Source organism: Homoserinimonas sp. A520 (assembly GCF_054489245.1).
Map to the genome: position 1 here is coordinate 224,068 of NZ_JBTMWX010000003.1, position 56,322 is coordinate 280,389.

Below are 56,322 nucleotides of genomic sequence, written 5' to 3' on the forward strand. Positions count from 1 at the left end.
ACCCCAGGTTCCGATCATCCGTGATGTGCTGGGCGCGCTCGGGATGCCGGTGGTCGGTGCACCGAATCATGAGGCGGACGACGTGATCGGCACGCTGGCATCGCACTCGCCGATGCCCATAGACGTGGTGACCGGCGATCGTGACCTGTTTCAGCTGGTCGACGATTCCCGCGAGGTGCGGGTGATCTATACCGGTCGCGGCATGTCGAAGCTGGAGATTCTGACGGATGCCACGCTGCAGGCCAAATACGGAGTCGCACCATCGCAGTATGCAGACTTCGCGGCCATGCGTGGGGACGCTTCTGACGGGCTGCCGGGTGTCGCCGGCGTGGGAGAGAAGACGGCGGTCACGCTGCTGTCGGCCTACGGTGACCTCGACGGAATCATCGCGGCTGCCGCGGACCCCGCATCTGCAATGGCGGCGCCCATGCGCGCGAAAATCGGTGCCGCCGCCGACTACCTGGTGGTAGCCCCGACGGTCGTGAGGGTTGTGCGTGACCTCGAGTTGCCCGAGTTTGACGCTCGCATTCGCCCGAGCACGTCCGAGCAGACGGTCGAGCTGGAGCGGCTATCCGACGAGTGGGGTCTCGGCTCGTCCCTGAAGAGGGCGCGGGCGGCTCTCGGCTCGCTGGCCTAGTTTTGCGCTTGCGGCTTGACGCGCATACCCCCTAGGGGTAATACTTATACCCCTACAGGGTATGTAAGCGCATCGAGGAGAACCCATGGACCACACAGCACACGGTTACGTGAACGACAAAGAGGAGCTACTCAAGCGGCTCCGCCGTGCCGAGGGCCAGGTGCGCGGCATCGCGCGGATGGTCGACGAGGACGTCTACTGCATCGACATCCTCACCCAGGTTTCCGCCGCGACTAAGGCCCTCGAAACCGTAGCCCTGCAATTGCTGGACGACCACCTCAGCCACTGCGTCGCCGAGGCTGCCCAGCAGGGCGGTGAGGTTGCCGACGAGAAGATTCGCGAAGCATCCGCCGCCATCGCGCGCCTCGTCCGTTCCTGACTCTCATTTCCTGACCACGCACAACAAGAGGAGACACCCATGTCCAACGCAATCAACACACTCGGCGTGACCGGGATGACCTGCGGCCACTGCGTGTCCAGCGTCACCGAAGAGCTCAGCGCCCTCGACGGCGTGGAGTCGGTCGACGTGCAACTCAATGTTGGCGGCGTGTCCACGGTCACGATCGCCAGCACATCCGCCCTCGACCCGGCAGCCATTCGTGCCGCCGTCGACGAGGCAGGCTACGCGCTCACGGAGGTCTGAGTTGTCGGTGACGGATGTCGAACTCGACATTGGCGGGATGACCTGCGCTTCCTGCGCCAACCGTGTCGAGCGGAAGCTGAATAAGCTGCCCGGGGTCGAAGCCTCGGTGAACTATGCCACCGAGAAGGCGCGGGTGAGCGCTCCGGAGGGCATGACCGCCGAGCAACTGATCGCCGCAGTGGAGTCGGCTGGTTACACCGCCGAGCTGCCGGCGCCGCCGGTCGAGGAGTCGTCCGGCGTCAGCGTGCCGGCATCCGATGGGCTTTCCGAACTGCGGCAGCGGCTGATCATCTCAGCCGTGCTGACCGTGCCGGTGTTGTTGTTGTCGATGATTCCGGCGCTGCAGTTCACCAACTGGCAATGGCTCGCCCTGACCCTCGCGGCCCCGGTCGCGGTGTGGGGCGCGATGCCGTTCCACCGGGCGGCGTTCGTGAACGCGCGCCACGGGGCGGCCACCATGGACACTCTGGTCAGCGTTGGCGTGCTGGCTGCGCTGGCCTGGTCGCTGTACGCGCTGTTCTTCGGCACCGCCGGCATGCCCGGCATGCAGATGAGTTTCACCTGGTTCGCCGAACCGGGTTCCGGCGCGAGCGAGATCTACCTCGAGGTCGCGGCGGCGGTGACAGTCTTCATCCTCGGCGGACGGTACATCGAAGCTCGCACCAAACGGCAATCTGGAGCCGCGATGCGCGCGTTGCTGGAGCTCGGCGCGAAGGACGCCAACGTGCTGCACGACGGTGCCGAGGTTTCTGTCCCCGTCAGCGCACTGAAACCGGGCGACCTGTTCGTCGTGCGACCGGGGGAGAAGATCGCCACCGACGGGTTGGTGACGGATGGCGCATCCGCCGTGGACCTCAGCATGCTGACCGGCGAGTCGGTTCCGGTCGAGGTCGCACCGGGCGACCGTGTTGTCGGCTCGACCGTCAACGTGGGCGGGCGGTTGATCGTCGAGGTCACGCGCGTCGGGGCCGACACCGAGCTGGCTCGGTTGGGTCGCCTGGTCGAGGATGCACAGACCGGTAAGGCCGAGGTGCAGCGCCTGGCCGACCGGGTCTCCGCAATCTTCGTCCCGGTTGTCATCGTGCTGTCGATCCTGACCCTGGTCGCCTGGCTGCTGCTGGGCGGGTCGGTGGAGGCGGCGTTCACGGCCGCGGTTGCGACGCTCATTATCGCCTGCCCCTGTGCGCTGGGGCTGGCCACGCCGACCGCGCTGCTGGTCGGCACCGGCCGCGGCTCACAGCTGGGCATCCTGATTCGCGGACCGCAGACCCTCGAGTCAACTCGCCGCGTCGACACGATCGTGCTCGACAAGACCGGCACGGTCACCACCGGCGAGATGCGCCTGCACGAGGTGGTCGTCGCGGATGGCGAGACTGTGGCTGAGCTGCTGCAAGTGGCTGCCGCGGTCGAGAACGGCTCCGAGCATCCGATCGGTCGCGCGATCGTTGCTGGCGCCGAGGCTAAGGGGATCGAGCTGGCGGATGCCGCGTCGTTCACGTCGCACCAGGGTCAGGGTGTGGCGGCGACGGTCGGCGACCGTGCCGTGGCGGTGGGCAAGGCGGACTGGATCGAACGTGACTGGGCGCTGCCGTTGCCCGCGGCGCTGCGTGCTTCTTTCGATGCCGCCGAGGCCTCCGGTAATACGGCCGTGGTGGTCGGCTGGGATGGTGCCGTGCGCGGCCTGCTGATCGTGGGCGACTCGATCAAGCCGACCAGTGCAGAGGCGATTGCCCGGTTCCGCAAGCTTGGACTGACGCCGGTGTTGCTGACCGGCGACAATGCCGGTGCTGCGGCCAATGTGGCAGCGAGCGTGGGCATTGAGGACGTTCGTGCCGGTGTGACCCCGGCCGGCAAGCTGGAGGCCATCCGCTCGTTGCAGGCATCCGGTCGGGTGGTGGCGATGGTCGGCGATGGCGTCAATGACGCGGCAGCGCTGGCGGCGGCCGACCTCGGCATCGCGATGGGCGCCGGAACGGACGCGGCAATCGCGGCGAGTGACCTCACGGTCATGAGTGGGGACCTGCTGGTGGTGGCGGATGCCATCCGGCTGGCCCGGCGCACGCTCGGCACCATCAAGGGCAACCTGTTCTGGGCGTTCGCCTACAACACGGCTGCCATTCCGGTGGCGATGCTCGGCCTGCTGAACCCGTTGCTGGCGGGGGCGGCAATGGCGTTCTCGTCGGTGTTCGTGGTGACGAACAGCCTGCGGCTGCGAGGGTTCAAGCGGGAGCAGACCCAGGTTTCGACTGGCTGAGTTCAACAACACTTCCTAATAGCCCGGTGGACGGCGCAGCGAGTTATGCCGGAACGAAATGCTCAGGCTGGGACACCAGTACTCCCATTCGTGTGGCGACCTTTCGCCCAGCCGCCTCGATGTCTCGAATGACCTGACGGTGGTCGGACACCCGAGAAACCAGCGCGCTCTGGATCGGGGGCAGGTCGATCTCGACGAAGGTGACACCCGGATGCCGAAAGTAGTCCTGGGCGCGGGCCGTGATCGTCATGACAGCCTGGCCGGCGGCGACCACAGCAAGTCCCTCGCGCACCGTGTGGATGGTCGGACCCTCGGCGATCGGGGCCCCAGCCGGTGTTGCCGGTGGGAAGTGGTACGCGAGCCATGCGGGTGGCGCCACACCAGGTGGCAGCCGCACCATGCGTTCCTCTCGCAGCTCTTCCGGGTCGACCAGGGCGCTCTGACTGAGCCGATGACCGTCTGGTAGTGCGAGCATCCGCTGGTCCTGAAAGAGGATCGCCCCGCGCCGCAACTCGGGCAGCCCCACCGGCAACCTCACTAAGGCGATGTCGACGGAGCCGTTGCGCACGGCTTCGATCTGGTCGATGTAGGTGAGCTCGACCAGGGTCATGTTCACGTCGGGGCGGAGTCGCTCGAACTCTGCCCGCAGTGGCGCGGTGAACTCGTAGAAGCCGCCGCCCAGGTATCCGATGAGGAGCTCACTGCGCTCGCCACGCGCCTGCTTGCGCGCGGCATCAAGGGTTGCATTCAGTGCGATGAGGGTGGGTTCGACCTCCCTGACCAGGGTCTCTCCGAGCGGAGTGAGCGTCACCCTCCTACTGGTGCGTTCAAACAGGGCGTTACCGAGTTCCTTTTCAAGCGAACGGACAGCTTCCGAGACGGTCGACTGGTTCATGTACAGGCGTTCGGCAGCACGCCCGAAATGCAATTCACGAGCCACCTCGACGAAGATCTCAAGCTTTCGCGTTTCCATCCCACTCCCATCAATCGGATAAGCCGAATGATAGCCGACCGAATGCTCGTTGATCGCCGGAGATCATCTGGGTGAGGCTATCGGTACGCGCAAGGGATTATGCGCCAGAACGGCAACCTCAAAGGAGAGCACAGTGTCAGCGCACCAACCGTCCCCGGCACCATTCACCAGCGAAGCTGTGGAGTTCGGTGCCCCGGGAGAGCGGCTCCGCGGCACGCTTTACCTGCCGGCGGATGCCGATGGCGAAATTCCCGGCGTGGTGCTCGGCCACGGCTGGGGTATGTGTGCAGGTGGTGACCTCGAGGATTATGCGCGGGCCATTGTTGAGCGGGGCATCGCTGCGCTCACCTTCGACTTTCGTCGACTCGGCAAGAGCGACGGCCTGCCCCGACAAGACATCGACCCGTACTGGCAGGTCGAGGACTACCGCACGGCGATCACCTGGCTCAGCGCACGGCCCGAGGTCGCTTCACGGAACATCGGCATCTGGGGCAGCAGCTATAGCGGCGGGCACGTCCTGATCGTCGCCGCGACTGACAGCCGGGTGAAAGCTGTGGTTTCACAGGTTCCCACCATCAGCGGCTACGAGGCGGGACTTCGAAAGACCCACCCTGAAAAGCTCGATGCTTTGCGCGAAGTGTTCCATGCCGACCGGCTTGCTCGCCTGAACGGCGAGGCACCAGGAATGATCCAGACCGTCGGCACACCGGATGAGACCAACGTCGCCTATCCGGGAGCCGACTCCTACGACTACATGTCGGGCCAAGGCAAGATCGTGCCGGAGTGGCGCAACGAGGTCACGCTTCGGTCCCTTGACGCTGCCCGCGCCTACGAGCCGGGCACCTGGATAGACAGGATCGCACCCAAGCCCCTTCTCATGATTGTCGCCACCGGCGATTTGACCACCCCGTCAGACATGCAACTTGAGGCTTACGCGAAGGCTCGTCACCCCAAGGAACTCATGTTGCTTCCTGGTGGCCATTACTCGGCTTACCAAGAGCACTTCGACACAACGAGCGTGGCCGCGGCCGACTGGTTCAGCACACACCTCGAATCCACCAACTCATAGACCGCAAGACCCTCGAAACCCCACCACAAAGGAGTGACAACACATTGAGTACCATTGCCCCCGAATTGACTACTGACCAGAAACTCACCAGACCCCAGCTGAAATCCAGACTGCGGTCCCTTCGCGCCGCCGTCATGGGCAACGTGCTGGAGTGGTTCGACTGGACCCTCTACGCGACCTTCGCCGTCTACCTGGCCGCGAACTTCTTCGAGGCCGGTGACCCGACATCCGCGCTCCTCGCAACACTCGCAGTGTTCGCCGTCGGGTTCGTCGCCCGCCCCATCGGCGGCATCATCTTCGGCAAGTTGGGCGACCGGATCGGCCGCAAGACCACGCTCGTGGCGACCATGATCACGATGGCCACAGCAAGCCTCATCATCGCGATCATCCCGAGCTACGAGACGATCGGGGTCTGGGCTTCTGTGCTGCTGCTTACGGCGCGACTGCTGCAGGGACTGGCACACGGCGGTGAATCGGGTGTCTCCTACACTTACGTCGCCGAACTGGCACCGCCGAAGCACCGCGGCCTCTGGTCGAGCTCGGTGTTCATCAGCGTGACGATCGGCGTGATGGGTGCCACCTTCGTCGGCATCCTGCTCACCGCCCTGTTCACCGAAACCGACATGATGGCTTTCGGATGGCGTATCGGCTTCGTCTTCGGTGCCCTGCTCGGCATCTATGCGCTGTACCTGCGCCGTGCCGCCGACGAGTCCCCGGTCTTCGAGGAGGCCGGTGAGAAGTCTGAAGCCGCCGCCCCCAGCAAGCTCTCCGCACGCCAGGTGTGGACGATCGTCGCCAAGGTTGTTCTCCTGTCCGCAGCATCCAACGCCGCGTACTACACCTGGGTCACCTTCGCGCCCAGCTTCGCGATCTCCGGTCACGGAATGGACCCGAATGGAGCATTCACGGCGAGCATCCTCGCCCAGGTGGTCGTACTGTTCCTGCTTCCGTTCTTCGGGCACCTCGCCGACCGCTTCGGACGCAAACCCATGGTTCTGATCTACGGCGTCCTGGTGATGGTTGTCGTGTTCCCCATCAACATGATCCTGTCCGACCAGCCCTGGACGCTGTTCCTCTCCCAGGGCCTCGGCCTGGCGGTGTGGGCGATCATCGCATCGATCTACCCGGCGATCGTCGCTGAGCAGGTCCCGACCAAGCAGCGCGCGTTCGGTGTCGGTTTCCTCAGCTCGCTCTCTGTTGCGATCTTCGGCGGAACCGCCCCGTATCTGAACACCTGGCTGACCTCCATCGGAGCTTCATGGGTGTTCTCGGTGTGGGTCGGATTACTGGGACTCCTCGCCGTGATCGCCTCGTTCATCATCAAGGAGACGAAGGGTGTTCCGCTCAACGACATCCACACGGCGGCGGAGACGCGTTGATCGTGGCCGGCACTTCGAAAGTTTCCGCAAACCTTGTGGTCGTCGTGACCGGTGCCGCTGGCGGTATCGGCTCGGCAACGTGCGAAGAGTTTCTACTGCGGGGGGCGACGGTCATCGGGCTGGACCGCGCCTTCCCAGAAGGCTCCACCGCTGAGGGGGTCGACCGCCGCCCTGTCGATGTCACCGACATTGCCGGGGTGCGTGCCATCGCAGACGAAATCGTCGAACGGTACGGGCACATCGACGTGTGGGTGAACAACGCGGGCATGCTCGGTCGAAGTCCATCATTGGACCTCGAAGAGGATGCCTGGAATCAGACACTGAACGTCAACCTCACCGCGACATTCTTCGGCGCACAGGCCGCTGCACGCCACATGGCGAAGCGGGGCAAGGGGACGATCATCAACCTGTCGAGCTACGCCGGGCTTAAAGCCCGCCCGAACTGCGCCGACTACGCCTCGGCCAAGGCCGGTGTCGCTCATCTCACCGAGTGCCTCGCACTCGAATGGGGTCCCCTGGGCATCCGCGTGAATGGCGTCGCCCCCGGCTATATCGACACCCCGATGAGCGCCTGGATGCACGCCGACAAAGAGCAGATGGCATGGTTCAAGGGTCGTTCTCCGCTCGGACGACTCGGTGAGACGAGCGAAGTGGCGAAAACCATCGCCTACCTTGCGTCGGACGACTCCTCGTATGTGACCGGCCAGGTCATGCTCGTCGACGGAGGGTTCGCCAAGTCATGAGCGACCGCGAGAGAGATTATTGGAGCACGCGCACCTGCGTCGTTACGGGCGGCGCAGGCGGACAGGGTGCTGCAGAAGTGCGGAGCCTGATCGCGCTCGGTGCCTCCGTGGTGGCGATCGACAGGCTCCCGAACGACGCTCCAGAGTGGGCGGCGCTCCGCGAGTCGGTCGACGCCAACCTGCGCCTGGTGACAGTCTCCGGCGACATCGTCGAGGACGCGACCTGGGATCGCGTTCTCGAGGCGGTTGCCGGGCTCGGTCGCCCCCTTGCCGGGCTGGTCAACAACGCCGGGATCACCCTGCGCAAGACGGTGACCCAGACCTCACTTGCGGAGTGGGAGAATCTCATCCGGGTCAACCTCACCGGCAGCTTCATGGGCATCCGTCGGCTGGCGGATGCCATGGCGGAGGGCGGTGCAATTGTGAACGTCTCGTCCACCGCCGGCCTCACCGGCTACTTCTCGGCCGCGTACACGGCAAGCAAGTGGGCCGTGCGGGGGCTCGCGAAGGCGGCGGCGATCGAGCTCGCACCCCGCGGCATCCGGGTGAATACGATCTGCCCTGGGCTGGTCGACACCCCTATGGCGCTGACCGTCAAGCCGGGCCACGACGCCGACCAGATCAAGGGCTGGTATGAGGGCAATCGGGAGATGACGCCGCTGGGGCGGGGTGCATCACCCGACGAACTTGCGGACGCCGCCCTGTTCTTGCTGGGGCCGCATTCGTCGTTCATTACCGGCACCGATCTCGCCGTCGATGGCGGCATGATCGGGGCCGGCATTTACACCTATGTGGGACAGCGGGCAGGAACCATCCCTGAGCAGGCAGCCAGGGGCTGAGGGCCATGTCTGCTGTGAGCAGAATCGGGCCCCCAGCCCTGGGTCACGCTTTACGATCAAGCATGGCCGATATCGTCGTATCCCTGAACTCTCAGAGCGCTGGCGAGCAGCCCGCGGAGGCTACCCCTCAGACTCAGAGGCCCCGCGAGCCCTTGTGGCGACACCTGGTCGGTGATCAACTGCGCAGGCTCCGGCACGAGCGCGGCGAGACCCTGGGTAAGACCGCGACCCGTGCCGGCGTCTCTCCCCAATACCTGTCCGAAATCGAGCGAGGGCGCAAGGAGCCGTCGAGCGAGATGATCGCGGCCGTGACCAGAGCTCTGGACACCACCCTGGTCGACCTGACGCTCGACATCGCCGAGCGCCTGATCGCCGCGCGGGAGCATCCCACCACGCAACTCTCGGCCAACCGGTCCAACGTCGCGTTGGCCGCGTAGCTGCGGCATCGTTGTCATCTCTCCTCGATGACGTGATCGAGCAGGCCATAGTCCCGTGCGGTGGCCGCGGTGAAGATCCGGTCGTGGTTGGTATCGGCGCGCAGCGTCGCGACGCTCTGCCCGGTGTGCCGGGATAGGACCGACTCGATGTCCGAGCGGATCCGCACCACCTCGTCAGCCTGCAGGATGAGGTCAGGGATGGCTCCCCGACCCTGAGCGGCAGGCTGGTGAAGCACGATCCGGGCGTGGGGGAGCGCAGCCCGCTTTCCCTCGGCACCGGCGGCGAGGAGGACGGCGCCGACCGCAACCGCCTCGCCAACGACAGTGGTGGCGACCTGCGGGCGGATGTATCGCATGGTGTCGTAGATGGCCAGCATCGCCCCGGGGTCGCCACCCTCGCAATTGATGTACAGCTGGATGTCGCCCTCCGCGTTGTCCGACTCCAGGTACAGCAATTGGGCGATCAGGGCGTTAGCGACGCCGGCGTCGATGGCTGTTCCCAGGTAGACGATCCGCTGAGTCAACAGGTGCGAGTAGACATCCGTCACCCTGTCGCCGCGAGGATGCTGTGAGAAGACGTTCGGGATGGTGTAACTGCTCATCGGACGCCCCCATCAATCGCAACGCTGAATCCAGTGCTGACGCGGTCTCGCGGCCTGAAGTCGTCAAAGGAGTCGACGACAGCGTCGACGAAGCCGTACTCGAGGGCCTCCTCGGCGGTGTACCAGTGGTCGTGCAGGGAGTCTTCGAAGATCCGCTCGATCGGCTGTCCGGTGTCCTCCGCGATCAATCGCAGCACCGTGTCTCGGGTGTGGCGAAGATCATCCGCCTGTAACTCGATGTCGACAGCGCTGCCTCCGATTCCCGCTGACCCCTGGTGCATCAGCACGCGAGCGTTCGGGAGAGCTTTGCGTTTCCCTTTCGTCCCGGCGGAGAGCAGGAATTGCCCGGCGCTGTACGCGATGCCGAACACGAGGGTCGAGACGTCGTTGGGAATCGTCCGCATCACGTCCCGGATCGCGAGCATCGACGGCACTGAGCCGCCAGGGGAGTGGATCCACAAGGAGATGTCGGCGGATGGGTCTTCCGTGGCCAACGCGATGAGCTGAGTGGCCAGCAAGGTTCCGTTGTCGTCGTCGAGAGGTCCATCCAGCACGAGCACGCGCCGCTCATAGAACTCGCGTCGGATCGTTTCGGTGAACAGTGGTTGCTTCGGGGAATCGCTCATGTACCCACCCTGCGCCCGCTCTTCGGGGTGATGCGAGCGAATCTGCCGACAGCAGAGCAGCCCTCAGCAGAGGAGAAAGCAACGGATGCCGTGGGCGCTGACGTTGATGTTTACTTGACGTCGAACGCTCTACGGTTCGCGCTCATTTGATTGTTTGCTCGGGAGGATGGTTCAGATGTCGGGACGGTCAAGAAGCTTTGCCGTGAAGAGTGACCCGCTGATCTCAGTTCATCAACGGGATGTGGATGAGTTGCAGAATCGTATCTTCACAACCAAGTGGCCACAGTCCTGGCCGGTCGAGCCATGGACAGCCGGGAGCGATGTCGAGGAAGTGCGGCGCCTGGCTGACTACTGGGGCGACGGATACGACTGGCGCGTTCACGAGGCGCAGATCAACGCGCTTCCCTCCTACGTTGCGGAGTTCGAGGGGCAGAAAGTTCATTTCCTCCGTTTCGACGCTGAAGACCAGGATGCACCAGCGGTTGTGCTGACCAACGGCTGGCCGAGCACCTTCTTCGAGATGGTGGAGCTTGCGCGACGGCTGTCCTCTCCCTCCACGTACGGGGAGACAGGCCCGTCCTTCACCGCGGTCGTTCCTTCACTGCCCGGTTTCACCTTTTCCGACGCCTCAGCCACCTCGCCGCCGCGGATACCGACTCACGAGCTGTGGCATCGATTGATGCTGGGTCTCGGGTTCAACCAGTACTTTGCGCATGGCGGAGATCTGGGCAACGGGATTACATCGCGGCTTGCGGCCGGGCATCCGGAAGCTCTGATCGGGATCCACGTGATGTCGGTGGGAATGCCACGGGAATGGGATGAGGCCTCGTTGGCCGACGAGGAGCGCGCACACCTGGCGCGCATCGAGGTATGGAACCGTGAGGAAGGCGCCTACATGCACCAACACCGCACCCGTCCCCTCTCCCTGGCATTCGGGCTTTCGGATTCGCCGGTCGGCCTTCTCGCGTGGATCCTCGAGAAGTACCGAACCTGGAGCGACCGCAGCTCAGGCCAGGCGTTCGGGCTGACCGATGATTTCCTGCTCACGCAGGCGAGCCTCTACTGGTTCACCAACACGATCGGAACGTCCTTCCGCCCTTATTACGAGGCACTTTCCCCTCACGAGTACGTCACCGTGCCTACCGCGCTGGCGCTATTCCCCGCCGACTTGCAGCAGCCTCCGAGAGCTTGGGCTGAGCGCAGCCACAACGTCCGGCGCTACACGAAGCTGGCCGCTGGCGGGCACTTCGCACCCATCGAACAGTCTGCGATCCTCAGCGACGACATACGCGCATTCTTCACGGAACTGCTCCACCCATCGCTGTAGCGTCTGTTTCCTGACCGCAACGTGAACTCCAGGACCAGTACCCTCGGTGTTGGCACTGCCGGCGTCGGCTGAGCTTGGTGCGGCGCCGGAGGGTGAGAGAGCAATGAGCATGCGATTTGAAGAGCTGGACTGGCAGCAGACGGCGATGGGGGAACTCACGCTGCGCCGTCGGCTCGAACCCTCAGTCGGGCGTGAGGTGTTCGAGGTGAAGTTGGGGGAGGAGTACCTGATGTCGAGCCTCTTCACGGTAGCCGAAGAGGAACTGGCAACCCTCGGGCTCGCAGCCACCGAGAAACCCGGCCTGGATGTTCTTGTCGGGGGGCTCGGACTCGGGTACACCGCTGCCGCTGCGTTGCGTGATCCCAGGGTTCGCGCTCTCTCCGTGATCGATGCACTACCCGCCGTGATCGACTGGCACAAGCGTGGCCTGTTGCCTGTGTCAGCGGACCTGACCGCTGATCAGCGAACGAACCTCGTGCATGGCGATTTCTTCGCAGTGATGCGACAAGTCCATGTCGCGGGCGCTCAGCGCTACGACGTCATCCTGCTCGATGTCGACCATTCGCCCCGCCATTCTCTCGACCCCAGCCACGCTGATCTCTACACTGTCTCCGGGCTGCAAGCCCTCAAGTCTCACCTGAACAGCGAAGGGGTATTCGCGCTGTGGTCGGATGATCCGCCGGACGACGAGTTCATGTCCGTGCTGTCGGCCGTCTTCTCCGAGGCGGTTGCCCACGTGGTCGAGTTCGCGAACCCGGTGACGGGCGGCACGTCTTCGAACAGCGTGTACGTCGCTCGTGATTGACGAAGATCACACCTGGACAGCGAAGAACTTCACCAGGTGCGCTGCGAGCGGCTCGGCGGAAATATCATGGGTCTGTCCCTCAATGATCTCGAACCGGGCCCCGGGGACGGCCGCCGCGACTTCCTCCGCCCCGTAGCGCAGGAAATCCGGGCTCAACTCGCCCGCCAGCGTAAGCGTGGGTACCGTTAGCTGCGAAGCGAGCGCAACCGGTACTCTACTGTCGCCCATCGCCGCATCATCGTAGGCGAGGGTGGGCGCGAGCGCCTCCGTTGCCGACCAACTAGGTGAGGCCTTCATTCCCTCGATGGCCACCTCGGGAACTCCCACCCGGCGCATGAACAGCTCGACGGCATCCGCTCGCCTGCCGCTGGCCAGCAAGCTGGTCAGTTGGTTCGTGTATTGCTCCGCCGAAGGAAGCGCCGGCTCCGGCATGTAGGGCGGCTCATAGAGGGCGATGCGGGAAAGGCGCTGCGGACCGATGCTCGCGGCCGCCCTGAGAACGAGAGCAGCGCCCGAAGATATGCCGAAAACCGCAGCGCTGCCTCCGGCCTGCGCCACCAGCGCGCCGATGTCCTCGATCTCCCGCTCAACGGCGAACGGCAGGGTGTCGCCGCTCGCCCCTCGTCCGCGGCGATCGTAGAGATACACCGTGAACTCTGCGGCGAGCTCTTCAGCAGTGCTTCGCGTGGGTCCGGCGCCGCGGAAGCACATCGCACCGTCGACGAGAATCACGGCGGGACCGGATCCAACGGTCTCGTACGAGATCGGCGTTCCATCCTGAGAGACGACTTCAGGCATCTGATTTCCCTTCAGAGGTTGCTGGTCAGCGTTGTTTCGAGCTTATCCACGGGTTTAGTGACGGAGCCAACGGGTTCAGCCACTAAAACTGCTGGCACTATCCGGACGAATCGCCTTATCGTGTACCTCATCCAATAGGAGGTCCACCCATGGGCAAGCTGATCTACTCGATGATCACGTCACTCGACGGCTACGTGAGCGGGCCGGACGGCAGCTTCGACTGGGGTGGCGCAGACGAAGAGCTGCACGACTTCGTGACCGAGCGGATGGCATCCGTCGGCACCTATCTGAACGGCCGCCGCCTGTACGAGCTCATGGTCTACTGGGAGACCGCGCACCTGGAGCCGGACCAGCCGCGGTACGTCGTTGACTTCGCCCTGGCGTGGCAGGCGGCGGACAAGGTCGTCTACTCAACGACGTTGAGCGAGGTCTCCAGCAAGCGCACCAGGATCGAGCGCACCTTCGATGCGGATGCCGTGCGCAAGCTCAAGGCGGAATCCGATCTTGACCTGACTATCGACGGGCCGACCCTCGCTGCACAGGCCATCCGCGCCGGACTGGTCGACGAGTACCAGGTGTACGTCAGCCCGGTGATCGCCGGGGGCGGCAAGCGGTTCTTCCCCGACGACGTTTCGGCGAACCTGGAACTGTTGGATGACCACCGACTCGGCAGCGGCCTGGTGTATCTGCGCTACGGCGTCACGAGCGCACCGGCTCCTACGGCGTGACGACCACCTTGCCGAGGGCGCGCCCCGCACCCACGTAGGCGAGCGCCTGCGGTACCTCCTCGAGCGAGAACGTGCGGTCGATGTGGATGCGCAGATCTCCGGCGACGCAACGCTCGGCGACCGGCTCGAAGTATGGTGGCCCCTGTCGTGCCACCAGAATGCCCAGCCGGCGCCCGCTGAGCAGGCCGAGCGCGGCACCGGCAGTCACCACCCGCAGCAGTGTTCGCACGGTTCCGCCGACGCAGAGGTAGCGTCCGCCTGGTGCCAGCGCACGCCGGTAGGCGAATACAGATCGGTGCGCCACGAGATCGAGCACCAGGTCGAACGGTTCTCGCCTGGTGAAGTCCTCGCTGCGGTAGTCGACCACATCATCCGCTCCGAGCTGTCGCAGGTAGTCGAGTTTGCCCGCATTGTCGACTCCGGTCACGTGCGCTCCGGAGAGCTTGGCGAGCTGGATCGCGAACGTACCCGCGCCACCCCCTGCGCCATTGATCAACACGCGCTGCCCGTCTCGCGCATGCGCCATCCCCTGAAAAGCTATTGCGCCCGCCTGGGGCAGCGTCGAGGCCTCGGCGAACGTCAACCCGGACGGTTTGTGCGCGAGCGCTTTCACCGGGGCCACCGCGAACTCGGCGAAGCCGCCCATCAGCTCCAGGTTGTCGCCGTACACCTCATCGCCGACCGTGAACCGAGTGACGCCGGAGCCGACCGCAGCGACGCGTCCGGCAATGTCGGAACCGAGCACCCGGCGCCTGGGGGAGCGCAGCCCGCCCAGGCGCGCGTACCCCGGAGTTCCGGTCAGTCCCTCCCAGTCAGTGAGGTTGACGGATGTCGCGGCGACCTCGACAAGCACCTGGCCGGCGCGCGGCGACGGCACTGGCATCTTTTCCAGCCGCAGCACGTCGGGCTGGCCGTACCGATCATAAGCAACGGCCCTCATTGTGCGTTCGGCTCTTCTTCCAGCCGGTGGCGCTCCAGCCAGCGCTCCAGCCCATCCAGGATGAGGTCGAGGCCGAGCGGAAACTCGTCGCCGTAGTTGTAGCCCGGTTGAAGAACATGGTCCGTGGTCAGTTCAGCGAGGTACGGGTACTCGTTCGCCGGGAGCTGCGCGAGCATCACATGCGCCATCGCGGCGGTCTCCTCCTCGGTCGTGAAGGGCAGGCTCTTCTCCTGCATGGCAAAGCCGTAGATGTAGCTGTCCAGCGCTGAGAACGCGTGGGCAGCCATCGCGATGGAAAAACCGGCATTGCGGAGCGTGCCGATCACCCGGTCGTGATGCCGCAGGGTTCCGGGCCCGGGGTTCGTCCCCGAGTCCTTGAGGGTGGTGGCCCACGGATGCCGCGACAGCACCTCGCGGAACGACACCGACCGCTTGCGCATTGCCGTCATCCAGTCATCGCTGTGCGACGGCAACTCGATCTCACTGAAAACGGCATCGACCATGCCGTTCAGCAGGTCCTCCTTGTTCGCGACGTGGTTGTACAGCGACATCGCTTCCACGCCGAGCTCTTCCCCGAGCCTGCGCATGGTCAGCGATTCGATGCCTGCCGTGTCGGCAAGCGCGATCGCGGTGCTCAGTACTCGGTCGCGATTCAGCCGGCTCCGTGTCGCTGTGCCTGCTTTGCCTGATGGTCTCGCCATATTTTCCCCCGTCTGATCTATTGACAACCTTACCATGTATCTGTAACTTGCTTACATCATAAGTTTACAACGTAAGGAATGGAATCCCCATGAACCCGAACATGCTCGCCTCGACCAGGACCGCTGCCCCGCGGCATCCGCTTCGCTTCACCAACTGGTCGCAACGCACATCGGCGCTCGTCGCCGGAGTCTCCCTCGCCGTCATGGCAGCGTTAGGAGGCTTTGCCAACTTCGGGGCGCTCGTTCCGCTGATTGCCCCGGGCGACGCGACCCACACTGCGGACAACATCACCGGCTCGCCGATCCTGTTCCTGGCGGGCGTCGCCGGCTTCGTCGTCATTGCCATCCTCGACGTCATCGTTGCGGGTGCCCTGTACACATTGTTCAAGCCGGTCAGCCGCCGGCTCTCAGCGGCAGCCGCCTGGATGAGAACCATCTACGCAGTGCTTCTGCTGGGCGCCGTCAGCCAACTCGTGCTCGGGTACACGATGCTCGGCGATCCGGAAGCCGCCCTCCCGGTGCTGGTGTCGTTCAACACCATCTGGGTTATCAGCCTCGGCCTGTTCGGCGTCTCCCTGCTGTTGATCGGCTACCTTGCCTTCCGTTCCGGTTTCATCGCGAAGGTGTTCGGCATCCTGCTCGCCGTCGCGGGTGTCGGATACCTGGCGGATTCTTTCGGCATGGCCTTCATCCCCGGCTTCACGGCCGTCTTCGCCCAGTTCCTGTTCGTGGGTGAGGTGGCCATCATCTTCTGGCTGCTCATTCGCGGCCGCCGCCTTCCCGCCAACTGACACCCGAAGCTGAAGGAGCAGAACTGATGACCATCCCCGCGATCGAATCCTCCAGCATCCGGAACATCGCCACCATGAAAGCCCTGGTCTCCCGGCGCTATGGCGGGCCCGAGGTCCTGGCGATCGAACAGGTGGCCAAGCCTGTTCCGAAGGCGGGGGAGCTGCTGATCCGAAACCACGCCTCCGTCGTCACCGCCGCCCTGTGCCACGCCCGGGCCGGCGCCGACCTGTCGACCCGGCTGTACTTTGGCCTCAGAAAACCGAAGTGGCCCATCCTCGGCACCAACTTCTCCGGGGTGGTCGAGGCCGTAGGGAGTGCCGAAACACGCTTCAAGGTCGGTGACCGTGTCGCCGGAACCAACGCCACGAACTTCGGTGCCCACGCCGAGTACCTGGTGGTAGCGGATGCCGGCGCGATCGTCCCGAAGCCGGCCGGCCTGAGCGACGCGCAGACGGTAGCCGTCTTCGATGGCGCGGTCACGGCCCTGCCGTTCCTGCGGGATACCGCCAGGCTTCAGGCGGGCCAGTCCACCCTGGTCATCGGTGCATCCGGCGCTGTGGGTACGGCGGCGATCCAGCTTGCCAAACACCTCGGCGCCACCGTCACCGCCGTGTGCAGCACCGCGAACCTCGAGCTGGTGCGCACGCTGGGGGCGGATGCCGTGATCGACTACACGACGGACGATTTCACCCGAAATCTCGACTCCTACGACGTTATCTTCGACGCGGTCGCCGCTAACTCGTTCTGGAGGAGCCGGAGGACTCTGAAGCGCGGCGGCATCTACCTGACCACCGAGCCGTCGCCCGCCATCCTGTTTCAGATGCTCTGGACCTCGCGGTTCGGCCGCAAGAAGGCGGCAATCGCGTTCACCGGGTTGGCCAAACCGGCCGAGTTGGCGAAAAACCTCGCCTTCATCGCCGGGCTGGCCGAAACAGGTCAGTACGTCCCGGTGATCGGGGCAACGCATTCGATCGAGCAAGCGGCCGAAGCACACCGCCTGGTCGACACCGGGCACAAGACGGGCAGTGCCGTCATCACGATCTGAGCCAGCTACCCCTGCCGGCGCACGATCTCCGTGATCCAGATCGGCGCAAACGGCGAGGTGCAGTTCGGCGGAGTCGGGTAGTCCTTCAGCACTTCCAGCCGTTCGCCGATGTCGATCGCCCGGGTGCGCAGGTCAGGGTTGTTGATACCGATCATCGCCAGGCAGGTGTTCATCGCCCACTGCAATCGGTCCGGCGCATCCTTCATCTGCGACTCAATGATGTCCAGCAGCCCAGCAAGGTCCAGCCCTTCCGGGCTCTTCGCCACCCGCTCCGAGGTCAGCGCCCAGCCGGCACTCGCCACGATCGGGTCCGGATCGGAGAACCACTTCAGCCGCAACTCCTCGGCATGCGGATTCTTCTTCACGACGTAGTTCACCAGCCAGTCCTGCACCTTCGGTGCCTGGGCGACCCGCAGCATCCCGTCCAGCTCGCCTGTCGAATACAGCTTGGGGCGGCACACGAGAAGCGCGAGCAATCGCGCCGCCGTGTCACCCGTCGCCCAGAGCTCGCCAGCCAGATCGTGCTGCGTCTTCAGTCGCTTCGCTACAAGCCGCAGCTTGCTGAGGTTCACGCCGTGGTCGTCGCCATGCCTCTCGTTGACCTCGCGCATTCTGGGGTCTTCGAGCCCAGCCAATTCCGCCAGAAGCTCGGCCGTACGTGTGTCTGACATGAGCCCTCGCGTCTCAACTCGGTGGATGGGCTATCGCCCCAGCCTACTTCCGGTCGCCGAACTGGGCCTCATATCCGGCGCGGGCGCCGCGGTCGGCCTGGCGAACCTGGTCGGGAACGAGCCGGCGCAGCAGTGGGTCGCGCATCCATCCGGGCAGCACGTTGACCCAGCGCAGCACCGGGCCGATGTAGCCGGGGAGCGTGACCTCGAAGCGCGGGCGGATGATGGTGCGCAGCACGGCGGCAGCAACATCCGCTGGCAGGAGCAACTTGGCGGCGCCCGTGGCCGTTCCCGTTGCGAGGGCTGTGTCCACCACGGCGGGCATGATGACGGAGAAACGGATGGGGGAGCGGTGCAGTTCCGCGCGCACGGCTTTGAGGTAACCGAGAACGCCGTGCTTGCTCGCCGCATAGCTCGCCTCGCCCGGGGTGGTCAGGATCGAGGCGGCGGAAGCGATGGTGATGATGTGCCCCGAACCACGGGCCACCATCGCGGGTGCCGCGAGTTTCACGCCGCGGATCACCCCGAGAAGGTTCACCGCGACCTGCCGCTCCGCCGCGGCATCCGGTTCAGCGTCGAAGGGACCGACCCACATGACGCCCGCGTTGTTGACCAGCACGTCGATCGGGCCCCAGGCTGCTTCGACGGTGGTCAGGAAGTCGGCGAAAGACTCCGTGTCGGTGACGTCCAGCTCGAGGCCGAGCAGGATGCCGTCGAGTTCGTCCGCCGTGCGCCTCACCGCGGTGCCGTCGAGGTCCCCGATCGCGACCCTGGCGCCGGCCGAGGCCAGGAGGCTCGCGATTTCGCGGCCGATTCCGTTCGCGCCCCCGGTTACGGCGACCACTGTGCCGGTGAGGTCCGCCGGGCGGGTCATCCGTTCTCCCTGGCGACTGCACGCTCGGTCGTAGCGGAGTGAGCGACGGATCGCTTTCGGCCTCGACCCCGTTCTCGTGCCAGGTCCCAGAGGTAGCGGTCGAAGTCGACCTCCATGGTGTGCCGCGGCGACGTGTAGAACTGGCGCTTGTTGCGCTCGTGGTCTGTGGCCAGTTGTTCGCGGATCTCGTCGTCGGACGGGGCGACGTACTGCCCGCTCAGCATTTCGGCTACCCACGCTCCCTGCGCCTCGGCCAGGGGCATCACCGCGCCGACCGGCTGCACCAGCCCGATGAAGAACAGGCCGGGAAGGTCCGGGTGCACGGTCCGCTTCCACAGCGGCAGCTCGTTGTCCTCCGCGGCGACCAGGGCCGGATCAAGGAACGGGAACGTCACCTTGTATCCCGTCGCCCACACGATCAGGTCGGCCTTCGCGCGGGTGCCGTCGACGAACACCACACCGTCCCCGTCGAAGCGCTCGATACCAGGTCGTACGGCGACTCGGCCGGCAGCGATCCGTGCGCGGATGTGATCCGATTGAACCGGATGCGACTGCCCGGGTTTGTGCTGCGGCTTCGGCAACTCGTAGTTGCGAAGGCTGCCCGAGGTGAGCGCCCCGATGCGCAGCCGCAACGCCGTCACCCACCACGGCATCCATCCGGGTAGTGCGACCTGGTCGCTGGGGAACCCGAGAAGGAACTTGCGCAGCACCCACTGCCCGCGGCGAATCGACATGGTGACGCTGTTCGCGCGGTGGGAGCCTTCGACCGCGATGTCCATGGCGGAGTTGCCTGCGCCGACCACGACAATGTCCCGGCCCTCCAACTGGTCGCCCGACCGGTAGTCGTGGGCGTGCATCTGCTCCCCGTCGAAGTGGCTGGGATAGGCGGGGTCTGGCCAGCGCGGGTCCCAATGGTGGCCGTTGGCGACCAGCACCGCGTCGTAGTGGCCCACCTGCTCGCCATCCGGGCCGCTGGTGCGCACCAGCCAGCCGCCCTCGGCATCCCGGGTGACCTGCTCAACCTCGGTGTTGAAGGTGAGCGCATGCCGAAAGCCGAAGTGGTCGACGTAGTTCTCGAAGTAGGCGTGCACCTGGTCGTGCCGGGCATACGGCGGATAATTGGCCGGCATCGGGAAGTCGGAGAACGCCATCCGGGGGCCGGAGGTGTTGATCTCCAGGGTTTCGTAGCAGGCCGATGAACCGTTCGGGTTGTCGAAGAGCCAATTGCCGCCGATCGCGCCGCCGCGTTCGAACCAGTCGAATGGCACCCCGGCGAGGTAGAGCGCCTTGGCGGCGGCGATCCCGGAGGAACCGGCGCCGATCACGCAGGCGCGGGGCAAGGACTCGTCCACGGGGATGGGGGCCGTCACCGCGTCAGCGAGGTGTTCGGGCTTCACCAAATAGGGCATGGGGGAAGCATGGCAGTGAAAGTACACGAGCTCCACTCCACCCGTTTCGGACCGACAGACTTATTTGAACCACCCAGCCCGGAACACCGGCACCTCGCCACGGACCGCGTTGCGGCACCGGTCGGCTCCAGCTCCGAGGTGTCGATCACGGTCATCGACCACCTGTCGTCGGCGGGGCGACCCACCCAGCGCTCCCAGACGTTTGGCGAGCAACAACATAAGAACTTCTTCCTCCAGGAATGGCCGAGCCGCCGGACGAGCATCCGGCAGGAACGGAGGCTCAGCTGCGGGCAGACGCCACGCTCGGCTGAACCGGCTCAGGCGAGAGGGAAGAAGAACCGCATCATCACCAGACCGTCTACGGGGTGTCTTCGCGGAGCACGCGTGCTGTGATCGCTTGCACGTCACGGTCGAGGGTCGTGACCTGATCGTGGAGACGATCCATTCGAGTGTCCATAGTCTCGTGCAGGGAACGAATTTGTTTCTCGACCGAGCCCACCTGGATCTCGATCTGCTTCCCGACCGACCCGACCTGCTTCTCAACTGACTTGATCGCGGTCGAAAGCGTGCGGCTGAATGTGGTGTTCTGCCAAGCGATCATGCCGAAAAAGGCGGAAGCGAAGACACCAATAAGCACCCAGACTTGTGGTTCGGTCAACGCGATCATGCTCCCATTGTTCGCCTGCGGATGCGAAAAGGCTACGGATGCGTCGCGGTGGCCGAGGACATCTCCCTGATTCCATGGACTTGCTCGTTCCACGCCACTGTGAAGGACCCGACGGGCGTCACGTCGCGCATCGGTCTAGGGCTACCCCTGCCGGCGAACCATTTCCGTGATCAAGATCGCCCAGCCCCAGGGAGCGATCTCAAGGCTGCGTCCCGACGAAATCGGACCGATGGCCAAGCACGTGGCGGTGTTCGTTGCCCACACCGCGACGAAGCAGCGGCCCGCGGCGACGCGGGTCGGACACAGCCACTGCATTGATCGGAAGTACCACACGAAGATCCCGAGCCCCGCCAAGACGACCGCCGTAATGATCGCCTGCGGTGAGCTTCCGGCGCCAAACCAGGTTAAGGCCGAACGGTGTCGATCAGGACGAGGCGGTGAGCTGGGGAGCCTTCGCCCAGGCCGCTGCGAGTTCACCGCGGGAGAAGATAGTTCCGAAGTCTCGCTGGATACCTTCGACGGCCGCGGCGTGTGCCGCCGGAGAATATGCCGCTGAGCAGTCGTCGACGAGCGACACGTAGTATTCCGCGGAAAGCCCATCACGCAGGCTCGATTCGACGCAGACATTGGTGGCGACGCCGGTAAACAGTAGCGATCGGATGCCAAGAGAGGCCAGCACGAGGTTCAGACTCGTTCCAACGAATGCCGAGAAGCGATGTTTCACGACGATGATGTCGGTGGGCTCCGGGCGCACCCCGTAGAACTCGCTGCCCCACGAGCCGGTGCGGCAGATCATACCGGCGCGCACGGTGCCCGGCTCGCTGCCCACCCGGTCAAGCCACGGCGATGAGTCATTCGTCTCGTCGTGCAGAGTCTGGATGAAGATCACCGGGACGCCCACGGCGCGCGCCGCGGTGATAAGCTCCGCGAGCCGCGGCACCATCTCGGCGGCTGCGCCCACGTCATTGCCAAGATTCGCGAGCGCCCCGGCAGGGTCGCAGAAATCGTTCTGCACGTCGACGACGATCAGCGCAGTGCGCGCGGGATCGCAGCGAAATGGCATGGTCGTCATGAATCCACTCCCTTGTCGCACCGCGGGGTGTTGCGATGGTCACCCTAGCGCACGGTGTGCAGTGCCCGTCGCCCGATTCTCACACACGGAGGACCGATATGATCCACACGTGGAACTGCCTGATGGCCCGAAGTATCGTGTCGAGTCGGTCGACAGCGCCCTGCGCATTCTGCTGCTTCTACACGACATGCCGGAACTTCGGGTCACCGCCGTAGCCGACCGACTCGGCATTGCTCCGTCCACCGCTCATCGCCTGCTAACCACCCTCGCGGCCCGTCGATTTGTGATACAGGACCGCGTGACGAAGGCGTACCGGGCGGGCCCCGCTTTGATCGAACTCGGTGTGGGCAGCACCATGTCATTCGACCTGCGCTCCGCCGCAGTGCCGCACTTGAACGACCTGGTCAGGCGAATCGGCGAGACGGTGAACCTTCACGTCCTGCAGGGAAAGGACATCCGGTTCATCGCCGGGTTCGAGAGCAACCAGCAGGTGCGCACGAAGGTGCTCACCGGGGTGCTCCTCCCGGCATATGCGACTTCGGGAGGGAAAGTGCTGCTCGCTGAGCTGTCGCGCGACAGCCTTCGTGAGATGTATCCCAGGGGACTGCGCAAACTGACTCCAAGGACGCTGACGTTCACGCAGCTCGTCGACGAGTTGGCGCTGGTATTCATGCGCGGCTACGCGGTAAACCAAGAGGAGAGCGAAGCCGGGTTGAGTGCCGTCGCCGTGCCGCTCAAGGATCCTTTCGGACGGGTCATCGCCGCGGTCGCAACCTCGGCCCCGAGCAAGCGCATCCCACGCGGACGCGTCAGGGAGCTGGTCATTGACCTTCGAGACTGTGCAGCGCGCATCCGCGGAGATCTCGTTCACTGATTCGACCGGTCCGGCATTAGTCGGGATTCTGCTGTGCGGAATTTAAACTCGCACTCTCTTGCCTACCGAACGTGCGCAGGATTCGCTTGCGGAGTCGTAGAGGATACCGGCAGCACGGTCCTCGGAAAGGAACTCGACCGATGAAGATCGACGCCTTCTGCCACCTGCTTCCGCAGGCATACGCAGACCGCCTGTTCGCGATCACTGACAGCCCGGTTGCGCGCAACATCCAGAAGCGAGTGGCCGGGGTGCCTGCTCTCGTTGACCTCGACGTGCGTTTCCGTGTCATGGATGAGTTCGGGCCGAACTATCGCCAGATCATCAACACGGCCGCCCCGCCGCTGGAGGACCTCGGCCCCGCCAAGCGCACCACGGAGCTTGCGCGCATAGCGAACGATGGGATGGCGCAGCTTGTCGCCGATCACCCGGACCGTTTTGCGGGATTCTGCGCCGCAGTGTCCCTGGATGACGTCGATGCGGCCATCGAGGAGGCCGAGCGCGCCTTCGATGAACTTGGTGCGGTGGGCGTTCAGATCTACACGCATTTCCAGGGTGGACCGATGGATCAGGAGCGATTTTTTCCGTTCTATGAAGCGGTGGCGCGGCGTGGCAATAAGATGATCCAGGTGCATCCCTGCCGGGACTCCAGCTGGTCGGACTATAAGACGGAAGAACGATCGAAGTTCGAGATTTGGTGGACACTTGGTTGGGAGTATGACCTCTCTGCGTTCATGTCTCGACTCGTATTCGCGGGAATCTTCGAGCGGCTGCCCGACATCAAGATCCTCATGCACCACGGTGGCGCCATGATTCCACACTTCGCCGGACGCGTCGGTCCGGGTTGGGACCAACTCGGTGCCCGCACCCCCTCCGACCAACTCGAGGACATCACGGGCTACCCGCTGACGCAGCGTCCGATCGAGTACTTCAAGAAGTTCTACGTCGACACCGCGTACTTCGGGGCGGGCGATTCGATGCGCACAGCCATCAAGTTCTTCGGTGTTGACCGCACTCTCTTCGGGTCGGACACCCCGTTTGATCCTGAGAAGGGGCCGGGCTACATCCGCTCGACGATCGCGAACCTCGAAGAGATGGACAACATCACCGATGCCGATCGCGAGGCGATATACCACGGTAACGTAACAAAACTGCTCGGACTCTGATAGCCCACAACTGAACATCTGTCTCACACAACAACGGAAGTAGAGGTCAACAGTGAAGTTCCTCACGAAACGCACCCTCGGTGCGATCACAGCCGCAGCGACGACTGCGCTCCTGCTCGTCGGCTGCTCCCCGTCACCGGCAACGGATGGCTCGAACGGCGCGGACGGACCCGCAGACACGGCGCCGGAGAAGTCCAGCCTCACCATCGCGATCAATCCCTCCTCGCAGTTCGCACCGCTGTACCACGGAATGGAGTCCGGAATCTTCGCAGATCACGGGCTCGAACTTGAGGTCGTACCGCAAACGGATGTCGCGGCGATCATCTCTGGCGTCGCCAGCGGCCAGTATGACTTGGGCTTCGCAACCGTGGTGCACGTGCTCACCGCCAACGCGAATGGCATTCCGATCCGCACGGTGTCAACGATTGAGGGTCAGATCCGGCCCGATGACGATGGCACCGTCACCATCGCCTCAGCGCAGTCGGGCGTCACCGACTTCGCCGGACTCGCCGGTAAGCGGCTGGCGACCGTGGGGCTCTCATCGATGAACACCCTGACGTCGTGGGCGCTCGCCGATGAAGCCGGTATTGATCCCACTTCGATTGAGCTGGTCCAGCTGCCCTTCGGTCAGATGGCGGCGGCGCTCGCAAATGGCGATGTCGACGCGGCCGTTATGCAGTGGCCGTTTGCCGGCGATGCGATCGACGCCGGTGGCGTCGAGCTGGAGTACAACAACCGGGTGATGTTCCAGAACACGGCAACAACGTTCTTCAATACATCGCAGTCTTTCATCGACGCGAACCCGAACACCGTGCAGGCATTCTCTGATGCGATGATCGAGTCGATCGAAGCCGCGAGTGCGGATCCAGACACCGCCCGCGCTGCGCTCGTTCCTGGACTCGGACTCACGCAGGAGCAGGCCAAGGGGGCGCGCTGGAATATAGACGGCGTGCCCTACGTCAGTCTTGATGCGTTCAAGACCGCTCAGGGTTTCCTGATCAAGTTCAGTAAAGAGGAATCGGTGAAGGCCGCGATCAAGGCGCTCGATGTGTCGACCCTGGTCTGGCCGGGCGCACTGCAGCAGTAGTCGCAATCCACCCCAACCTCACAACGGAGTGAAAGGAAGCACGATGAGCACAATACGGATGTGGAGCACATGGGTGCTGCCTCCGCTGACGGTGCTCATCGTGCTTCTGCTCTGGCAATTCGTCACCGTGGCAGGCGTTGTAAGCCCGGTCCAGTTTCCGACGATGAGCGACACGCTCGTCGCCCTCTGGTCGGACCTGACCTCCGCGCGACTGTGGACGGCTGTCGGAGCAACGCTCGCTGGCTGGCTGATCGGCATGGCAATCACGATCGCACTGGGCATCGTCGTGGGAACCACGCTCGCCTTCAACGGGTTCGCACGCCGCAGTGCCGCCCCGGTCATCGAGATCTTCAAAGCGGTTCCCTCGATCGCCATCCTCCCGCTGGTCATCCTTGTTCTGGGGTCCACGCTCCCAATGAAGGTGTTCCTGATCTGCTTCGCCGCCTTCTGGCCTTTCGTCATCCAAGTTATCTATGGCGTTCAGTCGATGGATCCCGTCGTGCTCGACACGTCGAAGGCACTCGGCGTGCGCGGCATCCGTCGGTTCTTCTCGGTAAGCATCCCGAGCGCGTCGCCCTACCTGGTCACCGGAATGCGGATCGCCTCGGCGCAAGCGCTCATCCTCGCGGTGGTGGCCGAGATGATCGGCGGCGCCGAGGGAATCGGCCGCAACATCTTGCTCGCCCAGAACTCGGGAACCAGCGCGTACCCGACGATGTACGCGTACATCATCGTGGCGGGCCTGATCGGGATACTGCTCACCGGCGCCTTCTTCCTCCTGGAGCGAAGACTCATGCACTGGCACGAATCCCAGCGGAATATCCGCGCCTCGAACACGGTGGGTGCAGCATGAGCCGCCTCGTCACCAGCCACGTCCCCGTCGTCCGCACCAGGCGACTAGGCGGGTCGACGCCCGTGCAGACCCTCAAGAACGTCCTCACCGGCATCTGGTTGCCCGTGCTGCTGGTCACACTATGGTGGATCTTCTCCAGCACGAGCACGTCACCGTTCTTCCCGCCGTTATCCGACGTTCTCGTCGAGACTTGGAACCAGTGGATCGTGTTCGGCGCGTGGCCGAACGCGGTATCGAGTCTTCAGAACCTCTTCATCGGTTACGTGTTCGGGACGATGATCGGACTTGTCGGCGGTTCTCTCCTGTGGCGACTGACGTACCTGAGAATCGCGACCAATCCGATCATCTACTTCCTCTATGTACTGCCCTCACCGGCGCTTCTCCCTGCGATGATGGCGATCTTCGGAATCGGCGACATGCGCCAGATCGCCTTGATCTCCCTGGGTTCCATCTGGCCGACCCTGCTCAACACGTTGGATGGCATGCGCGGCATCGACACGGTGAAGTTCGACACGGCGCGAGCCCTTCGGCTCAGCGGTTGGCGGCAGTACTTCTCCCTGGTGCTTCCGGGGGCCGGTCCCCAGATCGCAGCGGGGCTCCGTGCCAGTCTGACGGTCGGAATCATCCTGGTCGTGGTGAGTGAGATGGTGGCAGCCCAGTCCGGCATCGGCTACTTCATCCTGCAGGCGCAGGCAGAGTTCGCCATCAAAAAGATGTGGACCGGCATTCTCGTACTCGCCTTGATCGGCACCTTCTTGAACTACTTGTTCGTTTTCGTCGAGCGAATCGTCTTGCGCTGGTATTACCGGTCGCGGGCTCTCGGCGCGTAACAGTGAGGAACGACATGACTGTCACCAATGACACCAAGACCCTGCTCTCGGTCGAGGGCCTTCGCAAGATCTACAACGAAGGCACCGACCAGGCGAACATGGCGATCAACGACGTGTCGTTCAGCGTCGACAAGGGCGAGTTCGTCTGCATCGTCGGCCCCAGCGGCGCCGGCAAGACCACCCTGCTGCGGTGCATTTCGGGGCTGGCTCCGGCCAGCAGCGGCTCGGTGGCCTTCGAAGGGCGCCAGCTAACGAACATTCCCGAAGAGCTCGGACTCGTGTTCCAGGACTACAGCCGATCCTTGTACCCCTGGTACACCAACGCGAAGAACATCGCGCTGCCGCTGGCGGCTCGCGGAGTGCCGAAAGCCGAACGTGCGGCCAGGGTGAGCGAGGTGCTCGCGAGCGTCGGCCTCGCACACGTCGAGAAGAAGTATCCGTGGGAGCTGTCCGGCGGCATGCAGCAGCGAGTGGCGATTGCCCGCGCGCTGTCGTATCGCCCGGAACTCCTGCTGATGGATGAACCGTTCGCTTCGGTCGATGCCCAGACTCGATTCGACCTCGAGGACCTCATCCTTCGTGTCCGGCGTGAACTCGGCATTACCGTCGTTCTCGTCACACACGACATCGACGAGGCCATCTATCTGGGCGACAGAATCGTCGTTCTCTCGAAGACGCCCAGTGTCGTGAAGGAGATCGTCGCCGTGCCTCTCGGCGTCAGCCGTTCGCAAGTTGAAACCCGCTCAAGCCAAGAGTTCATCGAGCTGCGAAGCCACCTGCTCTCGCTGGTCATGCCGGCGCAGGCATAACCGGGGGTTCCAGCACGAAAACCATGACCACCAACATTTCGGTCAGAGGTAACGAGTCTTCTGGCGACGGCACGACCCAGGTGCGCAACTCCGAACGCTATGCCCAAGGCGCCAGCCACGGACTCCGGGCGTCCATAGGATCAGAGGTTTGCGAAAGACGGCCGCGCTGATGCCATCAGCGGCCAGGACACGAGTTATCAAGGAGAGGACGTGCACGGCATGATTGTCGAAAAGGGCGTAGTAGCGGTTGGTTCACTGGCCGGGGATGTCGAGTGGACCACTGGGCCCAGTTTCGATGTTCTCGACCCGGGGCGCCTCGACGATTTGGTCGGTACCGTCGTGAAGGCATCAGCCTCCGACATCGAGACGGTCGTGTCGATCGCGTCCCGCGCGCAGAAGAGCTGGGCGAAGACCACGCTCGAGGAACGCGCGGCCTTGATTCGCCGGGCGGCGAGTGAACTCGAAGGCAGTCGCGAGGACCTGGCACGATTGATGACGCGCGAGAACGGTTCCGTGCTGCCGATCTCCCAGAACGAAGTCATCATGGCCGCGGAGGCTCTGGAGAACGCGGCCGAATTCGGTGTGCGCTTCTTGTCGAGAAACGAGTCGTTCGCTGACGACAACAGCTGGGTCAAGGTCGAATCGCGCCCGTATGGCGTCGTCGGCTGCATCGTGCCCTGGAATGCTCCGGTGATCCTGACGGTTCAGAAGGTTGGCCCGGCACTCATCGCCGGAAACGCCGTGATCGTCAAGCCTTCCCCGTACGCCCCGCTGGCCGTCTCGCTGATGCTCAGGCATTTCGCCAGCTTCTTCCCTCCTGGCGTCATCAATGTGATTCACGGCGACGGGGATGTGGGGGCCGCGCTGATCTCGCATCCTGGCGTTCGCAAGGTCTCGTTCACCGGAGGCCCGGAGACCGCCAAGGTCATCATGCGGTCCGCAGCCGAAACCCTGACCAAGGTCCATTTCGAATTGGGCGGCAACGACCCTGCGATCGTGCTGGATGACACCGACCTGGACGTCACCGTCGAGAAGATCGTCGCGGGCACCTACCGCCGTGCCGGCCAGGTCTGCTTCGCAATCAAGCGGGTCTACGTGCCGAAGCGGCTCGCGGCAGACTTCAACGAGAGGCTGCTGGCGCGGGTCGCCGGCATCACCATCGGGCATGGGTTGGACCAGGACGCCGCCATGGGCCCGGTCAACAGCAAGCTCCAGTACGACAAGCTCAGCGCCCTGCACGGGCGGCTTGTCGCCAGCGGTGCTGATGTTCGCATGGGCGGAAGCAAACTGAGTCCTGGCGATTGGGGCAACGGGTATTACCTGCAGCCTTCGGTGGTCCTGGGCGCTCAACCGGACGATGAGATCGTCGCGATCGAACAATTCGGCCCAATCCTGCCCATCGTCGAATACGAGAATGAAGAAGAGGCCGTTGCCATGGCCAACGGCACCGAATACGGGCTAGGCGCCTCGGTGTGGTCAGGCGACATCGAACGAGCGGTCGCCTTCTCCTCCAGGATCGAAGCCGGGATGACCTTCATCAATGGTCACGGGCTCACCCAGCTGGGGCGGAAGCAGGTGCCGTTCGGCGGAGTCAAGCAGAGCGGCTTCGGCTGGGAGAATTCGCCGCATGGCATCCACGAGTATGTCGAATTCCACAGCACCAATGTGCATCAGCCGGCAGGCCGGCAGTGAGCCAGGATGTCGTGGGCGAGCTCACAGCTTCGGATGTCCTGGTTGATGCCCTGAAAGAGGCGGGGGTCTCGATCATCTTCGCGAATTTCGGAAGTGATCACCCGAACATCATCGAGGCGCTGGCGAAACGACGATCCCGGGGCGAAAATGCGCCCATGGTGGTCTTGTGCCCGCACGAGACCACCGCGATGAGCGCCGCCCATGGCTACGCCCAGGCGACCGGAATGCCGCAGGCGGTGTTCGTGCACGTGGATGTCGGCACGGCGAACCTCGGCGGCGCCGTTCACAATGCGGCTCGCTCCAGGGTGCCGGTACTCGTCTTTGCCGGACTCACGCCGTACACCCTCGAGAACGAACTGCCGGGCACCCGCAATTCGCACATCAACTACCTCCAGGATGTACACGGGCAGCAGGATCTGGTGCGGCCGTACGTCAAGTGGAGCTATGACATCCGCACCGGCACGAACCTCAAGCAGGTGGTCTTCCGAGCGCTGCAGTTGGCGAGCAGCTCTCCCCAGGCTCCCGTCTACCTGACGGCCGCCCGCGAGGTGCTCGCCGAGACGGTCCGCCACCGTGAACTCGACCGTGGACTCTGGCATCCGATCACCCCTGTGCCTGCGGCGCAAAGCGTCGTCGACGGCCTGGTCGCAGCCATGGCTGGTGCGCAATTCCCGCTGATCATCACGTCGTATCTCGGGCGACACCCGGAGTCAGTCGGCAAGCTGGTGCAATTCGCGGAGGCCCTCGGGGTCGCCGTTGTGGAAACCACGGCATCGCAGATGAATTTTCCCGCTGATCATCCGTTGCATGTGGGGTATTCAGTGGACGAGGTCATTGATCAGGCAGACGTCATACTGGCCATCGACACCGATGTTCCCTGGGTTCTCAGCCGAAAGTCGCCGTCGCCTGATGCGCACACCTACTTCGTCGACACGGACCCGCTCAAGGAGGACCTGCCCCTCTGGTACATGCCTTCTCAGCATTTCGTCCGCGCCGACAGCCCGGCGTTCCTGGATCAACTGCTGGTTGCCGTGCAGGGGGCGGGAGCCGATTCAGTCAAGGCTTCCGGTGAACGGGCCGAGCGAATTGCCGAATTCCATCGGCAGCAGAGGGAAGCCTGGAAACAGCGGTTGCTCGGTACCGCTGCATCGGCGCTCACTCCGGAAGTCGTGTGCGACACCATCAACCGAATTATCGATGACCGCACCATCGTGCTGAATGAGACGATCACCAGTGCAGACACCGTCTCGCGCTATATTCCACGCACCCAGCCAGGCACGCTGTTCGGCAACGGCGGGAGCTCGTTGGGCTGGAGTGGTGGAGCGGCGATCGGGATCAAGCTGGCCAATCCTGAGAGCACGGTTGTCAGCCTGATCGGCGACGGAACCTATCTGCTGACCGTGCCGTCTTCCACCTATTGGGTAGCCGATCAGTACGAGGCACCGTTCCTTACCGTCATCTTCGACAACGGAGGCTGGAACGCGACCAAGCAGAACCTGATCAAGCAGTATCCGGGAGGAGTGGCCGACACCACGGACCAGTACTTCGTCAACCTTGCCCAATCTGCAGACCTCGCCGGTATCGCGAGCGTCATGGGCGGGGCATTCTCCGCAACTGTCACAACCGTGTCAGAGCTGGAATCGACACTTCTGGAAGCGCTGGGCCGGGTCAAAGCGGGACAGCCCGCCGCCGTCACCGTTCGGTTGGACGCGATCTCCAACCAACAGAGTGATGCCCGGTAGCGGCACTCGAGAACGAATCCGACCAGTGTGTACTAACCGAGACGTTGAGCTTTTCCAGTGACCGAAACACCGATCACCGCCTGGTCCCCGCTCAGGATCCGCGTGTTCAGGGCCCTGTGGATTGCAGTGCTGGTCAGCAACATCGGCACCTGGATGCAAACCGTGGGTGCACAGTGGATCCTGGTGCACGAGCCAGGGGCAGCGGCACTGGTCGCCCTGGTGCAGACTGCCGAGAGTCTGCCGGTACTGCTGCTGGCGTTGCCAACCGGCGTGCTCGCCGACCACTTGAACCGACGCCATATGCTGATCGGGATCCAGGCGTTCCAGGTGGTTGTCGCCGGAACACTCACCGTCGTCACGGCAACGGCAGGGGCTTCGCCGTTCCTTATCCTCGCCTTCACGTTTGCGCTCGGGGCCGGTGCCGCGGCACAGGTGTCGGTCTATCAGGCGGTAGTCGCTGAAATCGTGCCGAGGCGGGAGCTTCCACCCGCCGCGGCGCTCGCCTCCATCAGCCTGAACATCGCCCGCGCAATCGGCCCGGCTATGGCGGGTGTGGCAATCTCATTGATCGGGCCGGCGTCGGTGTTCGCGCTCAACACGCTGTCGTTCCTGTTCTTCCTCGTTGTGCTGTTGTGCTGGCGGGACTACCGGCCGCTCCGAATTCCGCGTGAGCCTTTCCTCATGGCGCTTCGTGCCGGCGGGAGATATGTTGCCGGCTCCCGGACGACGCGTCGGATCATGTGGCGATTGGTGCTGTTCATCGTCCCGGGAAACGCGATGTGGGCCCTGCTCCCGATCGTCGCGGCCGAACAGCTGAACTACGATTCCAGCGGATATGGACTCCTCCTCGGCGCACTTGGCGGGGGAGCGGTCATCGGCGCGGCTGTGCTGCCCGGCATCCGCGAACGACTCAGTCTCAACCTGATCCTCGCCCTCTCCGGCCTGCCGTTCGCCGCACTGATGATTGTGGCTGCCGTCGCGCCGACCGTTTGGGCGATCGTCCCACTCCTCATTGTGAGCGGGGCGGCCTGGATCACCGTGCTGTCCAGCCTCTCAGCGGCCATCCAGGTCTTCCTCCCGCCCTGGGTGCGCGCCCGCGGCCTGTCGATCTATCAGCTGGTTCTTTACGGGGCACTCGCCGGCGGTGCCGCGATGTGGGGGGTGGTTGCCCAGCTGTTCGGGCTCGCGCTGGCGCTGCTGGTTGCCGGGGTGCTGCTCCTGCTTGCGATGCTCGCCGCCAAGTTCTGGCCGATCGTGAACATTGAGGGCGTTGACGAATCCGACCAGGGAGACACCCCGATCGCCGTCCTCGACTGAACCGGCCGGAGGATCCGGGCACAACCTAGGGAGCGCCGTCGCCCTCCAGACGGTCGACGAGCGTCAGGCCGCGCCGCGCCCATTCGATCTCGCCCTTTGCGCGTTCGACCAGCCCCTCGTAGGTGAACCGCTTGTACGCGACCGTGCGCTCTTGTTCTGACTCAGGTGTGGCCGACAAGCGGCGCGCGAGCATTGGATTGTCGCGGGCGTCGATGCGAACCAACTCGCTCTCCCACTGCTCCAGTTCGTATTCCCACTGTTCGATGTGCGCCTTGAGGAACGATCGCGCGGCATCCGGGGTAGTCGCCTCCAGGTAGGCCGCGCGAAGATGGGCCGGGTCGCGGACGCGCGAGTACTCCAGCGGGGATTGCATCCAGTCGAGGAAGGCACGCTCCCCGGCATTCGTCTGGTGATACAACCGCCGGATGCCGCGTTCGCCTCGAGCCTGTACCTCAGCTTCGACGAGCCCCTCGCTCTCCATCTTCCGCAGTTCCGGGTAGATCTGAGAATCGGGGGCATGCCAGACATGGCCGACCGAGAGCGAGAACTGCTTCTTGAGTTCATATCCCGACAGCGGGCCGGCGCGAAGCAGGGCGAGGAGCGCGTACCGCAGGCTCACGAGGACCTCCTAGCTGTCGGTCGGTGGAAAGGATGGAGGGGGCCAGGCATCGGCTCGGGCCCCCTCCGACCAGGATGCTGGCCTAGGAGTCGTAGCCGGTGCGCCATCCGCCCTTGTAGGTTGCGCGCGCAACCGACGAATACGGGACCGGACTGACGACCGCGCGAACCTCGAGCTGCTTGTGCGGCTCCACGGCGGCCTTCTTGGTGCCGCCGTTCGGCTCGCCCCACACGACCTTGAGCTCGGTGCCCTCCGGCACGTTCGGGTCGACCGTCGCGAGGGAGAGCGCGCGGCGCTCGTTGGAGCTGTAACCGGTGAACATCGAGAAGCCGACCACAGTGCCTTCGGCGTCCACGACAGAGTCGTAGTTCGCCGAGCCGTAGTTCGCAAGCGGCAGGTCGAAGAACTTGTAGCTCTCGCCATCGGCGTCGAACAGCGAAGCGAAGATCTTCGTGACGTCCTCGCCCTCCCAGGCCAGGGTGACCTTCTTGCGTTGCGTCGTGGGGTCGACCTTCTCAAGCGCGTCGCGGCCGATGAAGTCGTGGTCGAACTTGACGAATGTGCCGTATCCGAGCTCCCACGGGGTGAGGTAGTAGTCCTCGATGTTGTCGGAGACGAAGGAACCGGCGAGCGTTCCGGTCGCCTCGTATCCGTCGGCGGGAAGCCACTCGCGGTAGGCCCGCTCTTCCTCGCCGGTGTAGATGGCAGGCAACGGTGATGGGATCCAGCCGGACTCCAGCGTGTTGGACGGGTAGGCACGGGAGCCGACGGGAACCAGCCCGAATTCGGCTCCGGCGTCCACAATGGCGTCGCGGATGCGGTCGTGGTCGGCGTACGGGCCCCAGATCTCCAGGCCAGGCGCCCCAGCCATCCCGTGACGAAGGGTGCGAACCGTCATCCCGTCGATGGTCATGGTCGACATGTTGAAGAACTTCAGCTGCTCAAGTGGTCCGCCGTTAAGCTTCTCGATGACGGCCCACGCGCTTGGTCCCTGAATCTGGAAGCGGTAGTACTGGCGCGAGACCGAGTGCCCGTACGGGCGGGAGGGGGAGCGACGGTCCACCGTGATGTCGAGGTTCGAGTATCCGCCGGTCTCGCCGTGGAACAGGAGCCAGTTCGCCGCTGGTGAGCGACCAACGTAGACGTATTCGTCCTCCGCTTCGCGGAACAGGATGCCGTCGCCAATGACGTGTCCGGAGGCGGTTGTCGGAACGTACTGCTTCGCCTTGTCGACCGGGAAGACTGCGGTCGAGTTGATCGCCGTGTCGGAGATCAGCTTGATGGCGTCCGACCCCTTCATGAAGAGGTTGTCCATGTGATGCGACTGGTCGTAGAGCACCGCGGTTTGACGCCAGGCGGTCTGCTCCTTGATCCAGTTCTGGAAGTCGGCCGGCACGACAGGGTAGATGTACGAGCCGATCTGCGAGTTGCGCAGGAGCTCGACGGGGGACGCCCCGTCCAGCACTTCCTGCAGATTCTTTGGTGTCACGAGGAACCTCTTTTCTTTCGGTGTTGTGATGTGGCGGTGTACGGATGGGCTAGAACACGACGGTCTGGGAGCCGTGACGGATGACGCGATCCTGGGCGTGCCAGAGCACCGCTCGAGACAAGACGGCGCGTTCGACATCTGCGCCACGGAGCTGCAGGTCGGTGACCGTGTCGGCATGGGTGACGCGGGCGACATCCTGTTCGATGATGGGGCCCTCGTCGAGCTCCTGGGTGACGTAGTGGGACGTCGCGCCGATCAGCTTCACGCCGCGTTCCTTCGCCTTGCGGTAGGGACCGGCGCCGATGAATGCGGGGAGGAACGAGTGGTGGATGTTGATCACGGGAACCCCGACCTGCTCCAGGAAGTCATTGGAGAGAATCTGCATGTATCTGGCAAGCACGACGAAGTCGACGTTGCCGATCAGCAATTTGAGGATCTCGGTTTCGGCCGCGGACTTGTCGGAACTCTGGGAGGGGATGTGGAAGAACGGGATGCCGAAGCTGCGAACATCCTCGGCCGCGTTGATGTGGTTGGAAATCACCATGGGGATGGTGACTGGCAACTCGCCGCGACGGTGACGCCAGAGCAGGTCGAGCAGGCAGTGGTCGGACGTGGAGGCGAGGATCGCCATCCGCTTCGGCGTCGACATGTCGCGCAGGGTCCACTGCAACTGGAACGCGCCCAGTGTCTTCTCAAGGTCGGCCTCGATCTCGGGGATCGCGACGCTGAGGTCCGCACGGTGGAACACGACTCGCTGAAAGAACGCGCCGCCGGTGGGGTCGTCGGTGTACTGGTCGAGAGAGACGATGTTGCCGCGCTGCCGGGTGATCAGGGCTGTGACAGCTGCGACGATGCCCGGTTGGTCGCTACCGTGCACGATCAGGCTGGCATGGTCCAGAGGAAGCGTGATTTCGGGGTGAGTCATCGGATCTTCAACCTTCGCGCCGGCTGAATTCGGTGGCCCAATCGGCAGTCGCGCGCAGGCCGCCGAACGTGTAGAAGTGCAGCTTGACGGTTCCGAGGTCGGCGCCCTCGAGCTGCTGGGTAAGGTCGGCGACGAACTTGTCTGGACCGGCAGTACCCAGCAGGTTGGTCAGCGAGAACCCGTATTTCTGCACGATTCCGGCACTGGATGCCACGCCGAACCGTCGCGCATAGCCGAGCAGCCGCTTGATGCCGGCCGGGCCGGGCACGCCGACTCGGATCGGGAAGTCGATGCCGCGCTCGCGCACCGCCGTGATCCACTCGATCACCGGAGCGGTGTCGAACCCGAACTGGGTGATGATCGTCCCAGTGAGTCCCTGTTCCCGGATCGATGCCGACTTGTCGTCGAGGGCCTTCCAGAGCACGTCGTTCGCGATATCGGGGTGCCCTTCCGGGTAGCCGCTGATGCTGACATGCTTCACGCCGTACCGCTGCAGGATGCCGGTGCGGATGACCTGGAAGGAGTCGGCGTATGGCCCCTCCGGCGTGTGCGGGTCGCCGCCGACGACGAAGACGCTCTCGGTGGCATCCACTTCCTGCAGGCGCTGGAGGAACTCCTCAAGTTGGGCCTGCGAGGTCAGGCGGCGTGCCGAGATGTGAGGCACCGGCACGAATCCAGCTTGACGCACAGCGCGGGACGCCCCGACGCGCATGTCGAGGTCTTCGTTGCCCAGGAAGGTGACGTTGATCCGGGCTCCTGATGGGATGCGGCTCTCGGCTTCTTCGAGCCCGGGAACGTCTTTCCCTGTCATCTCCAGGGAATAGTCCGGGAGCAGAGCAAGCGTTGGGGGAGTTGTTGATGTCACTGATCGAGGTCCTTCCGCTCTCAGCCTGGGCCACCGCGGTGTGTCCCACCTCCGACAATACCTATGTACATAGGTATTGTCGAGTACCTATGACGATAGTTAATCTGGGAGGCCGGCTGACCGCTCGAGTACGTAGCGCCCGCGGCCGACGGCCAGGCCAACTATTGACTGGCCGATCAGTGTTGCAAGCAGCAGCAACAATGGGACGGTCCATCCGCCGGATAGTGAGAGCAACCAGCCGAACACGAATGGGCCGGCCGCGGCGATGAGGTAACCGATTGACTGGGCCATTCCAGATAAGGCCGAAGCGACTGCCTGCGTGCGAGCACGTTGGGCCAGAAGCGTCAACGTCATCCCGAGGGAGGATCCGCTTGACAGGCCCGACAGGCACGCCCACGCGAGCAGGCCGTTCGGGGCGAGGATGAAGCCAAGGGTGCCGATGATCGCGAGCGCTGGCAGGAAGACCGGTACCCAGCGCTTCGCGCGCCCGCGGAGGATGAGTGGAACCGTGAGCGCGCCGGCGACGCTCGTGATCTGGAACATCATGACGTCGAAGCCCGCAACGATCTCGCTGCGCCCAACAGATGTCGAGAGCGCGGCCAGCCAGGTGACTAGCATGTAAAACGAGGCAGACTGCAGGCCGGTATATGCGGCGATCTGCCATGCGAGAACATCTGACCAAATTCCGGTACGGGTTCGGCGCCCGGGCCGGGGCATCTTCCGCGGTTGCTCACGGGTGCCACGATTTGCCCAGGCCCACAGCACGGCTGTCAAGGGCAACAGGATGCCTGTGGCCAGCAGCGCCGTGCGCCATCCCCACGGCTGCCCGTCCACCTCGACGTGCGAAATCGGTACAACCACACCTGACGCGACGGCCGCTACACCGCCGAGCAGAGCCGTGTAGATCGCCATCACGGCAGGCACTCGCTCGCGGAATTCCTGCTTGACCACTGCCGGCATCAGGACGTTCACAACGGCAAGCGCAATGCCAGTCAGCACGGTGCCGATCCAGACGTTAGCGGCTGGTCCCGCGACGGAGCGCCAGATGGTTCCCGCAGCAAGTATCAACAGGGACCACAGGATGACTCGCGACAGGCCGAAGCGCTGACTCAGTTCGTGGGCGAATGGCGACACCACTGCCCACGCGACAAGGGGCACCGCGACCAGGAGGCCCAGCGTCGCAGTATCCGTTTCAAGGTCGACACTGATTTGTTCGAGCAACGGCCCGATACCGGTGATCGTCGACCGCATGTTCGCGGCGATCAGGCATACCGCAAGAAAGAGGAAGACGGCCGGACGGTTATCGCCACGCACCGTCCTCTTCACGTGCACCCCCGCGTTGAAGTAATGAGTTGAAGGGCTCCCGCCCAATTGAGCGGAAGCCCATTCGAGTGGACGGTTATCCTCAGTGCGCCTGTGCCGCCAGGGCCTCGAGATCCAGGTGGGAGATGGAACGGGTGTCCTGGAAGGCACGAATTCCGTGGATGCCCTGTTCGCGACCCATGCCGGACTGCTTCATGCCGCCGAACGGCGCGCGCAGGTCGAGGCGCGGTGCGCCGTGGTCGTTGACCCAGACGTAACCGCATACGAGTTGGCTTCCGACGCGGTTCGCCGCGTCGGCATCGGCGGTCCAGACGGATCCGCACAGCCCACTCCAGGTGTCGTTGGCCCAGGCGACCGCCTCCTCCTCGGTGTCGAAGGGGATGATCGGGATGACGGGTCCGAACTGCTCCTGGGTGACGACCCGCAGTTGCGGGTCGGGATCGATCACCATGGCGGGGCGGAGGAAGTTTCCGCCCTGAAGGTCCGGGTCCGTGGGCAGTTCGCCGAACTCGCGCACGTCCGCGCCTGCGGCTTTGGCCTCCTCGATGATGTCTGTCACGAAGGCTTTCTGCGCAGGCGCGTGCAGCGGTCCCATGGTGGTGCTCTCGTCGAGGCCGTAACCGATCACGACCTTCTCCAGTCGCTCGGTGAGGCCGGCAACCAGTTCGTCCAGCCGGGAACGGTGCACATAGACGCGTTTCGCGTTCATGCAGATCTGCCCGGTGGTGTCGTAGATCCCGGCGTACAGGCGGTCCAGGTGCGCATCGTCGAGGATTGCATCCTCAAGGATCACGGCCGCATCGTTCCCGCCAAGCTCCAGGGTGATCCGGGACAACGACTTCGATGCCATCTCCATCATCCGCTTGCCGCCGCCGACGCTGCCGGTGAAGCACACCTTCGCAATGTCCCTGCTGGTGATCAGCTGCGACATGTTCTCGTCCTTGCCGGTGATGACGTTCAGCACGCCCGGCGGTAGCTTCTCGGCGATGCGCTGCACCACGCGGGTGGTGGCAAGCGGGGTGGTGGGCGGTGGTTTGACGATCGTGGTGTTGCCGGCCAGCAACGCATGCGGCAGGGAAGCACCCAGGATCGCGATCGGCCAGTTGTACGGGACGATGATCGTCACCGGCCCCAACGACTGGTAATGGACCGTGGTGGTCACCGGGATCCCGGGCGCCGACTCCAGCACCTGCGTGGCATCCACCTCGTCGGTGTGCATCAGGGCCAGGTTCCAGCGGATCTCGAACACCAGCGCGTCGATCCACGCCTCCATCCGCACCTTCCCATTCTCCTGGGACAGGATGGCGGCGTCCTCGTCGCGCAGGTCGGCGATGCCCTCGATGGCGGTCCGCATTGCGGCGGCTCGCTCCTGGGCGGTCAGCGCCGACCAAGCCGGGTACGCATCCTTGGCCGCAGCGATCGCATCGTCGACGTCCGCCGCGCTGGCCGCTGCGGCATGCCCGACCACCAGGCCCGGTTTGCCAGGATCAGCCACCGCAAGGGTCTCGGCCGTGTTCCTGGCCTCGCCCCCGATGTACAAGCCGGTGGTGACCGGGGCGGTTGTGCTCAATGTGTCAGTCATCTCTCACACCTCTCTGTGCTCTTCGAGTTGTCTTGGACTCCGAACGGGTCGTGTTCAGACCTGGGTCGAGACCATCCAACCACCATTCACGGTGATGTTGGCAGGGCCTTCAGTGGCCAGGAGTAGCAATTTGGTCGCTGCCGTCGACCGCCGGTGTGCCGTGGGTGTGGAATGTCTCGATGGTTTTCATGCCCCAGGCCTGGCCCTTCTTGCGCTCCTCCTCGCTCCACTCCACGACCGGAGAGTCGGGGTCGAGCAGCAGGCGGGCGCCCGAGTTGGTGAACTCGATCCGGTTGCCTCCCGGCTCCCACACATAGAGGAAGAAGGTCTGGTTGATGGCGTGCTTGTGAGGGCCGGATTCGATATGGATCCCGTTCTCGAGGAAGATGTCGGCGGCCTTCAGTATGTCCTCACGGGTGTCTGTCGCGAACGCGATGTGGTGGAGGCGCCCACTGCTTCCGGTCCAGTCGCCCGAGTAGACGATGTCGTACGACTTGTTGTTGAAGTGGAACCACCACGCCGCGTACCGGCCGGAGTCCAGGCGGATCCGTTCGCTCTCGCGTCCGACGAGCGCGTCGCGGACGAATTCGCCGTTCGCCTCGACGTTTTGGGCGAGGTAGTTGATGTGGTCGAGGCGTCGTGCGTTCACGCCGACCCCCGGGTAGCGCGACGCCTGGTTCTTCAGCGCGGGCTTGTCGTCTTCGCCGGCGACGTACCGCTCGGTCTCGTAGTAGATCTCCATCGGGTGGCCGTCAGGATCGGTGAAGGCGTAGCTGGGGCCAACCCCCTGCTCGCCGTCACGCCAGCCGAGCCCGAGTCCGGTCGCCTCGATCTCTGCGACTCGGCGCTCGAGTGACTCCTGGTTCGTGGTACGGAAGGTGAGTCGGCCGACGCCGGCCTTGTCGGAAGCGGTGAGCTTGATCGTGTAGCGCTGGTACTCGTCCCAGCAGCGCAGGAAGACGGAGTCGCCGTCTTCGGCGACCACGCGCATGGCGAGCAGGTCTCGAAAGAACCAGAGGCTCTCATCGAAGGTGGGTGTGAACAACTCGACGTTGCCGAGGTGGGCGATATCGAATGATGTGTGGTGGGTCATGCGCGGTCCTCTCGAAAATGCGGATCGGTGTTAGAGCCTGGGGCGGGGAAAGACGAGACCGTCAAAGATCTTGCGCGCCGTGCGCAGGGCTGCTGAGCGCGTGACCGTCCAGCTGCCGCCGGATGCCTCGACTGTGACATCCACGTCGAAGTGGCCGGTCGGATGCTCGATCGAGAACGGTTCGCCCGCTGTGGGCAGCGCTGCCAGCGTGTGCCCCACGGTTTCTTCCGGGATGATGCCGGCGGCGACCGTGAGGGCGCCCAGCACTCCGATCGAGCTGTGCACCCGGTGCGGCAGGAAGCTGCGGGTGGAGATGGCGCCTCCCGCGCTGGGTGCGGAGAGCAGCACCAGTTTCGGTACTGTCGCCTCCGAGACGTCTCCCATGCCCATGAGTTCCGCGGCGGCGAACCGGATCCGTTCGAGTCGTGAGGTGAGCGCCGCATCGTTCTCGAGGTCGGCTGGCGGCTCCGTGCCGGTCACGCCGAGATCCTGGGCTCGAATGAGCACGCTGGGCATCCCGTTGTCGACGCAGGTCACCTGAATGCCGTCGGCCTCGTCCACCAGGTGTCCGGTGGGAAACAGCGAACCGGTCGACGACCCTGCCGTGCCGTCGAAGTCGAGGGCGATCGCGCCGGCGGTTCCGGGCACGCCGTCGATCGCGAGGTCGCCGTCGTAGTCCACGACACCTCCCGGCGTCGCGAACGTCGCGGTCGCGGTGCTGCCGGTGTTGGTCATGTTGATGCGCACGCTGGTGCGGTCGCCTGTCGGGGTGACGAGCCCGCGCTCGACCGCGAATGGCCCGATGCCGGCGAGGATATTGCCGCAATTCTGGCGGTCGGTGACGAACGCCTCGTCGACGCCGAGTTGCAGGAAGAGGTAGTCGACGTCGATGCCGGGGGAGTCCGACGGCGACACGACGGCCACCTTGCTGGTCAGCGGATGCGCTCCACCCAGGCCGTCGATCTGTCGCGCATCAGGGGTGCCCATGATGCGCATCAGCAAGTCATCCCGTTCTGCGGGATCGGAGGGCAGGTCTGATGCGAGAAAGTACGCCCCCTTCGACGTTCCACCCCGCAGGTGGAGGCATGGGATGCCGCTACCGGGAACCATGCTCCGCCTCATAGTCCGCCTCGGTGACGTACACGACTCCAAGTCCATCCAGCACCGGCCGCAACTTGTTGCGATCGAGGCTCAACTCGCCGCGCTGGTATGCCGAACGAGACTCCGCCTCCTTGGCGACCCTGGCGTCGGACGCCGCGACGACGGCGGAAGCCTCAGCACGTGGCACGCAGAGCACACCGTCATCGTCGGCCACGATCACGTCTCCGGGCCGCACGATCGCCCCGCCGACGCTAACCGGCACGTTGACCGAACCCGGGGTCGCCTTAACGGTGCCCTGCGCGTTCGCCGCGCCGGCCCACACCGGAAAGTCCATTGCGCGCAGGTCCGCCACGTCCCGCACGCCCCCAGTGGTGATAATCCCGCGCACACCGCGCTGGTGCAGCGCCGTGGCGAAGAGCTCACCGAAGGAACCGTCGAGGGACGGCGAGACGGTCGTCACCACGAGGATATCGCCGGCCTGGCACTGTTCGACTGCCGCATGGATCATGAGGTTGTCACCCGGCCAGCACAGCACGGTCACCGCGGAGCCCGCGATGCGTGCTCCGTCCTGGAGCGGACGCAGCGACGTGCCCACAAGCCCGGTGCGTCCCATCGCCTCGTGGGCGGTGGCGACGCCGTGCGCGCCGAGGGCCGCAATGACCGTCGCATCCGCCCGCGTGATGTCGGTGACGATGACCGGGCTCATTGGAGGACGTCCGTGACCTGGGGGTAGTAGCGCATGTACGCCTCGCCCATGGCATCGACGGGCAGTCCGAGATTCGGCCCCGCGTTGCGTTTGAGTTGAACACCGCGACGTACGGCGAGCGACGTGTAGTACTCCCACATGTGCCGTTGGGCGGGCAGGCATTCCATCGCACGCTGTTTGGCTGGGAAGGAGTCGGTGATGTCGAGCAGCACGTCCGGCTTGAAGTCGCATTGTTCCGGCTGGTGCGGCTCGAAAAAGAATACGGGTGGCGCACCCAGCACTTCGCCTGGAGCGTCGTAGCCGATCGCCTGGGCGAGGATGCGTGCCTCGATCGCGATGCGCGCGGCGGCAGCGTGGTCGCCGTTGTATGGATCCAGCAGCGGGTGCGTCAACACCACGGTGGGCTGAACGCGCCGATATACCTGCACGAGCTGGTCGAGCAACTCACGAGTCTGGATGAGCGGGTAGTCGCCGGCGTCGAGGAATTCGATCTCGGCTCCGAGCGCCGCTGCCGCCGCTTCAGCCTCTTCGCGGCGGATCGCCTTGATCTCGTCCAGGCTCTTGCCTGCGAGCCACTGGCTGGCTGATTCGCCTCGCTCCCCGTAGGTGAGGCAGATGATTACGACGCGCTCGCCTCTGGCGACGGCTGCGGCGATCGCCCCTCCCGCACGCCAGACGAAGTCTCCTGCGTGCGCGCTCACAACCAAAACTGATCGTTCTGCACTCGTCATGATGTGGGTCCTCTCCGGGCGGATGTCGCTGTCGTCACATCCGGTATTCAGGCTGTGGACGATGCCAGACAATCACGGTCTAGTCTTATGGTCAAGGTGTACGATACATTATTGTCACCAATATCGGTTGCACGCCAGCGGGTGGCGCCATGCAGCCAGGCAAACAGGACGAGGGAGTTCACCGTGCCGATTTCACTTCAGCAGGCCATTGATTTGGCGGGTTCAGCCGTTGGCCTCTTGCGAAATTCGCAAGCTCGCCCCCACGTGTTCCCGGTCACGCCGGAGTTCAGCAACTGGCGCTCCGAGCAGCATTCGTGGCGGAGCTCCTGCGCCCTGCTCGATCAATCGCATCACATGACCGATCTGTTCCTGCGAGGCCCTGACGCCGAAAAGCTGCTGCGAGGGCTTGCGGTCAACAGCTTCGCGAACTTCCCGGTCGACCGGGCAAAGCAGTTCATCGCCGTCAACGACGACGGCCACCTCATCGGCGACGCCATTCTTGCCCACCTCGACAGCGACTACTACGACCTCGTCGGGCACCCAATGGTCATCGATTGGGTACAGTTCCATGCCGAGACCGGTGGCTTCGATGTCGAGTTCGAGCGTGACGGCAACTCGATCGTGCGGGCCGGTGACCCCACGCTGTACCGGTACGAGTTGCAGGGTCCGACCGCCCCCGCCATCGTCGAGAAGCTCATCGGCGGTCCGGTGCCGGCGATCGGGTTCTTCCACATGGGTCGGTTTCCCATGGCGGGGCTCGAGGTCCGGGCCATTCGCCACGGCATGGCCGGCCAGCCCGGCTATGAATTGTTCGGCCCCTGGGCGGACAGTGGTCGGGTACGCGATGCCCTGCTCGAGGCAGGCGCAGAGTACGGGCTGACACCGGTCGGAGCCAAGGGGTACTCAACGGCAAACCTCGAATCCGGCTGGGTTCCATCGCCGGTGCCGGCGATCTTCTCGGGCGAGGCGACCCGTCCCTATCGCCAGTGGCTCCCTGCCACCAGCGCCGGTTCGCTCGGCGGGAGCTTCGACTTGCCGAACATCGAGGACTATTACCTGACGCCGTACGACCTCGACTACGGTCGGTCCGTGGCATTCGACCATGATTTCGTGGGCCGCGAGGCGCTGGAGAAGCTGGCGGCTTCATCCCACCGCGCCAAAATGACGCTCGTCTGGAATCCCGACGACGTAAAGAGCGTTCTCGGCTCTCTGGTCGAACCAGGTTTGCCCGCCAAGTACCTGGACCTGCCCAAGGCCCGTTACGCCTTGTACCAGGTCGACCAGGTGCTCCGCGACGGCAGGCCAATCGGCCAATCGTTCGACTGCGGCTACCTCGCCAACGAGCAGTCGTTCGTGTCCCTGGCGACACTCGAAGCCGGCAGCGTCCGGATTGGCGACGAAGTCACCGTTCTGTGGGGTGAGAGTCCCAACTCCACGAAGCCCCAGGTGGAGCCCCATCGTCAGGTTGAAGTGCGCGCAACCGTGGCGCCTGCCCCGTTCGTCCAGTTCGCCAGGGAAAGCTACCGCACCACCTAGCCATCGCAGCACCCATCCAATAAGAAGGAGATACAGCCATGCCAGCAAAGAACCTGCAAGAAGTGCTCGATCAGGCCGGAGACACTGTCGAGCTCCTGCGGAACTCGAAACTCGGCGCATACATCTATCCGGTCGTGCCGGCCGAGTTCACCAACTGGCGTCGCGAGCAGCGCGCGTGGCGCGAAACCGCTGTGCTGTACGACCAGACGCACCACATGGTGAACCTGTTCATCACCGGCCCTGGGGCGCTGAAGCTCCTCTCCGACACGGGCATCAACAGTTTCGCGACTTTCCCGGTCGACACGGCGAAGCAGTTCGTTCCCACCGCGCCGAACGGCGGTGTTATCGGTGACGGCATCCTCTTCCACCTCTCCGAACTCGAGTTCGTCTACGTCGGGCGCGCTCCCGCAGCCAACTGGCTGCAGTACCAGGCCGAGACCGGTGGGTACGACGTCGAGCTTCGTTACGACGACCGCTCGCCCTCGCGTCCATATGGCAAGGCCGTCTCGCGCGAGGTATACCGGTTCCAAATCCAGGGACCGCGTGCGTGGGACATCATCCAGAAACTCGCGGGCGGACCGGTCGAGCCGGTGAAATTCTTCCGGATGGGGCACACGACTATCGCAGGCGAGAGTGTCCGCACGCTCCGTCACGGGATGGCGGGAGCGCCAGGGCTCGAGATCTGGGGACCCTACGAACAGCACGGCAAGATCCGCGACGCCATCCTCGAGGCGGGTGCCGAGTTCGGCATCGAGCCGTGCGGCTCACGCGCGTACTCGTCGAACACGCTGGAGTCGGGCTGGATCCCGTCGCCGTTGCCCGCGATTTATACCGGCGAAGACCTCCGCGGCTACCGCGAATGGCTGGCTCCGGACAGCTATGAGGCGATCAACGCGATCGCCGGCAGCTTCGTGTCCGACAACATCGAGGACTACTACCTCAACCCGTGGGAGCTCGGATACGGCTCGTTCGTCAAGTTCGACCACGACTTCATCGGCCGCGACGCGCTCGAGAAGATCGATCCGGCGACGCAGCGCAAGAAGGTCACCCTGGCCTGGAGCGACGAAGATCTGGGCAAGATCATGACGTCATTCCTCGACCGGGACCGCCCCGGATACCAGTTCTTCGACTTGCCGAACGCGAACTACGGCTCGTCCAACTTCGATGCCGTCGTCGACGCGGACGGCACGACTGTCGGCCTGTCGCTGTTCACCGGCGTGAGCGCGAACGAGCGGCGCGGCCTCTCACTGGCCACCGTCAGCCAGGACGTCGAGGTCGGGACCGAGGTGAAGGTGATCTGGGGCGAGCCTGACGGTGGCTCGCGCAAGACCACGGTGCAGCCGCACGAACAGTTCAGCGTGCGTGCCGTGGTCAGCCCGGTGCCGTACGCGGTGACCGCACGCACGGAGTATCACGGAGGCTGGCGCACCGCATCTACGGCGTGAGCTGATTGCCGTCCGGCACCCGAGCGGTGCCGGGCGGTGTTCAGGCGATCTCGCGGAGTGCATCCATAACGTTCAACAGGTGGGTTCGCACGGCTCGCTCAGCCCGCTCGGGGTCCCTGGCAACGATCGCGTCAATGATCTCGGCGTGCTCGAGAACAGAGACCTTGGCTCGCTGCGGCCGTGACGAGAGCTTGAACTGGTGCCGCATGCTCTGGGCGTGGAGCCGGGAAAGCACGTCAGCTGCGGTGGCGTGGCCGCTCATCTCCCGGATGCGCTGATCGAGGAGCTGGTTCAGGTGTGAATACTCGACCAGGTCACCCTCGGCGACTGAGACGAGCATTGCATCGCGCAGGCGCAGGAGTTCTTCTACCTGTTCGTCGCCCACAGCCTGCGCCGCTTTCGCTGTGCACAGGGACTCGACTCCGATCCGTACCTCGATGATTTCGATGGCCTCGTCGACCGAGATCGCCCGCACGCGTGATCCACGGTTCGGGAGCCGTTCGACGAGCCCCTCGCTCGCCAACTCGAGCAAGGCAGTTCGCACCGTGGCCCTGCTCGCCGAGAAGGTGGTGCTCAGGTCGACCTCGATCAGGCGTTGGTGGGTTGCGTAGTCCCCTCGCACGATGGCGCTGCGGATGACGTCGATGACCTGCCTGACGTGGGTTTGACGCGGATCACCGCCTTCGGCTTCGGCGGGGAGGAGGGGCGATTTCACGGTCATCGACATAAGATCACTCTCTTGGACGCCGTGGGGCGTTCGATCGGCGTAGGACTCGATCCAGTATCGTCTACAATATTATCGGATGTATTGACTTTTGGGAGTCTACTATGCGGGTCGCCGTGCTCGGTCTAGGGGAGGCAGGCGGCATTTATGCCGCCGATCTGGTGCAGCGCGGGGCAACAGTGGTGGCCACAGACCCGCTCGTCGCCTACGCACCAGACGGTGCGTCACTGGTCCCGAGCGTGGCTGAGGCGGTGCGCGGGGCGGATGTCGTGCTGAGCCTGGTTGGCGCGGGTGCTGCTGCGTCTGTGCTTGAAGATGCCCTGCCGGAGCTGGCAGCCTCCGCTATTTTCGCGGACATGAACACTGGCGGGCCCGAAGCGAAGCGGATGATGTCCGCGCGCTGCGAGGCGCAGGGGATCGCCTTCGTCGATGTCGCCATCCTGGCTCCCGTACCGCGCGCGCGGATCGCGACGCCGCTGTTGCTGAGCGGCCCCGGGGCAGCGCAGCTGTTGTCGCGCTTGGAGACGCTCGGGGTTTCCGCGACTGACGTCGGTGTTGAGGCGGGCGTTTCGGCCGGGATGAAACTCTTGCGCAGCGTCTTCATGAAGGGCTTGGCTGCGCTGGTGTTCGAAAGCCTGAGCGCGGCGGATTCCGCCGGAGCACGGGACTGGGTGCAGCAGCAACTCGCTTCGGAGTTGGGGCCTACCGGGGGCGAGCTCGTGCAACGGCTGGTAGAGGGCACACCGGTCCATGCGGTGCGCAGGGAGGCCGAGATGCGCGATGCCTTGGAATACCTCGAATCTCTGGGGTCACCCACCTGGATGACCGTAAGCACCATCGAGTGGCTCCATGAGCTTGCCGGGCGGCGTGACTCCCGTCACACCACCGCCAGTCAGAGCTGAGCCGCGAGGTACTCCATCGAATGCACTGAGGAGTTGACGAGCGGCCGGAGCCGCCCTCCCGGCGCCGCAGCGGGATGCCCAGCCGGAAGATAGGCCGAGCGCATCGCCGCCGAGATCTGGCTGGCGGCGTGGACGAGCGGTTCGATGTATCTGAGTGGTGACGTCTCATCGTTGGGCACGACGACGCCGATTGCGGCGATGACGTCGCGGTGTGCCCCGTGCACCGGAACCGCGATGCCCCGCGACGCTTCGTAGATGTGGCCGTCGCAAACCGCCCAGCCATCGGCGCGCACACTCCGCAGCGCCGAGCGCAACTCGTCCTCGGTCTGAATCGTCTGGTCGGTGTAGCGTCGCAGGCCCGCCGCGAGCACCTCGTCGACGAGGCCCTGCCCAGCGTGCGCAAGCAGCACGAGACCGCTCGACGAGGCGTGGAGCGGGATGCGCCCGCCGATCAGGGTGGCGTTGACGACGGCGTCCCGTGCCGACAGCCGGTCGAGGAACAACACCTCCGTGCCGCTGAGGACCCCGAGTTGGGCATGCTGGTTGACCCGCGCGTGCACCTGCTCCAGGTAGGGGCGCGCAAGTTCACGCAGTCCCAGTGCGCCAGGGGTTCGGCAGGAGAGCTCCCACAGCCGCACGCCGAGCCGGTAGCTGCGATCGGGCAGTCGCTCCAGGAGTCCCTCTCGTTCCAGCTCCCCGACGATCCGGTGGGCAGTCGACGGCGAAAGCTTCGCCTTGGCCGACAGCTCGGACAGGGTGAGGAACGGCACGGCCGCCTCGAACGAGCCGAGAACTCGAAGATGTTTGCTGAGCACGGATTCGCCCGCGGATGCTCGTGCCATTGTGCCGCTTCCTGCTCAGAGTGGCTGCCTGTGTCGTGGCTGTTGCCGACAGCCTACCCTCGCTAATTTCTATTGAACGGAAATTGGGCATCCGAGGGCGACCCGCGGGACGTAGTGTTTTCCGCACGAGCAGAACGACGGCGTTCACGGCTTCAACCCTGTGCCGCCGCCCCTCCAGAAGGAAGCGACATGACAACTCAGAACCTGCAGGCCGCGATCGAGAAGACCGGGAATCCCGTTGAAGTGCTGCGGAACGCGACATCGCGGCCGTTCACCTTCCCGGTCACCCCGGAATTCACCAACTGGCGCAGCGAGCAGGCGTCGTGGAAAGACTCCTGCGCTCTCCTCGACCAGTCGCATCACATGGCCGACCTGTTCGTCAGCGGGCCGGATGCCACGAAATTCTTCACCTGGATCGGTACGAACTCGGCGGCCGCCTACCAAGTGGGGCGCGCCAAGCAGCTTGTCGCGGTCAACCACGACGGGTTTGTCATCGGCGACGGCATCCTGTTCCATCTCGGCGAGAACTCGTTCGATCTGGTCGCCCTGCCAATGTTGAGCGACTGGGTGGAGTACAACATCCGCACTGGCGATTGGGACGTCAGCCTGGAGCGCGACGACCACTCCCTGATCCGCAAGGGCGATCCGAAGCTGTTTCGCTACGAGCTGCAGGGACCGAACGCGCTGAAGATCATCGAAAAGGTCACCGGCCAGCCGGCGCCGGAGCTGAAGTTCTTCCATATGGGTGAGGTCGAGATCGCGGGCGGGAAAGTCGGCGTGCTGCGGCACGGCATGGCCGGGCAGCCCGGCTTCGAACTGTGGGGGCCGTGGGCGCAGGCAGCAACCGTGCATGCGGCGCTCCTGGCGGATGGCGCGGAGTTCGGGATCACCCAGGTCGGGGCGAAAGGCTACTCCTCCGCCAACCTGGGTTCTGGGTGGGTGCCATCGCCGCCGCCGGCGATCTTCCAGCCGGAGCTGAAGCCGTACCGTGAGTGGCTCGAACTGTCAAAGGCGGGTTCGCTCGGCGGCAGCTTCTTCTCGAGTGACATCAGCGACTACTACCTGACCCCATACGACATCGGCCTCGGACGGTCGGTGTCGTTCGACCACGAGTTCCTTGGTAAGGAGGCGTTGCAGCAGCACGCTGAGAACCAGCGTCGTACCAAGGTGACGCTGGTCTGGAACGATGACGACGTCACGCGTGCCCTCGGCTCTGTCCTCGGCGATGACGAGCTTCCGGCGAAGTACATCGAGTTGCCCAAGTCGCGCTACGCGCTCTACCAAACCGATCAAGTGCTGAAGGACGGCCAGTTGGTCGGTCTCTCTCTCGACGTCGGCTACCTTGCGAACGAGCGCGTGTTCCTGTCCCTCGCCACGATCGCCAAGGAGTTCGCGGCGACGGGAACCGAGGTCACCGTCGTCTGGGGTGAGGATCCGGTCTCCCGGAAGGCGCAGGTCGAACCGCATCGACAGGTCGAAATCCGTGCAACCGTCGCCCCCGCCCCGTACTACGACTATGCGCGCGGAGGGTACCGCGCCTCCTCACCCACCCAGCCATAAAAAAGGAAGACTCGTTCCAAAATCGTTGACAATCTCGGTGGCGATCCGTAACATCCTTCTCGTGAGTCAAAGCAGATCACACGCACGACGAGCAACGCTTTAGCCCTTCGATAGCAACGATGCGACCAGGAAGGTACAGGATGGCCGCACGTCTGAGCCTGCAAAACGTCAGCCTCCGCTTCGGGGGTGTCAAGGTGCTCGAAGAGGTGAGCTTCGATGTCGAGCCGGGGGAGATCTTCGGTCTTGTCGGCCCGAACGGGGCTGGCAAGACCTCGCTGTTCAACTGCATCAGCGGGCACTACAAGCCCAGTGCAGGCTCCATCACGATCGACGGAACCGAGGTGCTCGGCACGCGGGCATCAGGCCTCGCCCGCTACGGCCTGGCGCGCACGTTCCAGCACCCGGCGCTGCAGCTCACGTCAACCGTGCTTGAGAACGTCCTGCTCGGCGGGCATACCCGGCTGCCAGGCGACGCTCTCGCCTGGTCGCTTCGACTGCCGTTCACTGTGCGCGCAGAGCGTGCACTGCGAGCAGACGCCCTCGAGCTTCTCGAACGCAACGGACTCGGCTGGGCTGCTCATCTCCCGGTCGATGAGCTCTCCCATGGTCTCCACAAGGGAGTCGAACTCTGCCGGGCACTCCTCTCGAACCCCACGCTGCTGTTGCTTGACGAACCTGCCGCCGGCCTCTCCCACGGGGAAGTCAGCCAGTTCATCGAAGCCATCAAGCGACTGCGGACAGAGGAAGACATCACCGTCGTCATCGTCGAACACCACATGGGACTCATCTCCGCCCTCACGGATCGAGTCGTTGTGCTGAATCACGGTCGGAAGCTCATGGAGGGGACCGCTGCCGAAGCCCAGTCCGACCCACAGGTCATCGAGGCCTATCTCGGGAAGGATGCCGCCGATGACGCTGCTTGAGCTCAGCGACGTGACTGCCTCCTACGGTCCTGTGCAAGTGCTGGACGGCGTCTCGCTCAGCGTGCCAGACGGTGGCGCTGTCGGCATACTGGGCGCGAACGGCGCAGGCAAGACCACGACACTGCGTGCCATCAGCGGAACCGTGCGGGCGCGGGGGAGCATCGTCTTCGACGGGCGCGACATCCTCGGCCTGCGTCCCGACCAGGTCGCCGCGCTCGGAATTGCCCACGTACCGGAAGGCCGGGGCACACTCGGGCGACTCACGGTACAGGAGAACCTGCTGGTCGGGGCGTACCTGCGGAAGGACCGCAAAGCGATCAGCACCGACATCGAGTACTGCCTCGAACTCTTCCCTCAGCTGAAGGACAGAATCAAGTCGAGCAGTTCCGCTCTGTCCGGTGGTGAGCAGCAGATGCTTGCGGTCGCTCGGGCGTTCATGGCAAAGCCGCGACTGCTCCTACTCGATGAAGCATCCCTCGGGCTCGCGCCCAGCACCGCGAAAAACGTCTTCGAAGCGATCAAGAGGCTGCGTCGTGAATCGGGCATCGCCATGCTGGTTGTCGAGCAGAACGCCAATCTTGCCTTCACCCTCGTCGACACTGCGACGGTTCTCGAGACAGGTCGCAACGCATTGACTGGCACCTCGGACGAGCTCATGGGCATGGACGAGATCCGACGCGCCTACCTGGGAGGATGACCATGGGGACCTTCATACAGCTGGTGATCGACGGCCTGGCGGCGGGTTCGATCTATGCTGCGCTGGCGCTCGCGATCGTGCTGGTGTATCAGGCCACTGGCCTGATCAACTTTTCCCAGGGGGCCATGGCTGTTCTGGCGGCTTACATCGCTTTCGCATTCTTCGGGCTCGGAATGCCGTTGATCCTGGCCATCCTCCTCTCCATCGTCGCGTCGTTCATCATCGGGGCGCTGATCGAACGATTCATCATGCGCCGATTCGAAGGGGGCGACCCCGATACCGCCGTGGTTGTGACCATCGGCTTGCTGACCCTCATCACCGGTCTGTGTGGTTGGTTCTGGAGCTACAATTTCTACAATTTCCCCTCGCTTTTCCCGTCCGACACCATCTCGTTGTTCGGAGCCACCGTGAGCGTGAAATCGATCAGCACAACGCTCACGATCATCACCATCATGCTGCTTCTGCAGTTGATGTTCCAGCGGACCAAGCTCGGGCTGGCACTTCGAGCCGTTGCCATCAACCCCCAGTCTGCTGCCTTCTCCGGTCTGCCGGTCGGCAGGCTCCTCATGGTTGGCTGGGGCCTGGCCGCCGTACTCGGGGCCATCGCCGGATCACTCGTGGCGCCGCAGCTCACCCTGATGCCGAGCATGCTCGACGGTGCTCTGGTGTACGCGCTCGCCGCTGTCATCCTCGGTGGTCTCGACAGTCCCCTCGGGACGGCGGTGGCGGCCTGGTCGATCGGGGTGCTCGAAAACCTCGCCGCGGTTTACGTGCCGTTCATCGGCCATGACCTGAAAATCGCCGTGCCGTTCATCCTGATCTTCGTGATCCTTTTCCTGCGCCCTCAAGGGTTGTTCGGCCGGAAAGACGTGGTGCGAGTCTGATGGCCACGACAAAGGCGCTGTTCCGCAACAAGTGGGTGCTTGTCGCCACGTGGATCGTGCTGGCCGCCATCCTGCTCATCGCGCCACTCGTGCTTCCCGTGTTCGCCAACCAGACACTGACCAAGGTGGGCGTGTACGCGGTGGCGGTACTCGGTCTCAACATCGCAATGGGATACAGCGGGCAGATCCACCTGGGCCAGATCTTCTTCCTCGGCCTCGGGGCGTATGTGGCCGCGTATGGCATCGCGAACGACTGGAACATCCTGCTCGTCTTCGTGCTCAGCTGTGTGGTTCCTGGTTTGGCCGGGTTGTTCGTGTCATTGGCCGCCGCCCGCCTTGGAGGGCTGGCCATCGCGATGGTGACGATCGCGCTGCCGATCGTCGGAGTTCCCCTGGCAAAGCGGCTCTCGGAATTCACCGGCGGGTCCCAGGGCACGTCGGCGCGGTTCTCGGGCGCTCCGGATTGGACGGGCCTCGCTGACGATCAGTGGCAGTTCTATATCGTCGCGGTGATCGCCATCATCGCGTTCCTGCTCGCCTACAACCTCGTGCGCGGCAAATTCGGTCGGGCGTTGGCCGTGGTTCGCGACAACCAGGCCGTCGCCGCCGCGACCGGCATCTCGCCGTACCGCTACAAGGTCATGGCATTCACAATCGCTTCCGTATTCGGAGGAGCGAGCGGCTTTCTTTACCTCGTCGCGGTGCAATACACCTCACCCGAGACGCTGCATTTCATCCATTCCATCAACCTCGTGGTTGCGATGGTCATCGGTGGCGCTGCCAGCATCGCCGGCTCACTGATCGGCGGTGCCTACTATGTGTTCGTTCCGCAAATCACGAACGCCATCAACCCGAACCTCACGGCGATCATCCAGGGCGTCGTCCTGCTCGCCGTCCTCTTCCTGCTCCCCGGCGGGCTCGTGACCCTTCCTCGCACCATCAAGCGGATGGCGAGGCGACTGCGAGGTCGACCTTCGCCGGGAACCGACAGTTCCCCACAGACCCCTCCACCACCGAATCCCACCCTGGACTCCGCAGTGGAGCGGCCCGAAGAGACAGCCAAGACAGAGAGGCAAGGTCAAGCATGAACATTCGAAGGAGAACAGGGGGCATCATCGGCATCGTCGCCGTTGCGTCGGTCGCCGCCCTTACCGTGACGGGCTGTGCCCGAGGCGGGGAGGCCGGTCCCGGCGAAGCTTCGGCGAGCCCCGGAATCACCGACACCACGATCACCCTGGGAGTCATCACCCCACTGAGCGGACCAACCGCAGGACCTGGCAATTGCACGGTCGACGGGCTCACGGCCTACTTCGGCGCAGCCAACGCCGACGGTGGGATCGAGTTCGCTGACGGGAAGACCCGCACGGTCGAGATCGAGGCGATGGACGACACCTATGACCCGCAGAAGTCGTTGTCGAACTATCAGTCGCTGAAGGACAGCGTCTTCGCGATCACCTCAGGCCTGGGCACACCCACCAACCGGGCGTTCCGTGAGGCGGCCATCGAGGACGAGGTGCCTCAGGTGCTCATCATGACGGGTGACCCGATCTTCAGTGATGAGGACGAGAGCCCATGGCAACTCGGCTTCGTCCCGGTCTACCAGACCGAGGGCTTTGCATTCGGTGAACTCCTGGCGGCGTCCGGAGGGGACCACAAGGTCGCCATCCTGTCGCAGAACGATGACTTCGGTGCGGGCTACGTGGAAGGCTTCAAGGAGGCCATTTCAGGGTCCGACAACATTGAGGTCGTCGGCGAGTTGACCTACGAGGCGAGCGACACGAACATCGACGCGCAGATCACTGAGCTTGCCGGAACCGATGCCGACGTCTTCGTCAGCGCGAACTCGCAGACGAACCTCGTCGGTCAATCACTGCTGAAGGCGCAGGAGATCGGCTGGCTGCCGAACTGGTTCCTGCCGTCGAACACGTCAAGCCCAGCCATCCTCGGCCCGGGCAATGCCGTCACTTACCCCGGCGTCTACACGACGGTGTTCTCCAAGTCCGCGGCGAGCCCAGCAACCGCCGAGGACGAGGACATGGTCAAGTTCTTCGCGGACATGTCGGAGTACGCGGGTATCGATGAGGTTCCATCGTTCCCGCACTGCGTCTGGAGCTACATGGTGGGTGCCACGCTCGACCAGGTCTTCCAGAAGATGACCGAGCCGACCCGGGCAAATTTCATGGAGCAGCTGCGCACCATCTCCGGGTTCGATGCGCCGCTCGGACTGGATGGCATCCCGATCGACACGGCCAAGGACGGCCAGGCGGCAGTCTCCACCGTGCAGGTGGTGAAGTACAACGGCGCTGGTTACGCGCCGGCCGAATCATTCGAGTGAGTTGAGCTGGAAGGGCCGGGGTGACCTGTTGACAGGCCATCCCGGCCCTTTCGCATGCCGACGCGGTGCGTCGCTACATCGCCTCGCCGATGTAGGAATACTTCACGAACACCTCGGATGCCAGGCCAGACTCTTCGAGCACGCCCTGCACCGCGGTGAGCATGTACTTGGAGTCCCAGCCCATGTAGAGGAAGTTGGAGTCGTCCAGCTGGTCCCAGTGCCCGTTCCACGCCTGCGCCTGGAAGATGGGACCGCCGCGGTGCGAACTGAAGGTGACGACATCCGCCCGGGAGTCCGCCCACAGCCGTTTGAAGATGCGGTTGAAGAGCGACTTGACGTCGTAGACCTCCCAGTGCTCGCCGCGGTACTCGACGTATTCGAACTCGCGCTGCCAGCCTCGTGGCCAGCCCGGTCGGCGCTTCGCGTCGAGGATCGGGGTGAGCCCGTCGTCGTCAATGCCGACCGTCACCGGTTTCGCCCAGATGCCAAGGAACTCGGTAGTCAGTCGGGCGGTGCGCTCCGAAATCTCGGCGGTACCCCAGGATGACGCTTCGGCCAGTTCCCGGGTCAAGGCCACGGCGCTCTTTGGGTAGACGGATGCCCGCTTCACCGAGAATGATGCGTCGGCGGCGCGCTCGGCCAGGTGCTCCTCGAGCAGCGTCAGGTTGCCCAGCGTCTGTGCGAGAGCACGGTGGCTGTTCTGCTCGTCCTCGCTGAAGTCGGCCCACTGGCGCTGGCCGTCGCCGCTCCAGGCGTCGCCCGGCGCGAGCGGGAAGACCGCCTCGATGTCCAGTTCGGCCAGGTTCGTGACATCCGCCAGCCTGCCCAGCACATACGCCGGGTGGGGGAGTTCCCCGTATTTGAGGGCGATCCGCACCCGCTCGTCGGACGGCATGATTCGCGCCATCGCCGATACCAGAGGGTCGGAGCCATCGGCGCGGGCGCGGCAGAGCCTGGCCACCAGGTGGTCATTGCTGAGCCCGACCACCGTTCGGCGGATGAGCAGCGACTGGAGGTTCGCCAGCTCAGCGAGCAGGGCATCCTTCGACAATTCGCCGCGCTGGAAGTCGCGGTAAGCCCGCATGACCAGCGGATACATGGTCTGGCCGAACGTGTTCAGGTGACCGAGGTGCTTTGCGATCTCGGTATCCCTCTCCCGCGAGGGTTCCATCAGGGTGCGGTAGATCGCCGAGAAGTCGCGCCACTCTGTTGCCAGGTTGCGCAGGGAGTCAAGGTGAAGCCGCGGAAACTCGTGCCGGAACGCGTCGTACACCCCGCGTCCGCCGACAACGTCGATGCCGCGTCCGGTCGTCATCACCAGGTAGTGCCGCCAGAAGCTGGCGATCGATTCGCCCGTGTTCTGCTCGATCGGCAGCCAGAACGTGTCCTCGATCTCGCCCTGCTCGGCACGGGTGAGGCCCATCAACACGTAGTTGTGGATCAACTCGTGGTCCCGCAACGGTTCACCGGTCGAGTTCAGGCTCTCGAAGATCTGCTGGGCGTTCGCATCGCCGCCGAGCGTGATCGAGACATGCTCCAGGCGCTGCAGGCCTTGCCAGACCTGCGGCACCTCCTCGGCCGGCACCTGGCTGCGGAAGAAGGCGTAGTTGTCGTCGAACCGTGAATCGCGGGGTTCGCCACC

At 64.3% G+C, this 56,322-nt stretch carries 56 protein-coding genes (2 of these 56 cut by a window edge); 32 read left to right on the plus strand and 24 right to left on the minus strand.

Annotated elements, in window-relative coordinates; genetic code table 11:
• The 4 genes from ACX3PH_RS09770 to ACX3PH_RS09785 form a co-directional block, all read left to right on the plus strand.
• Window positions 1-637 carry the 3' portion of a 5'-3' exonuclease gene (locus ACX3PH_RS09770; RefSeq protein WP_459092400.1) on the plus strand. It extends 281 nt beyond the left edge of the window, so the window shows 637 of its 918 coding nt (coding positions 282-918); its start codon lies off the left edge, out of view; the stop codon is at window positions 635-637.
• Between the two features lie 85 nt (window positions 638-722).
• On the plus strand, window positions 723-1,016 hold the full coding sequence (locus ACX3PH_RS09775) for a metal-sensitive transcriptional regulator (protein WP_459091907.1): 294 nt from the start codon (window positions 723-725) through the stop codon (window positions 1,014-1,016).
• Window positions 1,017-1,055: 39 nt separating this feature from the next.
• Window positions 1,056-1,280, plus strand: coding sequence for a heavy-metal-associated domain-containing protein (locus tag ACX3PH_RS09780; RefSeq protein ID WP_459091909.1), 225 nt, complete (start codon window positions 1,056-1,058; stop codon window positions 1,278-1,280).
• Between the two features lies 1 nt (window position 1,281).
• Window positions 1,282-3,534, plus strand: a complete 2,253-nt coding sequence (locus ACX3PH_RS09785; RefSeq protein WP_459091911.1) for a heavy metal translocating P-type ATPase — start codon at window positions 1,282-1,284, stop codon at window positions 3,532-3,534.
• A 43-nt stretch (window positions 3,535-3,577) separates the two neighbouring features.
• Here the strand turns inward: ACX3PH_RS09785 and ACX3PH_RS09790 are convergent, their stop codons facing one another.
• Entirely contained in the window at window positions 3,578-4,507 is a 930-nt protein-coding gene (locus tag ACX3PH_RS09790) for a LysR family transcriptional regulator (RefSeq protein ID WP_459091912.1), read from the minus strand.
• A 133-nt stretch (window positions 4,508-4,640) separates the two neighbouring features.
• Between ACX3PH_RS09790 and ACX3PH_RS09795 the strand changes: the two genes are divergently transcribed.
• The 5 genes from ACX3PH_RS09795 (at window position 4,641) to ACX3PH_RS09815 (ending at window position 8,974) form a co-directional block, all read left to right on the plus strand.
• Window positions 4,641-5,576 carry an alpha/beta hydrolase gene (locus tag ACX3PH_RS09795; RefSeq protein WP_459091914.1) on the plus strand — a complete coding sequence of 312 codons (936 nt, stop codon included), beginning with the start codon at window positions 4,641-4,643 and terminating at the stop codon, window positions 5,574-5,576.
• 44 nt (window positions 5,577-5,620) lie between these two features.
• On the plus strand, window positions 5,621-6,955 hold the full coding sequence (locus ACX3PH_RS09800) for an MFS transporter (RefSeq protein WP_459091916.1): 1,335 nt from the start codon (window positions 5,621-5,623) through the stop codon (window positions 6,953-6,955).
• Between the two features lie 2 nt (window positions 6,956-6,957).
• Window positions 6,958-7,698 carry an SDR family NAD(P)-dependent oxidoreductase gene (locus ACX3PH_RS09805; protein WP_459091918.1) on the plus strand — a complete coding sequence of 247 codons (741 nt, stop codon included), beginning with the start codon at window positions 6,958-6,960 and terminating at the stop codon, window positions 7,696-7,698.
• A complete protein-coding gene (locus tag ACX3PH_RS09810; protein WP_459091920.1) occupies window positions 7,695-8,537 on the plus strand; it encodes an SDR family NAD(P)-dependent oxidoreductase in 843 nt (280 codons plus the stop codon). Before ACX3PH_RS09805 ends, ACX3PH_RS09810 begins: the two co-directional genes overlap by 4 nt.
• Window positions 8,538-8,599: 62 nt before the next feature.
• Window positions 8,600-8,974, plus strand: coding sequence for a helix-turn-helix domain-containing protein (locus tag ACX3PH_RS09815; protein WP_459091922.1), 375 nt, complete (start codon window positions 8,600-8,602; stop codon window positions 8,972-8,974).
• Between the two features lie 14 nt (window positions 8,975-8,988).
• Here ACX3PH_RS09815 and ACX3PH_RS09820 read toward each other — a convergent pair whose 3' ends face one another.
• Both ACX3PH_RS09820 and ACX3PH_RS09825 read right to left on the minus strand, forming a co-directional pair.
• On the minus strand, window positions 8,989-9,576 hold the full coding sequence (locus tag ACX3PH_RS09820; RefSeq protein WP_459091924.1) for a ClpP family protease: 588 nt from the start codon (window positions 9,574-9,576) through the stop codon (window positions 8,989-8,991).
• Entirely contained in the window at window positions 9,573-10,202 is a 630-nt protein-coding gene (locus ACX3PH_RS09825; RefSeq protein WP_459091926.1) for a ClpP family protease, read from the minus strand. Before ACX3PH_RS09825 ends, ACX3PH_RS09820 begins: the two co-directional genes overlap by 4 nt.
• A 202-nt stretch (window positions 10,203-10,404) precedes the next feature.
• On the opposite strand from ACX3PH_RS09825, the gene ACX3PH_RS09830 reads away from it, so the two are divergent.
• Both ACX3PH_RS09830 and ACX3PH_RS09835 read left to right on the plus strand, forming a co-directional pair.
• Window positions 10,405-11,529 (plus strand): epoxide hydrolase family protein, encoded by a 1,125-nt coding sequence (locus ACX3PH_RS09830; protein ID WP_459091928.1) that lies wholly within the window; start codon window positions 10,405-10,407, stop codon window positions 11,527-11,529.
• 103 nt (window positions 11,530-11,632) lie between these two features.
• Window positions 11,633-12,334: a spermidine synthase gene (locus tag ACX3PH_RS09835; protein WP_459091930.1), complete on the plus strand. Its 702-nt coding sequence runs from the start codon at window positions 11,633-11,635 to the stop codon at window positions 12,332-12,334.
• 6 nt (window positions 12,335-12,340) lie between these two features.
• Here the strand turns inward: ACX3PH_RS09835 and ACX3PH_RS09840 are convergent, their stop codons facing one another.
• Complete coding sequence (locus tag ACX3PH_RS09840) at window positions 12,341-13,132, minus strand: alpha/beta fold hydrolase (protein WP_459091932.1); 792 nt, start codon at window positions 13,130-13,132, stop codon at window positions 12,341-12,343.
• 149 nt (window positions 13,133-13,281) lie between these two features.
• Between ACX3PH_RS09840 and ACX3PH_RS09845 the strand changes: the two genes are divergently transcribed.
• A complete protein-coding gene (locus tag ACX3PH_RS09845; RefSeq protein ID WP_459091934.1) occupies window positions 13,282-13,860 on the plus strand; it encodes a dihydrofolate reductase family protein in 579 nt (192 codons plus the stop codon).
• On the opposite strand, the gene ACX3PH_RS09850 is transcribed toward ACX3PH_RS09845, so the two are convergent.
• The gene (locus ACX3PH_RS09850) at window positions 13,850-14,800 is read right to left on the minus strand and encodes an NAD(P)-dependent alcohol dehydrogenase (RefSeq protein ID WP_459091936.1); all 951 of its coding nucleotides are present in this window, start codon (window positions 14,798-14,800) and stop codon (window positions 13,850-13,852) included. The two genes, ACX3PH_RS09845 and ACX3PH_RS09850, sit on opposite strands and share 11 nt — an antisense overlap.
• Window positions 14,797-15,501, minus strand: coding sequence for a TetR/AcrR family transcriptional regulator C-terminal domain-containing protein (locus ACX3PH_RS09855; protein WP_459091938.1), 705 nt, complete (start codon window positions 15,499-15,501; stop codon window positions 14,797-14,799). Before ACX3PH_RS09855 ends, ACX3PH_RS09850 begins: the two co-directional genes overlap by 4 nt.
• A gap of 89 nt (window positions 15,502-15,590) precedes the next feature.
• Here ACX3PH_RS09855 and ACX3PH_RS09860 point away from each other — a divergent pair, with 89 nt between their 5' ends.
• Both ACX3PH_RS09860 and ACX3PH_RS09865 read left to right on the plus strand, forming a co-directional pair.
• Window positions 15,591-16,292: a DUF4386 domain-containing protein gene (locus tag ACX3PH_RS09860; RefSeq protein WP_459091940.1), complete on the plus strand. Its 702-nt coding sequence runs from the start codon at window positions 15,591-15,593 to the stop codon at window positions 16,290-16,292.
• Window positions 16,293-16,318: 26 nt separating this feature from the next.
• Window positions 16,319-17,338, plus strand: a complete 1,020-nt coding sequence (locus ACX3PH_RS09865; RefSeq protein ID WP_459091942.1) for an NAD(P)-dependent alcohol dehydrogenase — start codon at window positions 16,319-16,321, stop codon at window positions 17,336-17,338.
• A 5-nt stretch (window positions 17,339-17,343) separates the two neighbouring features.
• On the opposite strand, the gene ACX3PH_RS09870 is transcribed toward ACX3PH_RS09865, so the two are convergent.
• From ACX3PH_RS09870 to ACX3PH_RS09890, 5 genes are all read right to left on the minus strand, one after another.
• Window positions 17,344-18,009 carry a DNA alkylation repair protein gene (locus tag ACX3PH_RS09870; RefSeq protein WP_459091944.1) on the minus strand — a complete coding sequence of 222 codons (666 nt, stop codon included), beginning with the start codon at window positions 18,007-18,009 and terminating at the stop codon, window positions 17,344-17,346.
• Between the two features lie 43 nt (window positions 18,010-18,052).
• The gene (locus ACX3PH_RS09875) at window positions 18,053-18,883 is read right to left on the minus strand and encodes an SDR family oxidoreductase (protein ID WP_459091946.1); all 831 of its coding nucleotides are present in this window, start codon (window positions 18,881-18,883) and stop codon (window positions 18,053-18,055) included.
• Window positions 18,880-20,292: a flavin-containing monooxygenase gene (locus tag ACX3PH_RS09880; RefSeq protein WP_459091948.1), complete on the minus strand. Its 1,413-nt coding sequence runs from the start codon at window positions 20,290-20,292 to the stop codon at window positions 18,880-18,882. The genes ACX3PH_RS09875 and ACX3PH_RS09880 overlap by 4 nt, the downstream gene beginning before the upstream one ends.
• 358 nt (window positions 20,293-20,650) lie before the next feature.
• The gene (locus ACX3PH_RS09885) at window positions 20,651-20,959 is read right to left on the minus strand and encodes a hypothetical protein (RefSeq protein ID WP_459091950.1); all 309 of its coding nucleotides are present in this window, start codon (window positions 20,957-20,959) and stop codon (window positions 20,651-20,653) included.
• 424 nt (window positions 20,960-21,383) lie between these two features.
• A complete protein-coding gene (locus tag ACX3PH_RS09890; protein ID WP_459091952.1) occupies window positions 21,384-22,031 on the minus strand; it encodes a cysteine hydrolase family protein in 648 nt (215 codons plus the stop codon).
• Window positions 22,032-22,140: 109 nt separating this feature from the next.
• Between ACX3PH_RS09890 and ACX3PH_RS09895 the strand changes: the two genes are divergently transcribed.
• From ACX3PH_RS09895 to ACX3PH_RS09935, 9 genes are all read left to right on the plus strand, one after another.
• On the plus strand, window positions 22,141-22,905 hold the full coding sequence (locus ACX3PH_RS09895) for an IclR family transcriptional regulator (protein WP_459091954.1): 765 nt from the start codon (window positions 22,141-22,143) through the stop codon (window positions 22,903-22,905).
• A gap of 140 nt (window positions 22,906-23,045) precedes the next feature.
• The gene (locus tag ACX3PH_RS09900; RefSeq protein WP_459091956.1) at window positions 23,046-24,068 is read left to right on the plus strand and encodes an amidohydrolase family protein; all 1,023 of its coding nucleotides are present in this window, start codon (window positions 23,046-23,048) and stop codon (window positions 24,066-24,068) included.
• 52 nt (window positions 24,069-24,120) lie between these two features.
• Window positions 24,121-25,155: an ABC transporter substrate-binding protein gene (locus ACX3PH_RS09905; RefSeq protein ID WP_459091958.1), complete on the plus strand. Its 1,035-nt coding sequence runs from the start codon at window positions 24,121-24,123 to the stop codon at window positions 25,153-25,155.
• A gap of 43 nt (window positions 25,156-25,198) precedes the next feature.
• Complete coding sequence (locus ACX3PH_RS09910; RefSeq protein WP_459091960.1) at window positions 25,199-26,008, plus strand: ABC transporter permease; 810 nt, start codon at window positions 25,199-25,201, stop codon at window positions 26,006-26,008.
• Complete coding sequence (locus tag ACX3PH_RS09915; RefSeq protein WP_459091962.1) at window positions 26,005-26,838, plus strand: ABC transporter permease; 834 nt, start codon at window positions 26,005-26,007, stop codon at window positions 26,836-26,838. The genes ACX3PH_RS09910 and ACX3PH_RS09915 overlap by 4 nt, the downstream gene beginning before the upstream one ends.
• 14 nt (window positions 26,839-26,852) lie before the next feature.
• Window positions 26,853-27,647: an ABC transporter ATP-binding protein gene (locus ACX3PH_RS09920; protein ID WP_459091964.1), complete on the plus strand. Its 795-nt coding sequence runs from the start codon at window positions 26,853-26,855 to the stop codon at window positions 27,645-27,647.
• 219 nt (window positions 27,648-27,866) lie between these two features.
• Window positions 27,867-29,339: an aldehyde dehydrogenase family protein gene (locus ACX3PH_RS09925; protein WP_459092402.1), complete on the plus strand. Its 1,473-nt coding sequence runs from the start codon at window positions 27,867-27,869 to the stop codon at window positions 29,337-29,339.
• Window positions 29,340-29,350: 11 nt separating this feature from the next.
• Window positions 29,351-31,081 (plus strand): thiamine pyrophosphate-requiring protein, encoded by a 1,731-nt coding sequence (locus ACX3PH_RS09930; protein WP_459091966.1) that lies wholly within the window; start codon window positions 29,351-29,353, stop codon window positions 31,079-31,081.
• 57 nt (window positions 31,082-31,138) lie between these two features.
• A complete protein-coding gene (locus tag ACX3PH_RS09935; protein ID WP_459091968.1) occupies window positions 31,139-32,398 on the plus strand; it encodes an MFS transporter in 1,260 nt (419 codons plus the stop codon).
• Window positions 32,399-32,423: 25 nt separating this feature from the next.
• On the opposite strand, the gene ACX3PH_RS09940 is transcribed toward ACX3PH_RS09935, so the two are convergent.
• The 10 genes from ACX3PH_RS09940 to ACX3PH_RS09985 form a co-directional block, all read right to left on the minus strand.
• On the minus strand, window positions 32,424-33,017 hold the full coding sequence (locus ACX3PH_RS09940; RefSeq protein ID WP_459091970.1) for a PadR family transcriptional regulator: 594 nt from the start codon (window positions 33,015-33,017) through the stop codon (window positions 32,424-32,426).
• Window positions 33,018-33,099: 82 nt separating this feature from the next.
• Window positions 33,100-34,506 carry a vanillate/3-O-methylgallate O-demethylase gene (gene ligM, locus ACX3PH_RS09945; protein WP_459091972.1) on the minus strand — a complete coding sequence of 469 codons (1,407 nt, stop codon included), beginning with the start codon at window positions 34,504-34,506 and terminating at the stop codon, window positions 33,100-33,102.
• A 49-nt stretch (window positions 34,507-34,555) separates the two neighbouring features.
• Window positions 34,556-35,431 (minus strand): formyltetrahydrofolate deformylase, encoded by an 876-nt coding sequence (purU, locus tag ACX3PH_RS09950; RefSeq protein WP_459091974.1) that lies wholly within the window; start codon window positions 35,429-35,431, stop codon window positions 34,556-34,558.
• A gap of 7 nt (window positions 35,432-35,438) precedes the next feature.
• Window positions 35,439-36,242 (minus strand): methylenetetrahydrofolate reductase, encoded by an 804-nt coding sequence (locus tag ACX3PH_RS09955; RefSeq protein WP_459091976.1) that lies wholly within the window; start codon window positions 36,240-36,242, stop codon window positions 35,439-35,441.
• 153 nt (window positions 36,243-36,395) lie between these two features.
• Window positions 36,396-37,622, minus strand: coding sequence for an MFS transporter (locus tag ACX3PH_RS09960; RefSeq protein ID WP_459091978.1), 1,227 nt, complete (start codon window positions 37,620-37,622; stop codon window positions 36,396-36,398).
• Between the two features lie 79 nt (window positions 37,623-37,701).
• Window positions 37,702-39,201 carry an aldehyde dehydrogenase family protein gene (locus ACX3PH_RS09965; protein ID WP_459091980.1) on the minus strand — a complete coding sequence of 500 codons (1,500 nt, stop codon included), beginning with the start codon at window positions 39,199-39,201 and terminating at the stop codon, window positions 37,702-37,704.
• 109 nt (window positions 39,202-39,310) lie between these two features.
• Complete coding sequence (locus tag ACX3PH_RS09970; protein WP_459091982.1) at window positions 39,311-40,294, minus strand: VOC family protein; 984 nt, start codon at window positions 40,292-40,294, stop codon at window positions 39,311-39,313.
• Window positions 40,295-40,324: 30 nt separating this feature from the next.
• Window positions 40,325-41,404 carry a 4-oxalomesaconate tautomerase gene (locus ACX3PH_RS09975; RefSeq protein WP_459091984.1) on the minus strand — a complete coding sequence of 360 codons (1,080 nt, stop codon included), beginning with the start codon at window positions 41,402-41,404 and terminating at the stop codon, window positions 40,325-40,327.
• The gene (locus ACX3PH_RS09980; RefSeq protein ID WP_459091986.1) at window positions 41,391-42,101 is read right to left on the minus strand and encodes a 4-carboxy-4-hydroxy-2-oxoadipate aldolase/oxaloacetate decarboxylase; all 711 of its coding nucleotides are present in this window, start codon (window positions 42,099-42,101) and stop codon (window positions 41,391-41,393) included. The genes ACX3PH_RS09975 and ACX3PH_RS09980 overlap by 14 nt, the downstream gene beginning before the upstream one ends.
• The gene (locus ACX3PH_RS09985) at window positions 42,098-42,802 is read right to left on the minus strand and encodes a PIG-L deacetylase family protein (RefSeq protein ID WP_459091988.1); all 705 of its coding nucleotides are present in this window, start codon (window positions 42,800-42,802) and stop codon (window positions 42,098-42,100) included. The genes ACX3PH_RS09980 and ACX3PH_RS09985 overlap by 4 nt, the downstream gene beginning before the upstream one ends.
• 213 nt (window positions 42,803-43,015) lie before the next feature.
• Between ACX3PH_RS09985 and ACX3PH_RS09990 the strand changes: the two genes are divergently transcribed.
• The gene (locus ACX3PH_RS09990; RefSeq protein WP_459092404.1) at window positions 43,016-44,368 is read left to right on the plus strand and encodes an aminomethyl transferase family protein; all 1,353 of its coding nucleotides are present in this window, start codon (window positions 43,016-43,018) and stop codon (window positions 44,366-44,368) included.
• A gap of 38 nt (window positions 44,369-44,406) precedes the next feature.
• Entirely contained in the window at window positions 44,407-45,813 is a 1,407-nt protein-coding gene (gene ligM / locus ACX3PH_RS09995; protein WP_459091990.1) for a vanillate/3-O-methylgallate O-demethylase, read from the plus strand.
• Window positions 45,814-45,853: 40 nt separating this feature from the next.
• Here the strand turns inward: ligM (ACX3PH_RS09995) and ACX3PH_RS10000 are convergent, their stop codons facing one another.
• A complete protein-coding gene (locus ACX3PH_RS10000; RefSeq protein ID WP_459091992.1) occupies window positions 45,854-46,534 on the minus strand; it encodes a GntR family transcriptional regulator in 681 nt (226 codons plus the stop codon).
• 107 nt (window positions 46,535-46,641) lie between these two features.
• Here ACX3PH_RS10000 and ACX3PH_RS10005 point away from each other — a divergent pair, with 107 nt between their 5' ends.
• The gene (locus ACX3PH_RS10005) at window positions 46,642-47,439 is read left to right on the plus strand and encodes an NAD(P)-dependent oxidoreductase (protein WP_459091994.1); all 798 of its coding nucleotides are present in this window, start codon (window positions 46,642-46,644) and stop codon (window positions 47,437-47,439) included.
• On the opposite strand, the gene ACX3PH_RS10010 is transcribed toward ACX3PH_RS10005, so the two are convergent.
• The gene (locus ACX3PH_RS10010; RefSeq protein WP_459091996.1) at window positions 47,430-48,281 is read right to left on the minus strand and encodes an IclR family transcriptional regulator; all 852 of its coding nucleotides are present in this window, start codon (window positions 48,279-48,281) and stop codon (window positions 47,430-47,432) included. The two genes, ACX3PH_RS10005 and ACX3PH_RS10010, sit on opposite strands and share 10 nt — an antisense overlap.
• A 189-nt stretch (window positions 48,282-48,470) precedes the next feature.
• Between ACX3PH_RS10010 and ACX3PH_RS10015 the strand changes: the two genes are divergently transcribed.
• From ACX3PH_RS10015 to ACX3PH_RS10040, 6 genes are all read left to right on the plus strand, one after another.
• A complete protein-coding gene (locus ACX3PH_RS10015; protein WP_459091998.1) occupies window positions 48,471-49,841 on the plus strand; it encodes an aminomethyl transferase family protein in 1,371 nt (456 codons plus the stop codon).
• A gap of 140 nt (window positions 49,842-49,981) precedes the next feature.
• A complete protein-coding gene (locus ACX3PH_RS10020; RefSeq protein WP_459092000.1) occupies window positions 49,982-50,764 on the plus strand; it encodes an ABC transporter ATP-binding protein in 783 nt (260 codons plus the stop codon).
• Entirely contained in the window at window positions 50,751-51,461 is a 711-nt protein-coding gene (locus tag ACX3PH_RS10025; RefSeq protein WP_459092002.1) for an ABC transporter ATP-binding protein, read from the plus strand. Before ACX3PH_RS10020 ends, ACX3PH_RS10025 begins: the two co-directional genes overlap by 14 nt.
• Before the next feature lie 2 nt (window positions 51,462-51,463).
• A complete protein-coding gene (locus ACX3PH_RS10030; protein ID WP_459092004.1) occupies window positions 51,464-52,345 on the plus strand; it encodes a branched-chain amino acid ABC transporter permease in 882 nt (293 codons plus the stop codon).
• Window positions 52,345-53,433, plus strand: a complete 1,089-nt coding sequence (locus ACX3PH_RS10035) for a branched-chain amino acid ABC transporter permease (RefSeq protein WP_459092006.1) — start codon at window positions 52,345-52,347, stop codon at window positions 53,431-53,433. The genes ACX3PH_RS10030 and ACX3PH_RS10035 overlap by 1 nt, the downstream gene beginning before the upstream one ends.
• Window positions 53,430-54,680 (plus strand): ABC transporter substrate-binding protein, encoded by a 1,251-nt coding sequence (locus ACX3PH_RS10040; protein WP_459092008.1) that lies wholly within the window; start codon window positions 53,430-53,432, stop codon window positions 54,678-54,680. The genes ACX3PH_RS10035 and ACX3PH_RS10040 overlap by 4 nt, the downstream gene beginning before the upstream one ends.
• Before the next feature lie 73 nt (window positions 54,681-54,753).
• On the opposite strand, the gene ACX3PH_RS10045 is transcribed toward ACX3PH_RS10040, so the two are convergent.
• Window positions 54,754-56,322 carry the 3' portion of a DUF262 domain-containing protein gene (locus ACX3PH_RS10045; RefSeq protein ID WP_459092010.1) on the minus strand. 453 nt of this gene lie beyond the right edge of the window, so the window shows 1,569 of its 2,022 coding nt (coding positions 454-2,022); the start codon falls outside the window, past its right edge; the stop codon is at window positions 54,754-54,756.

Bases quoted from the DNA above. Each gene is read 5' to 3' on its own strand.
- ACX3PH_RS09775 (WP_459091907.1), top strand. From the start codon at position 723: ATGGACCACACAGCACACGGTTACGTGAACGACAAAGAGGAGCTACTC.
- ACX3PH_RS09780 (WP_459091909.1), top strand. From the start codon at position 1,056: ATGTCCAACGCAATCAACACACTCGGCGTGACCGGGATGACCTGCGGC.
- ACX3PH_RS09790 (WP_459091912.1), bottom strand. From the start codon at position 4,507: ATGGAAACGCGAAAGCTTGAGATCTTCGTCGAGGTGGCTCGTGAATTG.
- ACX3PH_RS09810 (WP_459091920.1), top strand. From the start codon at position 7,695: ATGAGCGACCGCGAGAGAGATTATTGGAGCACGCGCACCTGCGTCGTT.
- ACX3PH_RS09815 (WP_459091922.1), top strand. From the start codon at position 8,600: ATGGCCGATATCGTCGTATCCCTGAACTCTCAGAGCGCTGGCGAGCAG.
- ACX3PH_RS09820 (WP_459091924.1), bottom strand. From the start codon at position 9,576: ATGAGCAGTTACACCATCCCGAACGTCTTCTCACAGCATCCTCGCGGC.
- ACX3PH_RS09825 (WP_459091926.1), bottom strand. From the start codon at position 10,202: ATGAGCGATTCCCCGAAGCAACCACTGTTCACCGAAACGATCCGACGC.
- ACX3PH_RS09835 (WP_459091930.1), top strand. From the start codon at position 11,633: ATGAGCATGCGATTTGAAGAGCTGGACTGGCAGCAGACGGCGATGGGG.
- ACX3PH_RS09840 (WP_459091932.1), bottom strand. From the start codon at position 13,132: ATGCCTGAAGTCGTCTCTCAGGATGGAACGCCGATCTCGTACGAGACC.
- ACX3PH_RS09845 (WP_459091934.1), top strand. From the start codon at position 13,282: ATGGGCAAGCTGATCTACTCGATGATCACGTCACTCGACGGCTACGTG.
- ACX3PH_RS09850 (WP_459091936.1), bottom strand. From the start codon at position 14,800: ATGAGGGCCGTTGCTTATGATCGGTACGGCCAGCCCGACGTGCTGCGG.
- ACX3PH_RS09855 (WP_459091938.1), bottom strand. From the start codon at position 15,501: ATGGCGAGACCATCAGGCAAAGCAGGCACAGCGACACGGAGCCGGCTG.
- ACX3PH_RS09860 (WP_459091940.1), top strand. From the start codon at position 15,591: ATGAACCCGAACATGCTCGCCTCGACCAGGACCGCTGCCCCGCGGCAT.
- ACX3PH_RS09865 (WP_459091942.1), top strand. From the start codon at position 16,319: ATGACCATCCCCGCGATCGAATCCTCCAGCATCCGGAACATCGCCACC.
- ACX3PH_RS09870 (WP_459091944.1), bottom strand. From the start codon at position 18,009: ATGTCAGACACACGTACGGCCGAGCTTCTGGCGGAATTGGCTGGGCTC.
- ACX3PH_RS09875 (WP_459091946.1), bottom strand. From the start codon at position 18,883: ATGACCCGCCCGGCGGACCTCACCGGCACAGTGGTCGCCGTAACCGGG.
- ACX3PH_RS09880 (WP_459091948.1), bottom strand. From the start codon at position 20,292: ATGCCCTATTTGGTGAAGCCCGAACACCTCGCTGACGCGGTGACGGCC.
- ACX3PH_RS09885 (WP_459091950.1), bottom strand. From the start codon at position 20,959: ATGATCGCGTTGACCGAACCACAAGTCTGGGTGCTTATTGGTGTCTTC.
- ACX3PH_RS09890 (WP_459091952.1), bottom strand. From the start codon at position 22,031: ATGACGACCATGCCATTTCGCTGCGATCCCGCGCGCACTGCGCTGATC.
- ACX3PH_RS09900 (WP_459091956.1), top strand. From the start codon at position 23,046: ATGAAGATCGACGCCTTCTGCCACCTGCTTCCGCAGGCATACGCAGAC.
- ACX3PH_RS09910 (WP_459091960.1), top strand. From the start codon at position 25,199: ATGAGCACAATACGGATGTGGAGCACATGGGTGCTGCCTCCGCTGACG.
- ACX3PH_RS09915 (WP_459091962.1), top strand. From the start codon at position 26,005: ATGAGCCGCCTCGTCACCAGCCACGTCCCCGTCGTCCGCACCAGGCGA.
- ACX3PH_RS09920 (WP_459091964.1), top strand. From the start codon at position 26,853: ATGACTGTCACCAATGACACCAAGACCCTGCTCTCGGTCGAGGGCCTT.
- ACX3PH_RS09925 (WP_459092402.1), top strand. From the start codon at position 27,867: ATGATTGTCGAAAAGGGCGTAGTAGCGGTTGGTTCACTGGCCGGGGAT.
- purU (WP_459091974.1), bottom strand. From the start codon at position 35,431: ATGACTCACCCCGAAATCACGCTTCCTCTGGACCATGCCAGCCTGATC.
- ACX3PH_RS09955 (WP_459091976.1), bottom strand. From the start codon at position 36,242: ATGACAGGGAAAGACGTTCCCGGGCTCGAAGAAGCCGAGAGCCGCATC.
- ACX3PH_RS09965 (WP_459091980.1), bottom strand. From the start codon at position 39,201: ATGACTGACACATTGAGCACAACCGCCCCGGTCACCACCGGCTTGTAC.
- ACX3PH_RS09970 (WP_459091982.1), bottom strand. From the start codon at position 40,294: ATGACCCACCACACATCATTCGATATCGCCCACCTCGGCAACGTCGAG.
- ACX3PH_RS09975 (WP_459091984.1), bottom strand. From the start codon at position 41,404: ATGGTTCCCGGTAGCGGCATCCCATGCCTCCACCTGCGGGGTGGAACG.
- ACX3PH_RS09980 (WP_459091986.1), bottom strand. From the start codon at position 42,101: ATGAGCCCGGTCATCGTCACCGACATCACGCGGGCGGATGCGACGGTC.
- ligM (WP_459091990.1), top strand. From the start codon at position 44,407: ATGCCAGCAAAGAACCTGCAAGAAGTGCTCGATCAGGCCGGAGACACT.
- ACX3PH_RS10000 (WP_459091992.1), bottom strand. From the start codon at position 46,534: ATGACCGTGAAATCGCCCCTCCTCCCCGCCGAAGCCGAAGGCGGTGAT.
- ACX3PH_RS10005 (WP_459091994.1), top strand. From the start codon at position 46,642: ATGCGGGTCGCCGTGCTCGGTCTAGGGGAGGCAGGCGGCATTTATGCC.
- ACX3PH_RS10010 (WP_459091996.1), bottom strand. From the start codon at position 48,281: ATGGCACGAGCATCCGCGGGCGAATCCGTGCTCAGCAAACATCTTCGA.
- ACX3PH_RS10015 (WP_459091998.1), top strand. From the start codon at position 48,471: ATGACAACTCAGAACCTGCAGGCCGCGATCGAGAAGACCGGGAATCCC.
- ACX3PH_RS10020 (WP_459092000.1), top strand. From the start codon at position 49,982: ATGGCCGCACGTCTGAGCCTGCAAAACGTCAGCCTCCGCTTCGGGGGT.
- ACX3PH_RS10025 (WP_459092002.1), top strand. From the start codon at position 50,751: ATGACGCTGCTTGAGCTCAGCGACGTGACTGCCTCCTACGGTCCTGTG.
- ACX3PH_RS10030 (WP_459092004.1), top strand. From the start codon at position 51,464: ATGGGGACCTTCATACAGCTGGTGATCGACGGCCTGGCGGCGGGTTCG.
- ACX3PH_RS10035 (WP_459092006.1), top strand. From the start codon at position 52,345: ATGGCCACGACAAAGGCGCTGTTCCGCAACAAGTGGGTGCTTGTCGCC.
- ACX3PH_RS10040 (WP_459092008.1), top strand. From the start codon at position 53,430: ATGAACATTCGAAGGAGAACAGGGGGCATCATCGGCATCGTCGCCGTT.